Origin of the sequence: Bdellovibrio sp. GT3 (genome assembly GCF_037996765.1) — a bacterium.
In the GTDB taxonomy this organism is placed as follows: Bacteria; Bdellovibrionota; Bdellovibrionia; order Bdellovibrionales; family Bdellovibrionaceae; genus Bdellovibrio.
Genome location: NZ_JBBNAD010000004.1, coordinates 285,191 through 342,358 on the forward strand (window position 1 = coordinate 285,191; position 57,168 = coordinate 342,358).

Annotated in this window: 56 protein-coding genes and 1 tRNA gene (2 of these 57 only partly in view); 38 read left to right on the forward strand and 19 right to left on the reverse strand. The window is 47.4% G+C overall.

The window, feature by feature from the left end:
- Positions 1-295, forward strand: the final stretch of a protein-coding gene (locus AAAA73_RS03000; protein ID WP_340596678.1) for an FHA domain-containing protein. Its footprint begins 1,916 nt before the window's first position; the window shows 295 of its 2,211 coding nt (coding positions 1,917-2,211); its start codon lies beyond the left edge, outside the window; it ends in the stop codon at positions 293-295.
- 53 nt (positions 296-348) lie between these two features.
- Here the strand turns inward: AAAA73_RS03000 and AAAA73_RS03005 are convergent, their stop codons facing one another.
- Positions 349-1,569, reverse strand: coding sequence for a methyl-accepting chemotaxis protein (locus tag AAAA73_RS03005; protein ID WP_340596679.1), 1,221 nt, complete (start codon positions 1,567-1,569; stop codon positions 349-351).
- A gap of 328 nt (positions 1,570-1,897) precedes the next feature.
- On the opposite strand from AAAA73_RS03005, the gene ftsY reads away from it, so the two are divergent.
- Positions 1,898-3,073, forward strand: coding sequence for a signal recognition particle-docking protein FtsY (gene ftsY / locus AAAA73_RS03010; protein ID WP_340596680.1), 1,176 nt, complete (start codon positions 1,898-1,900; stop codon positions 3,071-3,073).
- Here the strand turns inward: ftsY and AAAA73_RS03015 are convergent.
- Positions 3,070-3,753 (reverse strand): NAD(P)H-binding protein, encoded by a 684-nt coding sequence (locus AAAA73_RS03015; RefSeq protein ID WP_340596681.1) that lies wholly within the window; start codon positions 3,751-3,753, stop codon positions 3,070-3,072. The genes ftsY and AAAA73_RS03015 overlap by 4 nt on opposite strands.
- 2 nt (positions 3,754-3,755) lie before the next feature.
- On the reverse strand, positions 3,756-5,240 hold the full coding sequence (locus AAAA73_RS03020; RefSeq protein WP_340596682.1) for a hypothetical protein: 1,485 nt from the start codon (positions 5,238-5,240) through the stop codon (positions 3,756-3,758).
- Between the two features lie 216 nt (positions 5,241-5,456).
- Here AAAA73_RS03020 and AAAA73_RS03025 point away from each other — a divergent pair, with 216 nt between their 5' ends.
- The 9 genes from AAAA73_RS03025 to AAAA73_RS03065 all read left to right on the forward strand — a co-directional run bounded on the left by AAAA73_RS03025 (position 5,457) and on the right by AAAA73_RS03065 (position 15,251).
- The gene (locus AAAA73_RS03025) at positions 5,457-7,079 is read left to right on the forward strand and encodes a hypothetical protein (RefSeq protein WP_340596683.1); all 1,623 of its coding nucleotides are present in this window, start codon (positions 5,457-5,459) and stop codon (positions 7,077-7,079) included.
- Positions 7,080-7,274: 195 nt separating this feature from the next.
- A complete protein-coding gene (locus AAAA73_RS03030; protein ID WP_340596684.1) occupies positions 7,275-9,056 on the forward strand; it encodes a L,D-transpeptidase family protein in 1,782 nt (593 codons plus the stop codon).
- 57 nt (positions 9,057-9,113) lie between these two features.
- A complete protein-coding gene (locus AAAA73_RS03035; RefSeq protein ID WP_340596685.1) occupies positions 9,114-9,725 on the forward strand; it encodes a hypothetical protein in 612 nt (203 codons plus the stop codon).
- 111 nt (positions 9,726-9,836) lie between these two features.
- Positions 9,837-10,145, forward strand: coding sequence for a cell division protein ZapA (locus AAAA73_RS03040; protein ID WP_340596686.1), 309 nt, complete (start codon positions 9,837-9,839; stop codon positions 10,143-10,145).
- Positions 10,146-10,172: 27 nt separating this feature from the next.
- Positions 10,173-10,736, forward strand: coding sequence for a 5-formyltetrahydrofolate cyclo-ligase (locus AAAA73_RS03045; RefSeq protein WP_340596687.1), 564 nt, complete (start codon positions 10,173-10,175; stop codon positions 10,734-10,736).
- Between the two features lie 24 nt (positions 10,737-10,760).
- Positions 10,761-12,326, forward strand: coding sequence for a ribonuclease Y (gene rny, locus AAAA73_RS03050; RefSeq protein WP_340596688.1), 1,566 nt, complete (start codon positions 10,761-10,763; stop codon positions 12,324-12,326).
- Entirely contained in the window at positions 12,326-13,561 is a 1,236-nt protein-coding gene (tyrS, locus tag AAAA73_RS03055; protein WP_340596689.1) for a tyrosine--tRNA ligase, read from the forward strand. Before rny ends, tyrS begins: the two co-directional genes overlap by 1 nt.
- Complete coding sequence (locus tag AAAA73_RS03060) at positions 13,558-14,325, forward strand: 2Fe-2S iron-sulfur cluster-binding protein (RefSeq protein ID WP_340596690.1); 768 nt, start codon at positions 13,558-13,560, stop codon at positions 14,323-14,325. Before tyrS ends, AAAA73_RS03060 begins: the two co-directional genes overlap by 4 nt.
- A gap of 101 nt (positions 14,326-14,426) precedes the next feature.
- On the forward strand, positions 14,427-15,251 hold the full coding sequence (locus AAAA73_RS03065; RefSeq protein ID WP_340596691.1) for an alpha/beta fold hydrolase: 825 nt from the start codon (positions 14,427-14,429) through the stop codon (positions 15,249-15,251).
- Here AAAA73_RS03065 and AAAA73_RS03070 read toward each other — a convergent pair.
- The 5 genes from AAAA73_RS03070 to AAAA73_RS03090 form a co-directional block, all read right to left on the reverse strand.
- On the reverse strand, positions 15,244-16,506 hold the full coding sequence (locus AAAA73_RS03070) for a response regulator (protein WP_340596692.1): 1,263 nt from the start codon (positions 16,504-16,506) through the stop codon (positions 15,244-15,246). The genes AAAA73_RS03065 and AAAA73_RS03070 overlap by 8 nt on opposite strands.
- Positions 16,506-16,886, reverse strand: coding sequence for a hypothetical protein (locus tag AAAA73_RS03075; protein ID WP_340596693.1), 381 nt, complete (start codon positions 16,884-16,886; stop codon positions 16,506-16,508). The genes AAAA73_RS03070 and AAAA73_RS03075 overlap by 1 nt, the downstream gene beginning before the upstream one ends.
- A 181-nt stretch (positions 16,887-17,067) precedes the next feature.
- Positions 17,068-17,394 (reverse strand): HesB/IscA family protein, encoded by a 327-nt coding sequence (locus AAAA73_RS03080; RefSeq protein WP_340596694.1) that lies wholly within the window; start codon positions 17,392-17,394, stop codon positions 17,068-17,070.
- Positions 17,395-17,498: 104 nt separating this feature from the next.
- Entirely contained in the window at positions 17,499-18,701 is a 1,203-nt protein-coding gene (locus AAAA73_RS03085) for a cysteine desulfurase family protein (RefSeq protein WP_340596695.1), read from the reverse strand.
- 44 nt (positions 18,702-18,745) lie between these two features.
- The gene (locus AAAA73_RS03090) at positions 18,746-20,500 is read right to left on the reverse strand and encodes a hypothetical protein (protein ID WP_340596696.1); all 1,755 of its coding nucleotides are present in this window, start codon (positions 20,498-20,500) and stop codon (positions 18,746-18,748) included.
- Positions 20,501-20,721: 221 nt separating this feature from the next.
- Between AAAA73_RS03090 and AAAA73_RS03095 the strand changes: the two genes are divergently transcribed.
- The 4 genes from AAAA73_RS03095 (at position 20,722) to AAAA73_RS03110 (ending at position 26,383) form a co-directional block, all read left to right on the forward strand.
- Positions 20,722-23,010, forward strand: coding sequence for a vitamin B12-dependent ribonucleotide reductase (locus tag AAAA73_RS03095; protein WP_340596697.1), 2,289 nt, complete (start codon positions 20,722-20,724; stop codon positions 23,008-23,010).
- A gap of 151 nt (positions 23,011-23,161) precedes the next feature.
- Complete coding sequence (locus AAAA73_RS03100; protein ID WP_340596698.1) at positions 23,162-24,361, forward strand: S1 RNA-binding domain-containing protein; 1,200 nt, start codon at positions 23,162-23,164, stop codon at positions 24,359-24,361.
- A gap of 141 nt (positions 24,362-24,502) precedes the next feature.
- The gene (locus tag AAAA73_RS03105) at positions 24,503-25,786 is read left to right on the forward strand and encodes an MFS transporter (protein WP_340596699.1); all 1,284 of its coding nucleotides are present in this window, start codon (positions 24,503-24,505) and stop codon (positions 25,784-25,786) included.
- A gap of 9 nt (positions 25,787-25,795) precedes the next feature.
- A complete protein-coding gene (locus tag AAAA73_RS03110; RefSeq protein WP_340596700.1) occupies positions 25,796-26,383 on the forward strand; it encodes a DUF2239 family protein in 588 nt (195 codons plus the stop codon).
- A gap of 234 nt (positions 26,384-26,617) precedes the next feature.
- On the opposite strand, the gene AAAA73_RS03115 is transcribed toward AAAA73_RS03110, so the two are convergent.
- Positions 26,618-26,920, reverse strand: coding sequence for a hypothetical protein (locus AAAA73_RS03115; protein ID WP_340596701.1), 303 nt, complete (start codon positions 26,918-26,920; stop codon positions 26,618-26,620).
- A 272-nt stretch (positions 26,921-27,192) separates the two neighbouring features.
- Here AAAA73_RS03115 and AAAA73_RS03120 point away from each other — a divergent pair, with 272 nt between their 5' ends.
- Positions 27,193-28,707 (forward strand): methyl-accepting chemotaxis protein, encoded by a 1,515-nt coding sequence (locus tag AAAA73_RS03120; protein WP_340596702.1) that lies wholly within the window; start codon positions 27,193-27,195, stop codon positions 28,705-28,707.
- Positions 28,708-28,717: 10 nt separating this feature from the next.
- Here AAAA73_RS03120 and AAAA73_RS03125 read toward each other — a convergent pair whose 3' ends face one another.
- A complete protein-coding gene (locus AAAA73_RS03125; RefSeq protein WP_340596703.1) occupies positions 28,718-29,815 on the reverse strand; it encodes a competence/damage-inducible protein A in 1,098 nt (365 codons plus the stop codon).
- 182 nt (positions 29,816-29,997) lie between these two features.
- Between AAAA73_RS03125 and AAAA73_RS03130 the strand changes: the two genes are divergently transcribed.
- Genes AAAA73_RS03130 through AAAA73_RS03145 form a run of 4 tightly spaced genes read left to right on the forward strand, consistent with a single transcriptional unit; the run spans position 29,998 to position 33,333 of the window.
- Positions 29,998-31,206 (forward strand): acyl-CoA dehydrogenase family protein, encoded by a 1,209-nt coding sequence (locus tag AAAA73_RS03130; protein WP_340596704.1) that lies wholly within the window; start codon positions 29,998-30,000, stop codon positions 31,204-31,206.
- A 41-nt stretch (positions 31,207-31,247) separates the two neighbouring features.
- A complete protein-coding gene (locus tag AAAA73_RS03135) occupies positions 31,248-31,964 on the forward strand; it encodes a TrmH family RNA methyltransferase (RefSeq protein ID WP_340596705.1) in 717 nt (238 codons plus the stop codon).
- Between the two features lie 23 nt (positions 31,965-31,987).
- Entirely contained in the window at positions 31,988-32,896 is a 909-nt protein-coding gene (locus AAAA73_RS03140) for a phosphatase domain-containing protein (RefSeq protein ID WP_340596706.1), read from the forward strand.
- Positions 32,893-33,333 carry a hypothetical protein gene (locus tag AAAA73_RS03145; protein ID WP_340596707.1) on the forward strand — a complete coding sequence of 147 codons (441 nt, stop codon included), beginning with the start codon at positions 32,893-32,895 and terminating at the stop codon, positions 33,331-33,333. The genes AAAA73_RS03140 and AAAA73_RS03145 overlap by 4 nt, the downstream gene beginning before the upstream one ends.
- A 30-nt stretch (positions 33,334-33,363) precedes the next feature.
- On the opposite strand, the gene AAAA73_RS03150 is transcribed toward AAAA73_RS03145, so the two are convergent.
- The gene (locus AAAA73_RS03150; RefSeq protein WP_340596708.1) at positions 33,364-34,932 is read right to left on the reverse strand and encodes a class I SAM-dependent methyltransferase; all 1,569 of its coding nucleotides are present in this window, start codon (positions 34,930-34,932) and stop codon (positions 33,364-33,366) included.
- Between the two features lie 73 nt (positions 34,933-35,005).
- Between AAAA73_RS03150 and AAAA73_RS03155 the strand changes: the two genes are divergently transcribed.
- From AAAA73_RS03155 to AAAA73_RS03165, 3 genes are read left to right on the forward strand one after another with little or no spacing between them, the layout of a single operon-like run.
- Complete coding sequence (locus AAAA73_RS03155) at positions 35,006-35,599, forward strand: LemA family protein (RefSeq protein WP_340596709.1); 594 nt, start codon at positions 35,006-35,008, stop codon at positions 35,597-35,599.
- Positions 35,599-36,339: a TPM domain-containing protein gene (locus AAAA73_RS03160; protein WP_340596710.1), complete on the forward strand. Its 741-nt coding sequence runs from the start codon at positions 35,599-35,601 to the stop codon at positions 36,337-36,339. The genes AAAA73_RS03155 and AAAA73_RS03160 overlap by 1 nt, the downstream gene beginning before the upstream one ends.
- A 35-nt stretch (positions 36,340-36,374) precedes the next feature.
- Positions 36,375-37,016 carry a TPM domain-containing protein gene (locus tag AAAA73_RS03165; RefSeq protein ID WP_340596711.1) on the forward strand — a complete coding sequence of 214 codons (642 nt, stop codon included), beginning with the start codon at positions 36,375-36,377 and terminating at the stop codon, positions 37,014-37,016.
- Here the strand turns inward: AAAA73_RS03165 and AAAA73_RS03170 are convergent.
- The 3 genes from AAAA73_RS03170 to AAAA73_RS03180 are packed head-to-tail and all read right to left on the reverse strand — an operon-like array spanning position 37,013 to position 39,085.
- Positions 37,013-37,465: a hypothetical protein gene (locus tag AAAA73_RS03170; RefSeq protein ID WP_340596712.1), complete on the reverse strand. Its 453-nt coding sequence runs from the start codon at positions 37,463-37,465 to the stop codon at positions 37,013-37,015. The genes AAAA73_RS03165 and AAAA73_RS03170 overlap by 4 nt on opposite strands.
- The gene (locus AAAA73_RS03175) at positions 37,449-38,606 is read right to left on the reverse strand and encodes a beta-ketoacyl synthase N-terminal-like domain-containing protein (RefSeq protein ID WP_340596714.1); all 1,158 of its coding nucleotides are present in this window, start codon (positions 38,604-38,606) and stop codon (positions 37,449-37,451) included. The genes AAAA73_RS03170 and AAAA73_RS03175 overlap by 17 nt, the downstream gene beginning before the upstream one ends.
- 20 nt (positions 38,607-38,626) lie before the next feature.
- Positions 38,627-39,085, reverse strand: a complete 459-nt coding sequence (locus AAAA73_RS03180) for a hypothetical protein (RefSeq protein ID WP_340596715.1) — start codon at positions 39,083-39,085, stop codon at positions 38,627-38,629.
- Positions 39,086-39,229: 144 nt separating this feature from the next.
- Here AAAA73_RS03180 and AAAA73_RS03185 point away from each other — a divergent pair, with 144 nt between their 5' ends.
- On the forward strand, positions 39,230-39,577 hold the full coding sequence (locus AAAA73_RS03185) for a KH domain-containing protein (RefSeq protein WP_340596716.1): 348 nt from the start codon (positions 39,230-39,232) through the stop codon (positions 39,575-39,577).
- On the opposite strand, the gene AAAA73_RS03190 is transcribed toward AAAA73_RS03185, so the two are convergent.
- Positions 39,578-40,267 (reverse strand): hypothetical protein, encoded by a 690-nt coding sequence (locus AAAA73_RS03190; RefSeq protein ID WP_340596717.1) that lies wholly within the window; start codon positions 40,265-40,267, stop codon positions 39,578-39,580. It lies immediately after the preceding gene.
- A 263-nt stretch (positions 40,268-40,530) separates the two neighbouring features.
- Here AAAA73_RS03190 and AAAA73_RS03195 point away from each other — a divergent pair, with 263 nt between their 5' ends.
- The 3 genes from AAAA73_RS03195 (at position 40,531) to AAAA73_RS03205 (ending at position 44,150) form a co-directional block, all read left to right on the forward strand.
- Positions 40,531-41,868 carry a ferritin-like domain-containing protein gene (locus AAAA73_RS03195; RefSeq protein WP_340596718.1) on the forward strand — a complete coding sequence of 446 codons (1,338 nt, stop codon included), beginning with the start codon at positions 40,531-40,533 and terminating at the stop codon, positions 41,866-41,868.
- A gap of 2 nt (positions 41,869-41,870) precedes the next feature.
- Complete coding sequence (locus tag AAAA73_RS03200) at positions 41,871-42,788, forward strand: ACP S-malonyltransferase (protein ID WP_340596719.1); 918 nt, start codon at positions 41,871-41,873, stop codon at positions 42,786-42,788.
- Between the two features lie 75 nt (positions 42,789-42,863).
- Positions 42,864-44,150, forward strand: a complete 1,287-nt coding sequence (locus tag AAAA73_RS03205; RefSeq protein ID WP_340596720.1) for a helix-turn-helix transcriptional regulator — start codon at positions 42,864-42,866, stop codon at positions 44,148-44,150.
- A 55-nt stretch (positions 44,151-44,205) separates the two neighbouring features.
- Here AAAA73_RS03205 and AAAA73_RS03210 read toward each other — a convergent pair whose 3' ends face one another.
- Complete coding sequence (locus AAAA73_RS03210; protein WP_340596721.1) at positions 44,206-45,276, reverse strand: alkene reductase; 1,071 nt, start codon at positions 45,274-45,276, stop codon at positions 44,206-44,208.
- A gap of 112 nt (positions 45,277-45,388) precedes the next feature.
- Positions 45,389-45,464: transfer RNA gene (locus AAAA73_RS03215), tRNA-Arg, on the reverse strand.
- Between the two features lie 236 nt (positions 45,465-45,700).
- On the opposite strand from AAAA73_RS03215, the gene AAAA73_RS03220 reads away from it, so the two are divergent.
- Complete coding sequence (locus tag AAAA73_RS03220) at positions 45,701-46,429, forward strand: transglycosylase SLT domain-containing protein (RefSeq protein ID WP_340596722.1); 729 nt, start codon at positions 45,701-45,703, stop codon at positions 46,427-46,429.
- An 11-nt stretch (positions 46,430-46,440) separates the two neighbouring features.
- Here the strand turns inward: AAAA73_RS03220 and AAAA73_RS03225 are convergent, their stop codons facing one another.
- Positions 46,441-47,325, reverse strand: a complete 885-nt coding sequence (locus tag AAAA73_RS03225) for a pirin family protein (protein WP_340596723.1) — start codon at positions 47,323-47,325, stop codon at positions 46,441-46,443.
- A gap of 79 nt (positions 47,326-47,404) precedes the next feature.
- Here AAAA73_RS03225 and AAAA73_RS03230 point away from each other — a divergent pair, with 79 nt between their 5' ends.
- The 3 genes from AAAA73_RS03230 to AAAA73_RS03240 all read left to right on the forward strand — a co-directional run bounded on the left by AAAA73_RS03230 (position 47,405) and on the right by AAAA73_RS03240 (position 49,550).
- Positions 47,405-48,178: an AMP nucleosidase gene (locus AAAA73_RS03230; protein ID WP_340596724.1), complete on the forward strand. Its 774-nt coding sequence runs from the start codon at positions 47,405-47,407 to the stop codon at positions 48,176-48,178.
- A gap of 84 nt (positions 48,179-48,262) precedes the next feature.
- Complete coding sequence (locus AAAA73_RS03235; RefSeq protein WP_340596725.1) at positions 48,263-48,808, forward strand: hypothetical protein; 546 nt, start codon at positions 48,263-48,265, stop codon at positions 48,806-48,808.
- A 205-nt stretch (positions 48,809-49,013) separates the two neighbouring features.
- Complete coding sequence (locus AAAA73_RS03240) at positions 49,014-49,550, forward strand: hypothetical protein (RefSeq protein ID WP_340596726.1); 537 nt, start codon at positions 49,014-49,016, stop codon at positions 49,548-49,550.
- A gap of 72 nt (positions 49,551-49,622) precedes the next feature.
- Here the strand turns inward: AAAA73_RS03240 and AAAA73_RS03245 are convergent, their stop codons facing one another.
- Positions 49,623-50,513 carry a LysR family transcriptional regulator gene (locus tag AAAA73_RS03245; RefSeq protein WP_340596727.1) on the reverse strand — a complete coding sequence of 297 codons (891 nt, stop codon included), beginning with the start codon at positions 50,511-50,513 and terminating at the stop codon, positions 49,623-49,625.
- Positions 50,514-50,602: 89 nt separating this feature from the next.
- Between AAAA73_RS03245 and AAAA73_RS03250 the strand changes: the two genes are divergently transcribed.
- From AAAA73_RS03250 to AAAA73_RS03280, 7 genes are all read left to right on the forward strand, one after another.
- On the forward strand, positions 50,603-51,784 hold the full coding sequence (locus AAAA73_RS03250; RefSeq protein ID WP_340596728.1) for an MFS transporter: 1,182 nt from the start codon (positions 50,603-50,605) through the stop codon (positions 51,782-51,784).
- Between the two features lie 164 nt (positions 51,785-51,948).
- Positions 51,949-52,779 carry a S1 family peptidase gene (locus AAAA73_RS03255; RefSeq protein ID WP_340596730.1) on the forward strand — a complete coding sequence of 277 codons (831 nt, stop codon included), beginning with the start codon at positions 51,949-51,951 and terminating at the stop codon, positions 52,777-52,779.
- Between the two features lie 32 nt (positions 52,780-52,811).
- On the forward strand, positions 52,812-53,639 hold the full coding sequence (locus tag AAAA73_RS03260; protein ID WP_340596731.1) for a S1 family peptidase: 828 nt from the start codon (positions 52,812-52,814) through the stop codon (positions 53,637-53,639).
- 22 nt (positions 53,640-53,661) lie between these two features.
- On the forward strand, positions 53,662-54,528 hold the full coding sequence (locus AAAA73_RS03265) for a S1 family peptidase (protein ID WP_340596732.1): 867 nt from the start codon (positions 53,662-53,664) through the stop codon (positions 54,526-54,528).
- Between the two features lie 185 nt (positions 54,529-54,713).
- On the forward strand, positions 54,714-55,157 hold the full coding sequence (locus AAAA73_RS03270) for a helix-turn-helix domain-containing protein (RefSeq protein ID WP_340596733.1): 444 nt from the start codon (positions 54,714-54,716) through the stop codon (positions 55,155-55,157).
- A gap of 90 nt (positions 55,158-55,247) precedes the next feature.
- Positions 55,248-56,453: a S41 family peptidase gene (locus AAAA73_RS03275; protein ID WP_340596734.1), complete on the forward strand. Its 1,206-nt coding sequence runs from the start codon at positions 55,248-55,250 to the stop codon at positions 56,451-56,453.
- A gap of 138 nt (positions 56,454-56,591) precedes the next feature.
- A protein-coding gene (locus AAAA73_RS03280) for a hypothetical protein (RefSeq protein ID WP_340596735.1) crosses the window boundary here: on the forward strand, positions 56,592-57,168 show its 5' portion. 44 nt of this gene lie beyond the right edge of the window; the window shows 577 of its 621 coding nt (coding positions 1-577); it begins with the start codon at positions 56,592-56,594; the stop codon falls past the right edge of the window.

The window sequence follows — 57,168 nt, forward strand, 5'->3', positions numbered from 1 at the left end:
AAGACTGTATAAGAGTGCTTCCCAATATCTGCTAAAAACATGGCGTATTGATGAGGATAAATCCTTGCAGGTATTGGCCGCTGCCAACGCCTTGGTTAAGGAGCTTCAGGATCGTCGTAATAAAATTCATCCGGATTTTGTAAAAGACGGCATCGAAAAAATGCATACCCTGGAAAAAGAGAACATGAACCGCATGAAAGACATTCTGGGTTCAGAAGTCCGTCTTGAGTCCTTCAGACGTTTCGAAAAGAACTTCTATAAAGAAGAAGTCGACCGGAAAATCGTTCAGCATTAGCTGAACGATCGAGAATCGATAATGGAAAATTGAAAATAGACGAAAAGGCTGCTTTAGGCGGCCTTTGCTCTTTTGCCTAGGACTATGATGTTGAGGTGAGCTACGTCGTTTTCGACATCAGTGGCTTGGGATTGGATTTCTGTTGAGGTCGTGGCGATCTGTTCAGCAGAGGCTGCGTTGGTTTGCGAAGACTGATCGAGGTCGGTCATGGCCTTGTTGATTTGTTGCAGTCCTGTGGCCTGCTGGGAGCTGGCTTCGGCGATCTCGAAGTTGATGTCTGTCACTTTTTTTACTGAACTTACGATTTCGGCAAGTACGGATCCTGATTTGTCGGCCATTTGCGTGCCGTTATCAATTTTACTGACGCTTTCGTGGATCAAATCAGAGATGTCTTTGGCAGCCGACGCAGATCTTTGCGCAAGTCCGCGGACGGCATCCGCCACAACGGCAAAGCCTTTGCCTTGTTCACCAGCGCGCGCGGCTTCGACCGCAGCATTCAGGGCCAGCAGATTTGTTTGAAAGGCAATATCATCAATGACTGAAGTGATTTCTTCGATGCGTTTTGAGGATTGCGAGATGTCTTTCATTGATCCAATCAAATGCTTGATTTCTTTTTCACCACGCTCCGCCGACTGATAAGAAGCCTGGGACAGGCGGGCTGCTTCTTTGGCATTGTTGGAATTCATTTGAACCATCGAGTTCATCTCTTCCAGGGACGCCACAGTTTCCTCCAGGGATGCTGCTGCTGAAGTGGAGGAGTGTGAAAGCTGTGTGCCGGCCTTTGAAAGCTGTTCGATGGATTCGCGAACCTGCTGTCCTGTTTTCGCCAGTTCTGCCGAAACACCGGAAACTTTTTTGACGATGTATTCAGACATCAGGAATGTAATAACAAAAAGTATCAGAGTTGAAATGACGCTGGTCCATATATTGGCGCTTTTAAGTTCGGCATAGTCGGCTTTGGTTTTCGCACTTTGCTCTTTGCCGTAGGTTTTGTAGTAATTCACGACTTTGTCAGAATATGTGGAAAGGGCCACGCCGATTTCCAGATAACGGTGATCCATGTCGTAGGTTGCCGCAGCCAGGGACTCCGGAGTTCCTGTTTTGATGTTGTTTGCGATCTTGTAAAAGACCTGATCATATTCGGGCATCAGGGATTTTATTTTAGGGAATTCCTCTTTTTCAAATCCGACAAAAGGAATGGTGGAATAGGTTTCAATATTGGCTACCAGATTCTTGTATTCGCTGATGGCTTTATCCACGTTGGCCAGGCGCAACTCTTGATTTTGCGAGTGAACGACGGCGGACCAAAACCACTGTCTTGAGGCATTGCGGGATTTACGGAGGCAGCAGTGCTAAGAACAGTAATTTGCCACGAATACCAGACCAAAACTTTCTAAACATGGTGAACTCCGATTGATTAACTTTTCGGAAGGTCCTAACGATAGTTAATAAAACATGACCGGTTTTTAACAGGTGCTTAACAACACTAGACATAGGTTTTGCGCGTTGTGTAAATTCAGTAATGCTGCTGGTCAATGGTCAGAGGGTTTCCCAGTCTGGCAAATATAAGTTAAAACGCGCCCTGTATTCCGAGGAGGACCTATGTCAGCAGGGCATGCATCACAAATTGAAATTCTATTGGGCTTGGTGGCTTTACTGTTCTTTGTGATCTTCGGAGCGATCATTCTTAGTGTCGTAAAAAAATCCCGTGCCGAGAACAAGCAACTTGAAGAAGCACAGCCTGAGCTGACTCATGAACCAAAAATGGAAATGCCAACAATGGCGGCGGAAGAACCAGTTCTGGCGCACATTGATTCCACCGGCCATGTTGTGTCTGATATGGAAGCTGTGGATCTCGCGGCTGCACTTAGAAAGACCGAAGAAAATCTTTTCGGCCGTATCCGCAGCCTGTTCAAATCTGACGCTAACAAACAGCATTTGGATGATATCGAAGAGATTCTTTATACCAGTGATCTGGGGCCAGCGACGGTGCAACGCCTAATGGGCGCATTGCAGGAGAAGCTTTCCCGCAAAGAGCGCGCAGATTACGACACTGTTCGCGATGCCTTGAAAGAGGAAATAAAAAACATCTTCGCGGGTTCTCATTCCTCAGCACCGACCGCAGGAATTCTATCCAAAATTAACTTCGCAGAATCCGGTCCAACAGTTCTGATGATCGTTGGCGTGAACGGTGCGGGTAAAACGACTTCCATAGGTAAAATTTCAGCCCAACTGGCGGCCGAAGGTAAGAAGGTTCTGGTTGCAGCCGGGGATACATTCCGTGCGGCAGCCGGTGGTCAATTGAAGGTTTGGACAGATCGCGCACAAGTGGAGATCTTTTCGCCGGAGGGTGTGACAGATCCAAGTGCGGTGGCGTTTGATGCTGTGGCGAAAGGCAAAGCACAAAACTACGATGTGGTGATCGTGGATACTGCAGGTCGCTTGCATACCCAGGCAAATTTGATGGAAGAGATCAAAAAAATGAAGCGTGTGATGACCAAGGTTATTCCCGAGGCACCACATGAAACCTTGATTGTATTGGATGCCAATTCCGGTCAAAACGCCCTGATGCAAGCCAAGGAATTCCACAGCACACTGGAATTAACTGGAGCAGTCCTGACAAAAATGGATGGGACTGCCAAAGGTGGCGTGGCCGTGGGCCTTGCTCAAGAGCTGCAAATTCCAATTAAGTTGATCGGTGTTGGGGAGCGTATCCAGGATCTTCGCACGTTCTCGGCGCAGGAATTTGTGGATTCCTTATTCCAGGCACATATTTAAATATCTGCTTTGATCGAGTCTGACATTCTTTGAATTTCGTCAGACTCGTAGATGAACTGTCCTGCATTGAAATTTAAAATCGACAGAGCCATTGCTTTTGCCACATCGGTCGCAGCAATGGCTTTGTACTTTTTAAGAGGCCCGATCATCAAAGCATTCATGACGGGACTCAGTTTTTGCATCAGCCCTTCGCCAGCGCGCTTTTCTTTGCGATCACCCAGCAAGAGGGACGGTCTGAAGATCTCGATCTGAGGGATGGATAGCTTTCTAAGATCGCGCTCCATTTCGCCTTTTACGCGGTTATAGAAGATCGATGAACCAGCATCAGCGCCCATCGCTGAGATCACGATGAATTTCTGGGCTTGGGCCTTTTCAGCGACTTTCGCAAACTCCATCACATAGTCATAATCAACCTTGCGGAAGGCTTCCTGGCTGCCGGCAACCTTGATGGTCGTACCCAGGCAGCAAACAAAGGTGTGAGCTTTTAATGAAGAACCCTGACTTGCGAGTTTGTCGAAGTCCAAGAGGACGGTTTCCACTTTTGCGGGAAAGCGGCCCACGGGTTTGCGGGATACGACAGTCACGTGACCCACGTGTTCTATGTTCGCCAAAAGCAAAAGGAGCTCGTTACCCACGAGCCCCGTTGCGCCAGTCATGCAAATGTCAGTCGGGAAATTCATCCCTAGTAGATTACATTAGGCGGGTAGTGATAGCCAGTGGCTTTTAGGTGTTCAGGAACAGTTGTTCTGAAATCAATAAGTCCGCTGATTTTAACTTTGCCCTTAACAATGCGTGCATCCGGATGTTGATAGTCAATGAAGCGACCTTCATCCACCAGGAAGTAACCACGGAAGTTCGTTGGTTCTTTGGATTTACCGGCGTCAATACGGTAACGGTCGCCGGATTTGCCAGAACTTGCAGAGTTTTTGTAGTTCAATTGGTAAGCTGTTGGGTATTGATCAACCATGTAGCTGCCTTGTTCAAGGAAGTTTTGACCTTGAATCACAGGGATCGCTTTGTTGATGATGTTCGTTGCATCCGCACTCAAACCGCCGGATTTCTGTGCTCCATCCGTCAATAGGATGTAGTCCCAGCGCATTGGGTTGTTGTAGTTGTCGCGGTAGCGAGTCAGTGGAATCACGCTGTCGTCAGACAAAATGACCTGACGTTCGCGAGTCGATTCACGCGCATAAACACGGTAGATGTCAGTGCCTACTGGCAGATTTTCGCGCAAGAACGCGATCGCGCGATTTTCAAGGCGTGTGCAACCATGGGAACCTGGGTTTGAGAACATGTTCATGAAGAAGCCACGAGTGATGTCGATAGCATCAGAGCCATCAACACCCCAGCCAATTGTTCCGTGCATCCACTGGCTATTAACGCCATTGACGTCATCAGCAGGGGAAAGCTTTGCCGCGTACCAACCGAAAGCACCGTAAACAGTGTCTTTGCCGTTTTTCTCGGTCAACCATTTGCGGGAGCCAATTACGCGGGAAGAGTTTTTGGAGATTGGTTTTGGAATTGTCTTAAGATCCTGACCAGCTGTGTACCAGCTTGGGTAGGTTTGCATACCATCAGAGTAAAACTTCACCCAAGTGGCAATGCGCGAGTGACCCAACCAGGTCATGTAAGCATAACGATCAGATTTAGTGCCTTCTTCGTTACGGCCCACAACCATGTCAGATTCCATCACAAGTTTGTGTGGGCAACCAGGGTAGGTCGTGCAACGTTCATAAACACGGGTTTTTTCTGTCGCTACGTTTTGAATGACAAAGTATTTCAAAACAGGCGCAGTGAAAGGTTTCTCAGACAAATAGTCTTTGGAAACAAACAATTGCGGAGCGATGTTCGTTGGAACAGATTTGGATTTAATCAATCGGATTTGAACCAATGGAGTGCTGCCATCCAAAGTGCTGATCACAGTCACTTCGTCGTTCATGGAAAGTTGACCGACAATGTTTCCTGCAGCAGTTGAATTTGAACTGCGAAGATTCAAGTTATCAGCTGCGATGTAATATGTTTTTCCAACTGTAAGCTGATTTTTTTCAACAGCAGCAATTTGCACCTGAGCTGATGCCTGAGAAATTGCAAATGCGTTGAGTGTCATTGTGGCAACTAGCAAGCTGAATGCAAATTTGCCGCGATTTTTACCAAGAATGTTATTCATGGATTGTTCTCCCCCGTGTGACCTGCATTAATTACAAACTGGCGTCGTCATATCACAAACTAGGGATGTGGGCGTCTGAAATTTGTTCAATTGTAATAAGTGCCCCAAGGCACAGCTGGAGGATTCATGAAATGGATTTTGGGCCTTTGTTGCCTGATAGTGCCTGCATTGTCTCAGGCGCAATTTAACTCTTTAGCCAGGACAGACTGGCGTGTAATGAAAACGCAATGGTCTACTCAGGACGAGGAAAACTTTAGCAGATTTGTGGCGCGCTTAGGTGCTGCCGTCGAGAATCGCCAGTGTGATACGGTAAAAGACTGCCTGAAGAGCGATGCCAACCCGTATTATTCTTCAGACCCCGCAGGATTGGTTTACTATGCTGACTGTGCGGATCTGCCGTACTTTTTAAGAGCCTATTTCGCCTGGAAAAATGGACTGCCTATGTCGGTGGCAAGCCGGGTCAGTGCTCGGCCCGTGGCTGGAAATACCGGTGACATTCGGTATACGCCACAAGGAAATTACGTGACCGGCCGCTTTGATGTGATCGCCGGCAATGGTCGCAAACGCTTTGCCTTTATTGATAATATCGAGGACTACGATATCGGTAACTTGATGTTGGCCACTCGTTATCCAAATGCAGTGGCGCTGTTGAATGGCACGATCACGAATTCAACGCTTTCCGCGACGTTCAGAATGATGGGAACCGAAGACGGAAAAATGTATGCGGATTTCTACCCGGTCAAACTGACCAGATTCAGTGTCCGACCGGGAACTGTGATTTATGATCCAAACGGACATGTGGCGGTGGTTTACAAAATCACAGCAGATGGACAAGTTTACTATATTGACTCTCACCCTGACAATACTTTGACGTCAGGGATGTACAACCCAAAATTCGAGCGCAGCAATCCTTATCAAGGCGCGGGTTTTAAAAACTTCCGTCCATTGACGTTGGTTGATGCAAGACAGGATTCGTCGGGAGCCTATGTCGGGGGAAGAGTTGTCGGCGCCAAAAACACGACACTGCCTTATTATTCATTGGAACAATTCTTTGGCACAAATCCTGATCCCGACGGTAAGTGGAGCAAAGGCAAGTTTGTCTATAACGGTCGCGACGTGGATTACTATGAGTATCTGCGTATCATGATGGCCAACGGCGAGCTGCGCATCGACCCCTTGGTGGATATGCAAGTGATGTTGCGTGATCTATGTGTGAACGTGAGAGATCGTGTGCAAGCGGTGGATGTGGCACTGCAGTCCGGTGTGCAAAACAAACCTCATCCTGAGCGTTTGCCTGTAAATATTTATGGTACCACTGGAGAGTGGGAACAATGGGCTTCTCCGTCGCGGGATGCGCGCCTGAAGGTTTCCTTTGCAAACCTGCTGATTCAAGTCCGCAGCATGGTTCAGCGTCATCAGGTGGGGGATCCTACGATTGTGTACCATGGAAGCAATCTGCGCGGTGACCTGATGGCGATTTATCAAAGAGAATCTGCAAGCTGTCAGTTCGCCTACAAGAATAGCAATGGCGTCGGTGTTCCGTTGAATTTGGATCAGGCAAGACAACGTGTTTTTGACATGAGCTTTGATCCTTACCATTGTGCGGAACTGCGATGGGGAGCGAAAACTTCCCAGGAACTGGCATCTTGCCGGGACAACCAAAACAAACGCGCTTGGTATGCAGCGGAACGCTGGTTGCGATATCAAGCGGATCGCACCTATGATGCGAGAATGGATTACACTCTGGGTGAGCTGACCGGTCCTAAACCAGGAGTGGGAGTGGCGAATCCGCCGGATGTGGATATCGTGCGCTTTCTGCAAACGGGAGCTCGCCGTTAGTTTTTCTGAAACAAAGTATTATTCAAGACACCGCAGTATCTTCGCTGATCTGCGGTGTCTCATTTTGAGACTGTAGATTCTGCGCCAATCGTTGCCGAGGAATGTTACCTCCTTCTATTTAAGAGATGAAATCCAACAGATTCCAGCCGAAGCGGCATAAATGTTGGAAGTAAAAGGGTGAGTGAGGCACACCCTATGAAAATGAAAGACTATATCAATTTCAACGAAGTCCTTTTAATCGCAATTGGGATCATTCTTTTGTTCCCATTGCTGGGTAATGCTCAGGATGTCACATATCCCAACTACTCTACAGCAATTAAAACCGCAGTGACGGATCCGACTTCCCAGTTGGGCAGCATGGCTCAGTTTCAATACTTTATGCATACAGATATGATGAAGAAGCTTTATTCTTTGCGTGGTTACGAGCCGATCTGGATTAACTTCCAAGGTCGTCCTGCGCCGATCGCCACAGAGCTTCGTCGCTTGCTTTTAGTGGCTTACCGTCATGGCTTGCCAGCAGATATGGAGCAGGTTGCAGTTAAAGAAAACGGCGCCACAGTTCAAAAGTGGACCTATGTTTCCCGTGGATACTGGGACAGAAGATTAGAAGACTACCTGCGCACAGCGACGGTTTCCCCGAAAGACGTCATCTGGTTTGAGCTTTTGGCAACAGAGGCTTTTTTGCGTTATACGCAGCACATTTTTGTCGGCCGTTTTGATCCAAGAAAAATTGATGAAAAAATCATTCTGGGCCCTCGCGTGATCAACGACAAAACTTACAATGCCCTGAACCATGCTGTCAGTAATCCGGGGCGCTTGCAGGAGTTGATGGATCGTTTTGCTCCGGAGTCAGCGAACTATAAAGGTCTGATGACTTTATTGAACTACTATCGCCGCGTGAAGTTGGCGGGTGGTTGGCAGGCTATTCCGTCACCGGGCGTACAGATCGAGCCGGGCATCAGTCATCAGATTATTCCGCAGATCAGAAGTCGTTTGAAGCTTTTTGGGTATGAAATGGGTGATCTCAATAATCAAGTCTATGATGAGGGTTTTGGTAGAGCCCTGCGCCGATTTCAAGAGTTGAGTGATCTGGAAAATGACGGTGTGATTGGTGCCAACGTTTCAAAAGTTTTGCGCTATTTGAATGTGCCGGTAGAGGGGCGCATCGAGCAACTGTCGGTAAATATGGAGCGTCTGCGCTGGTTGCCGAGGAAATTGGGTGATCGCTATGTATTCGTGAATCTGGCAATGACAGAGTTCCGTCTGCATGACGAGAAGCTTTCTGCGGCAGAACTTGAAAAAATGAAATTCAAAACCATCAACGGTAAGGATGTCCGTCAGACGCCATTGATGATTGATGAAATTCGCTATGTGAATTTCAATCCGACGTGGACTGTGCCAAGCTCCATCGCCATCAAAGACAAGTTGCCGCAACTAAGAGCGGACGCGGGATATCTGGGTAAGCACGGTATGAAACTTATGCGAGGTCAGACGGTCGTAGATCCGATGACAGTGGATTTTAAAAATATCGCAGAGGATGTTTTCGCAAGCACATATACCATTGTACAGATGCCGGACTATAACAATGCCCTGGGTGTTGTTAAGTTTCCTCTCGTTAAAAACAACAAGGCTATTTTCATGCACGACACCAACGAGAGAAATCTGTTTAAGACGACCAACCGTCATGGCAGCTCGGGTTGCATTCGCCTGGAAAAGCCCAAAGAGTTTGCCGAGTACCTTCTGGCTGATAAGGGATATACTTTGGCCAAAATCAACGGCCTGGTTCCACAAAATGCAGAGATGCCTCCGGGGAAAACTTTTTCTGAGACATTGAAGCGCCCGATGACGGTTTATATTCAGTATCTGACGACCGAAGTGGGCCCGAAAGGTGAAGTGCGCTTTGCTGACGACGTATACGGCCAGGATGAAAAAATCAAAGCGGCGCTTTTGGATCCCAAAAACAACGGCGACTTCTAAAGCGACTTCTTTTGAAATAAAATTGGCGAAAATCAAAATCTATGTTTCGATAAAGGGATGAAGAGAATCATCCCTTTTATTTTTTCAATACCCCTTGTGACGATGGCGCAGGTCTCATCACCAACGCCTTCGCCAGCGGTTTCAGCCAAGCCGGTTTCGGTTTCCTACGAAAATCTGATCAAGTGTTTCCCGGAGTTGAAGGATGATTCCCTGACGTTCAAGGTCGATCTGACAAAGTTGAAGGATTTGGCGGATGAAAAGCTGGTGACTATTCGCTCGCAACTGCGTCAAAGAAAGATTGGATATTTGGATGCAGATCAGGATCAAATGATTTTGACCCTGAAGTCGAGCGGCGCAGGGAAAAAGCAGAAAACCGAGCTGTCGTTGCAGAAGGTTGCGGCGGACGGGGTGCTTACGGATATAGCACTTACTAAAAATCAACGCACCAATCCCAAACAAGAGATCATTAATAATTTTCTGCTGAATGGGACGATCAAGAGTGATGAGTACTCCTATCTTGACACGAAGCTGAATGGAATCACAGCGACCTACAAGCGCAACTTCCGCGAGGTCGTGGAATTCAATTTAGAGGGACCGTCACGAAAGCGCAGTCTGTCTTGCAGTAGCGAGCCTCAACTGGGCATTATTTGCACTTGCACCAAGAAATAAACTGTTGAATAGCGCTGATCGTTATAGCTATAATTTTCGTAGTGTTGTTCTAGGTTTTTATCTAGAGTTTTAAAAGGTTTAGCCCCATTAGCGATTGAAAGAGGAGACACGGTGACTGCTGAGAAAAAGAACTTCAATTTCCTCATTGCAGGAGTCCCGTATAAACTTAGATCCTCTCATGACGATGCCACAGTTCAGGAACTCGTCGACTTTGTTAATAACAAAATGAATCAAGCTATGGCCGTTACTAAAAACGGTTCTTTCCAAAATGCCGCTGTGTTGACAGCAATGAATGTCGCGGAAGAACTCATCCTTTTGAAAAGAAAAGCGCAGCGTGAACTCGATAAGCTCGAGGAAAAAACGATGCAGCTTTCTTTGGAACTCGAAAACTCCAAGAACAACAAGGTTTTGAACAACTAACTTTGATGTAACTCTCTTGGAGTGCCCATGCCCTCTTGGAGCTCTAAACAGGAATGTCGTTCCTTTTATAAATCTCTTTGCGCCCAAGAGTTTGCGCAAGGTCTTGTTCAAAACCAGCAGCAGTTGAATGTATTTCTGCAGGACTTTATGTCCAAGCAGAACGGATGTTGGGGGGCTTATCGCTCTCTTTCTCAAGAAGTCAGTGTGGATCAGGTCTTCAAGATCGAACACATTGATTGGGTGTTCCCCCGTATCAAGGGCACCGAGCTTGAGTTTTGTTTTGCATCAGGTTTTAGCCAAGGCGCATTTGGCGTTTTGGAGCCTGATCCCAACTCCGCTATCATTGATCTTAAAGGCATTCACGGCCTGCTGATTCCCGGATTAGTTTTTAATAAGAATGGCAACCGCCTTGGCAAGGGTAAGGGATTTTATGACAAAACCCTCGCTCATTTTAAAGGAGTCAAGGTGGGGGTTTGTTTTGATTTTCAAATTTCAGAACAGACGCTACCGATGGAAGCCCATGACGAGAAGATGGATTACATCCTCACAGAGTCGGGTTTGATCGTTTGCCAGCAGTTTGAAGTTCATTAGGAACTTCTAGGAGAAAAGGAAAAGATGGAAATTTTAATCACAGCCATTATCTGTTTAATTTTGGGCGGTGTCGCTGTTTTCATGGTGAAGCGTATCCAGGACAACAACAGCAAAAAGTCTGCACGCATTGAAGCCGAGCGTATTGTTAATAAGGCTAAATCCGAAGCAGCAAAACTTAAAAAAGATGCTGAAACTCGTTCTAAGGATTTTGAAGGTCGCGCCCGCAAAAACGTGGAAGCTGACATTCATAAGCAAAACTCCACTTTGAAAAACAAAGAGTCTCAGTTGGATCGCCGCTTGAAAGAGATCGAGCAGCAGTTCAAACAAAAGATGGAAGAAAACGAGCGTTACTTGAACACGCTGAAAGACCGCGAGGAAAAAATCGCGATCTCTGAAAACCGTGTGAAAGAGCTTGAGAAAAAAGGCGAATCACAAATTGGTGATTTGAAGCTTAAATTGGAATCTGTGGCCGGTATGTCGCAAGACGAAGCAAAACGTCAGTTGCTATCTGCGATCGAGGACGAAGCAAAAGTCGAAGCTTCCAAAAAAATCACGCAAATCGAAGAACAAGCTCAAAAAGAATCAGAAGTTAAAGCAAAGCGCATCTTGGCGACAGCATTGTCTCGTTTCGCGTCTGAGTTCACTTCTGAAAGAACTGTCAGCGTTTTGGCACTTCCGAACGACGAGATGAAAGGTAAAATCATCGGTCGTGAGGGTCGTAACATCAGAACACTGGAAGCTCATTGCGGCGTTGACTTGATCGTGGATGACACTCCGGAAGCGGTGGTGATCTCTGGCTTCGATCCGGTTCGTCGTGAACTGGCTCGTCGTACTATCGAGAAATTGATGGAAGACGGTCGTGTGCATCCTGCGCGCATCGAAGAAGTGGTAGAGAAACAACGTAATGAACTTATGAAATCCATCAAAGAAGAAGGCGAACGCCACGTGATGGAATTGGGTATTGCAAACATGCACCCTGAGTTGATCAAAATCATCGGTGGCTTGAAATACCGTAACTATCAGGGGCAAAATGCCTTGAACCAATCCCTTGAAGTGGCGAACATTGCCGGTCTTCTTGCGGGTGAGTTGGGCGTGAGCGTGAAATTGGCTCGTCGTGCGGGCCTTCTTCACAATATCGGTAAAGCGATCGACCACACAGCTGAAGGCAGCTATGCGTTGGTGGGTGCTGAAGCCGCTAAAAAATACAATGAATCTGAAGATGTCTGCCACGCGATCCGTTCCCATGATGAAGAGGAAAAACCTCATTCCATCCTGGCTTGGATTGTTCATGCCGCTTACATCCTGTCCAGTGCTCGTCCAGGCGCTCGTCGTCCACAAATGGATTCCTTCATCCACCGTTTGGAAGATCTTGAGTCCATCGGTAACAGCTTCGACGGCGTTTTGAAAACATTGGCACTTCAGGCAGGTAAGGACGTTCGCGTTCTGGTTGAATCTGCAAAAGTGACAGATGATCAAGCAGTGATGCTTTCTCGTGATATCGCTCGTAAGATCGAACGTGAAGTTCCTCAAGCTGGCCAGATTAAAGTCACTGTGGTTCGTGAGACTCGCAGTGTGGAGCATGCACGCTAATGAGCTTTTTAGATCCTAAAGAACAGTTAGAAAGAATTAAATTCGGCGTTGCTGAGTTTATTAACGACGAGGAGATGCTTAAGAAATTAAAGCGCTCCAAGGAAACAGGGACTCCGCTTCGTATTAAGCTGGGAGCAGACCCGACTCGTCCTGATATTCATATCGGACACACCGTAGTCATCAATAAATTAAAGACGTTCCAGGATCTGGGTCACCATGTGATCTTTTTGATCGGGGATTTCACCGCAACTATCGGTGATCCAACTGGTAAGAGCACGACTCGTCCGGTCCTTTCCCGTGAAGAGATCGAGGAAAACGGTCGCACTTACGCCAAACAAATTTTTAAAATCCTGGATCCGAACAAAACCGAGATCGTCTACAACTCCTCATGGATTGGTAAAATGACTCCGGGTGAGTTCATCAAGATGGCGGCACAATATACTGTGGCGCAAATGCTTGAGCGTGATGATTTCACGAAGCGTTATCGTGCAGGAACGCCGATTGCGATTCATGAGTTCCTATATCCATTGACTCAGGGTTATGACTCTGTGGCTTTGAAGGCGGACGTTGAGTTGGGTGGAACGGATCAGAAGTTTAACCTTCTGGTTGGACGTGCCATGCAGTCGGCATATGGTCAGGAACCGCAGTGTATTTTGACGATGCCGATTCTGGAAGGTATCGATGGCGTTAATAAAATGTCCAAATCTTTGGACAATTATATTTCCGTTGTTGATACACCCAAAGATATGTTCGGTAAGACTATGAAGATCTCGGATGATCTGATGTATCGTTGGTACGAATTACTGACGGACATCACAGCCGGTGAGTTGGCGCAATTAAGACAGGACGTAGCGGATAAAAAGAAACATCCACGTACTGTGAAAGTTGAGCTGGCGAAATTCATCATTAAACGATTCCACTCGGCTGAGGCTGCTCAGGCAGCTGAAGATGAGTTCAATCGTATTTTCGTCGACAAAGGTTTGCCTGACGATATTCCAACCGTAGAAATTGAGAACGTATTTATCCCGGCTGATGGCTTGGGCGTGGCTCAGTTGTTGGTAAAACTTGGCTTTGCGGCTTCAAATAGTGAAGGCGGTCGCATGGTTCAGGGTGGTGCCGTGCAAATTGATGGCAAGAAGATTGCGGATGCTAAAATGAAGTTGTCCGTAGCCGATATCGACGGAAAGGTCGTTAAAGGCAGTAAAACCAAATTCGCGAAAGTGAAACTGGTATGAAAATAAAATTTCTTCCGCAAAACATTGAGGTTGAAGCAACTCCGGATAAATCGCTATTGCAAATCGCCACGGAAAATCAGCTTGAGATCCGTTCAATTTGCAAGGGTGTTCCAAGTTGTGCTGAATGCCGCGTGCGCATTAAGGAAGGGGACAGCAATGTCCTGCCTCCAGGCAAAGCGGAGTTGAGTCTCATTGGTACAAGTTACTTTATTGATGGCCGTCGTTTAAGCTGTCAGGTGCGTTGCTTCGGTGATGTGACTGTGGATCTGACTGAGCAAGTGGAACGCGCGGAAAATCAAACTAAGAAAATCAGAGGCTTCCGTACTAACAAGCAAATGGAATCCAAAGCTGTGAACGATACCATGCTTCTGGATGCGAAGGTTGATGAATCGGCCTCCGCAGTCGTAAGTGCTGGATCTGAATCTGTGGGTGAGACGGTACAAGCTCCGGGGGAACGTCCACCTCAGCAGCAACGTCAGCAGAATCAGCAAAAGCAAAAACAGCAACAAAATCAGAATCAAAACCGTCAAAAACAGGGCGGTCAGCAGAAGCAGCAACAGCAGGCTAAGCAGCAACAAGGTCAGAACCAACAAAGACAGCAGCAAAAGCCAAAAGGTGGTGGCGGACAAAATCAAAATCGCCAGCACAATCAGCCAAAGCAGAATCAGAACCAAAATCAGCAGCAGGCCAAGGCGCAGAATCCAAATCAAGGACAGCCACGCCAACAAAACCCGCAGCAAAATCAAAACAAGCCCAAGCAATAGCTGGGCTTGTTTTTTTAAAGCTCCTCTTCCTCATCAATTGTTAACTTATTGGATTTAAGTCCAGTGCAATGACATTAGTGGGATGCCGATAAGAGTGGAGCATGTCTCACAAGATCACTTTCCGCGAACGCGGCCAAGGACCCATTTTGATTCTTCTTCACGGTTACGGAGGAAGTATTCATCATTGGGATGCGGTGGCCACCCAGCTGGAGTCCCAGTATCGAGTGATCGTACCCAATCTGACGCATTTGTATTTGAGCTCCGATAAGCTTTTCTTCACAGTTCAGGTGGAAGTACTGGCAAAGTTTATTCACGACAACTTCCCTCAACAGCGCGTTCATCTGGCCGGATTAAGCTACGGTGGTGCCTTGAGTTGGGCGCTGGCAACGCAACACCCTCATTTGGTGGACAAGCTTGCACTGATCAATCCTATGGTGACGGATCCGGTGAAGAACTTCCTGTTGAAGGAACTTAGATTTTTCTTCTCGATTCCTCTTAATTTAAAAAGCATCTATGTCATGTTGTCGACGCCGATGGGGGCGAGCTTTTTACGGAAGGCCGCACATATTTTCCGCGATGAGAGATCCGAGGGGCCGATCTCATTGGATCGCCTGAAGGGGCGGAAACTGCAATTGGTGGCGCATATGATCCATCATTTTGCGTGGATTTTAAGGTCCGAAGACTGGCAGTACTGGCGCAAGAAACTCTTCCACTATCGCGGGGAGTGCCGGTTTATTTTCGATGAAAGTGATTTGCTTTTTAATCAGGACGCTTACCGAAGCTTCGCACAGCACATTGGGTGTGAGGATCTGGTGATTCTGCAGGGAGCCGGGCATCTGGCTATCAAAACAAAGCCCGAAGTGGTCGCACAGCACTTGCTGGAATTTCTGCAAACCACTGCAAGCTATCAGAAGATCGCTAAATAGTTTCTGGCTTTCTTTCCTTGTGTTTTTCGGGAAAGGCGCTTTGATACTTGGATGCGATATCCTCGGCCAGAACGATTTTATTCTCTTTTACCAAAATACTGATAAAGGCTTCATAGGATTCAGAATCCATGCGATTCGCAGCCGCCATTTTTCTGCCTTGATCGATAACTTTGGTCAGCTGCTGGGTCTTGCAGTTGAAAAGGAAATGCAGGTTTTCATGCTCCTTGCTGCCGACCTTTGCAGAGGGAAATTGCTGAATAAAACGAGCTGCCTGAGTGATGGTTTGCATATCACCTCGTAGCAGTGTTTTTACGATCTTGCTGATATACTCCGGATCAGCTCCGACCACTTGCACGCCAAGCTCAAAACACTCCACCGCTTTGTGAAGGGCGCCGTTATTCAAGTTGGAACGACCTGCGGTGAATAGTGCCGCTGAAAAAACATGACGAAGTTCTGCCGTTTTGTGATCCAGTTGGGCGAACAGTTTAAAGAAGTGCGGAACTTGCTCGAGCTTGCCAGAGAATACGGCGGCAATAAAAAGATGCCCCAGGCGCTTTGGACCGATCGGGTAGTTGTCGATGATGGTATTCGCCACCGTATAGGCGTTTCCATAATCTTTCTGTTCAAAATAAGAATCAAATTTTCCTGTCAGGCAGCGATAGTGAAGGGGCTGATACTGCAGACCCTTGAAGTACTCATCATTGGCGAACTGGTATTCTGTTGCTTTGAATTTGGTATAGCCCAAATAATAATGCGCCAGAGTGGGTTTCTTTTGATGCCTTAATGCCGTCGTGAACTTGTGATGCGCATCAGCCAAATGTCCATCGAACAGCGCCTGTTTGCCAGCGCGAATGTGTTTGATGTATTCCGTCGGATTCAATTTGCGGTCAATCAACGATTTCAGTCGGTCGGCCAGAGCACCTGCCTGGACAGGTTTCACGATGTAATCATCCACCAGCTCTTCGGCTGCTTCGGCAATGGCTGATGAGGAGTTGTTGTGAGTCATGATGATGGAAATATTGTCAGCACTGTTGGCCGTGTGCATGGCAACCAGCTCAAGACCGAATTTTGAATCCACCATAAATTCTGTGATCAAAATGCTGGGTTTTTTTTCAGCAAGGAATTCCTGGGCACCAAGGTATCTTTTGGTAGTGAAAATGCCAGCTGGTTCAAGTCCGATTTCGATCAAAGCCGCCGTTGCCAGATTGGCAAAGGAAGAGGAGTTGTCGACGATTAAAGCTGTGAGGTGTTTCATTATTCATGCTCCCGCATGGATCTGAACAGCAGATCGGTTGTCTGTTGTGCCTGTATGTTTGCACTCATAAAGCTTTCCCAGATCCCTTTATCGAAACGGTGCAATTCAACGGTGTATTTTGCAAGTTTACCGTCGTCCAGAGGCTCGCTGTGGGTGACTCGGCCGGTGGCCAGAAATTCAAGGACGTGGCCTTTGATTTGGTAAGTGCCTTCGAAATTTAAGATAGTGCCCAAACCGCAGATGCGCGGAGCTGCTTCAAAGGTGAAAGATTTCTCTGCGTATTCCAACACCTGAATAGGGCGGGCCTTAAGATTTTTAATCAATTCAAATTCAGTCGTCAGATTTTGCAGGCTGTGAATTTCCAAATAATTTCGGCTCATTGTTCAATGCTAAACAAAGATCAATGCATTGCCTAACTTGCCAAGGCACACTCGGGAAAGTTCTAGACGTTGAAATTGAAAATGAATTGAAATCTATAACACTTGTGGGGCCAGAAAATGGTTTTCTAGCAATGAAATGTCCAGTGTTCCCACGGATGTATTTAGGAGCTTTGTTAGAGAATTAAACGTTGAAACTCGAGCCACAGCCGCAGTGTTTCGTAGCATTCGGATTGTTAAAAACAAACCCTTTGCCATTCAAGCCACCCGAGTAATCCAAAGTCATACCCAGGATGTACAACATAGAATTGGAATCCACGGCAATTTTTTGACCATGGGCTTCGAAAAATTTATCACCATCACGTGGAGTCGTGTCGAAATCCATTTTGTAGGACAGACCTGAACAGCCACCTTTTTTCACTTCCACACGCAGGAATGCAGCGTCCACTTTGCCTTCGTCTTTTTTTAGCGCAGCAAGTTTGTTGGCAGCTTCTGGGGAAATGTTAATCATAGTGATCTCCTGGATAAATTCGTGTCCAGTGTAGCACAAAGCTGAAGCCCAGGGGAGGGTAGAATCCTAACCCCCAGGGTCTTTACGCTAAAATGCTGAAAATATTATACATTTTCAGTTGGGATGGCGCCGCGAAGGATGTCGACAGCACGCTGAATATCGTCTTCATTCGTCCAGCGGCCCAGGCTCAGGCGCAAAGTACAGGACGCTTCTTCCGGAGTAACGCCAATTCCTTTTAACACGTGACTGATGCTCACAGAACCAGAGCTACAGGCAGACCCCATGCTCACACCCAGTTTTTGAATTTTAGCAGCCAAGGATTCGATTTTGATACCCGGCAAAGTTACATTCAAATTGATCGGGGAACGTTCTGTCGCGTGACCATTCAAGCGAATGCCAGGAATAGCCGCTTGCAGTTTCTGCCAGAACAAATTTCTTAGTGAAGTCATGCGCGCCGCTTCGGATTCCAGATTCATTTTGCAGATCTCAGCTGCAGCTCCCAAGCCCACGATAGCTGGAACATTCAGAGTTCCAGAACGCAGACCCTTCTCCTGACCACCGCCGTAAATCAAAGGATTGATTTGTACTTTAGGATCTTTGCCACGGATAAATAGCGCAGCGGAACCTTTCGGCCCATAGAATTTGTGGGCTGAAAAAGACATCAGATCAATGCCCATGTCAGTTACGTTCACTGGAATTTTGCCGATAGCTTGGGTGGCGTCAGTGTGAAGAAGAATTTGTTTTTCTTTTACCAGTTTTGCAATTTCTGAAATTGGATTGATGCTGCCAACCTCATTGTTGACCCAGATCAAGCTGATCAATTTGGTATGTGGCTTTAAAGCCTGGCGCAAAGTTTCGATTTCCACCTGACCAAATTTATTCACCGGCAGGAAATCAACTTCAACACCTTGCTTTTCCACGGCTTGCATCGCTTTAAGAACAGAACTGTGTTCAAGGCAGGACGTGATGAAGTGGATAGGTTGATTTGGATTTTCTTCGCGCAGTTTTGACAACAAACCGAAAATCACCCAGTTGTTGGATTCAGTGGCGCTCGCAGTGAAAGTGATCTCAGAGGATTTTGCACCAATCAATGATGCCACTTGCATACGTGCTTTTTGCACAGCATTTTCCGCTGTCCAGCCCCAGTGGTGCGCAACGCTTGCGGGATTGCCAAAGTACTCTTTAAAGTAAGGCTCCATGGCTGCATAAACTTGCGGGTCTACAGGGGTCGTTGCATTGTAATCCAAATAGAGTCCCTTGTCGGACGCTGTTTGTGCGGTCGTACTGATATGAGTAGTGATTTCCATGGCACTCAGCTAATAACGGCGCCAAATTCGGGTCAAGAGGAATTCTAGGAAACCAATAATTTCTTAGGGGGAACTGCCTCTTTTTCGAGCTGTTCCTGATACTGATCAATTTTGTCGTTAAGATAATTTTGCGCGCGGTATTTATCCAGGTTCTGCAGCTCCATGCGTAAGACATGCATGTGGGTGATGCCCTGGTTGATTAAGCGGTTCTTTTGCTCTGACAAAAACACGCCACCCTCAGGTGTGTACAGCACATAACGGTTGTTGCGTGGCAGGAACACATAGAGATTGAATTCTACTGGAACGTTTTCACGCATTTCCTGAATTTTGATGGCCGCCATCTCTTCGTCAGCAGAGGAAGAAATCTCTGCTTTGACATCTTCCCTGGGGAAGAACGCCATGGCCACTTCATTGCCTTCGTGAACGGACTTGCGCAGAAAGTCTGCATACTCAACCGCCCAGGCGGCAAAAGGCACCTGTTTGATTTTAATCGGCATGGTTTCTTTGTTTTCCATATTCTCGCCGTTTTCGGATAAAAACTTGAACAGGCGAGTGCGGATCTGCTCGTAAAACTGAAGGTCGATTGTCAGATGTTCAGCCATCGCCGCAACCAGGTAACCGGAGAAGCGACCGGACTCAACCAGGATGCAGGCAACATTCGTGGGTTGTTCGATATGGTGCTTTTTTTCCGTGATGAAGCAGGATTTTTCCATGGCTTCACGTGTACCTTGCAGAATCAACGAAGAGGGATCTTTCGCGACCTCGTCGGCAATTTCTTTGGAAGAACTGTGCTTTTTGTTTTTTGCTTTGTCATTTTCAACCGGAGCCCACATCGAATCGGATTTTTTCCGAGCCGCATAGGAGTTTGTGCCTGAGTCCCCGTAAGGATCATAATTGGGATCGTTCGGATCCAAAGTATCAGACGCACCGCCAGGGCTGCCCCCGCGGTTATAGGGATTGGTGGAGTTGTAGCCCATGCCATTTTCGCCGGAACCATTTTCAGACGGATTCATTCCACCGGCAAACTGCGGAGAGTTCCCGTTACCCATCATGCCTTCACCATGAGCGCCTTGTTGTCCACCACTCATCGGTCCGCCAGCAAAACCACCATAACCGTTTTCCTGATTGCTGCCACCGATAACACCGTTGTCACCGGAGCCCTGTGCCGTCGGAGGAATATATCCGGCCATTCCAGGTTGAACAGCACTCATTGAATCTGAACCATTCCCTTGGGCGAAGGATGCGTAGCCACCGCCAGTATTTGCGTTGCCATCAAGAGCGCCCATTAAATTTGCCAGAAAGTTTTGTGTGGCTGCGGAATCATCACCGGAGGCGCCTTCACCACCACGAATCGCAATCACTCCCGAACCGGAACCACCACCTTCCCAATTTCGTTGAGTTGCAGCTGCATTTGGATTCGCGGATTGGTCCTTGTAGTATTTGTTGACCATACGTTCAACAGCAGGGCCGGTGATGGGATGGTAAATTGCATATCCGGAATTACAATCATTCAGCACTTTGACCGAGTTCGCAGTGGAGTGTTCAGCAAATGCGATCACGCAAACCGGAAAAGCCTGACTTAGCACACGAGGCAGATTGCGCACTTTTTTGTTAGGGTGATCAATACTGACCATGACGAACTGGGGTTGATTTTGTACCAGGAAGACCATGGCTTCTTTAAGGTTGTGTGTGCTTTTGATTTCCCAATCGCGGTTTTTCAAAAATCCTTCAACAGGCGCAAGGCTTTGCGGGTGGGACTTGATGATCAGCAGTTTGCGCTTTTCTACCTGTTGTTCCATGTCACGTTCCTGTTAAAAAATTATGAGGTATTATTCTTAACGGAGGCTCAGGGCTAAACAAACAGTGGATAATAGATCTTTTGGGGTTGTATTGCTAAAAGTTAATCAAGATTTGGGGATCATAGTATATTAGTTAGTGGTGGGTTTAAGGCAACCCAGCCTTTGGGTGGGGATGTCGTAATCCAGATTCTCTTGAGCTTTAACTTCCCTACAATGGCCTTATGAAGAATCAAACTTTGCACAGCACGCGTTTTTTTGTTCCCGTCGGCCAATCTCCCGAGAGAATGTTCAAATGGAAGAAGGTTAATTGTGAAATCAAAAATCGCAAGGGCGAAATATTCTTTCAGATGAAATCGGTGGAGGCACCGGAAGGCTGGTCGCAACTTGCCGTTGAAATTGCGGCAAGCAAGTACTTCAGAAAATCCGGCGTGCCTCGCACCAAGCACGAGACCTCGGTAAAGCAGCTTGTTAATCGTGTGGTGAGTGCCGTGACTGCAGCCGCTCTGAAGCAGGGCGGGTATTTTAAAAACAAGAAAGATGCTGAGATCTTTGGGAATGAGCTGAAGTTTATTTTGTTCTCTCAACGAGCCGCTTTCAACAGCCCCGTGTGGTTCAATGCGGGTTTGTTTGAGGCGTACAAAATAAGTTCTCCCAGTGAGCACTACGCGTGGGATTTCAAAAAGAAATCCATTCAGCCGACCAAGAATGCCTATGAACGCCCGCAGTGCTCGGCCTGTTTCATTCAAAGCGTTGATGACTCCATTGATGGAATATTTGAGCTGTTAAAAAATGAAGCGCGGTTGTTCAAGTATGGCTCGGGGACGGGCAGTAATTTTTCCTCCCTTCGTTCCAAGTACGAACCACTTAACTCGGGCGGGCACAGTTCGGGATTGATTTCCTTTCTGGAGGTTTTGGATCGTGGAGCAGGCGCCATCAAGTCCGGCGGCACCACCCGTCGCGCTGCCAAGATGGTGGTTGTGGATATTGATCACCCGGAGATTTTGGATTTCATCGACTGGAAAATGAAGGAAGAGCATAAGGCCAAACTCTTGATTCAGGCGGGCTTAAGCTCTGATTTTGAAGGCGAGGCTTATAAAACCGTCTCGGGGCAAAATGCCAATAATTCGGTTCGCGTGACGGATCAGTTCATGAAATCAGTACAGAATGAAAAGCCCTGGAAGTTGCTGTCCCGGGTGACGGGTAAATCACTGCGCGAGATTCCGGCGGCCGAAGTCTGGAGTAAAATCAATCATGCGGCGTGGATGTGTGCAGATCCGGGAATTCAGTTTCATGACACCATCAATCGCTGGCACACTTGCCCGAATACGGCGGAGATTCGCTCCAGCAATCCCTGTTCTGAATATATGTTTTTGGATGATTCCGCCTGCAATCTGGCCTCTGTCAATCTGGTCAAGTTTTTGAATTCCGATGGCAGTTTTGACTTCGAATCTTTTATTCATACCGCGCGCACGCTGTTTGTTGCTCAGGAAATTCTGGTGGATTACTCCAGTTATCCGACGGCGGAGATTGCGCAGAACTCCCATGACTACCGCCCTCTGGGGTTGGGGTATGCAAATCTGGGAAGTGTATTGATGCGCAAGGGAATTCCTTACGACAGTGACGAAGGCCGTGCCTGGGCCGGAGCCTTGACGGCGCTGATGAATGGCGTTGCCTATCTGACCAGTGCAGAGCTTGCGCGGGCCAAAGGTGCCTTTGCGGGGTTTAAGAAAAATCGTGCACCTATGCTAAACGTGATGAAGATGCATGAAAAAGCACTGGCCGGCATTGACTGGAAGTATTTGCCTGAAGGGTTGGATCACGCCGCTCAGAATTTGTGGAAGGCCGTGGTCTTTAATGGTGGCAAGTATGGTTTCAGAAATGCCCAGGCAACGGTGGTCGCACCCACTGGAACCATTGGTCTTTTGATGGATTGTGACACCACCGGAATTGAACCGGATTTTTCTTTGATTAAACTAAAGAAGCTTGTGGGTGGTGGAGAAATTCAAATTGTGAATCAGTCGGTGAAGCCGGCGCTGAAAAGTCTGGATTATGATGACGCGGCTATTGAAAAGATTCTGGCCTGGGTCTCTGAACACAATACGTTGGTGGGTTGCCCGGAATTTAAGCAGGAACATCTCGCAGTCTTTGATTGTGCGAATGCGGCCCCAGGGGGCCGGGTTTTGTCTCCGGAGAGTCATGTTACCATGATGGCTGCAGTTCAGCCGTTTATTAGTGGAGCGATCTCTAAAACGGTTAATTTGCCTAACTCTGCCACGGAACGGGATATTGGTGAAATTTATCAGTTGGCCTGGGAACTGGGAGTAAAGGCCGTGGCGGTTTACCGGGATGGCAGTAAATTGAGTCAGCCGCTGAATGTTAAGAAAAAGAACCAGGAAGACCCTCAGGTTCAGAAATTTACGATGAAATGCCCTGAATGTGGGGGCGACACGGTGCTTACGAGTGGGTGCTTTCGTTGCCCGAATTGCGGAACCACTGTAGGTTGTTCCTAGTCGGCCGTTGAAAAGCACCCAATCGACTGCGTTGTCGGAACCTCGCTTGCTCTCCGGCGTACTTGCAAGTACGCCTACGTGGCAGCCCGGCTCCTCCGCCTTGCGCTTGGGTACTTTTGAACGGCCTTGGTTTTTTTGTTGGGAGTTTTTTATGAGTAAGAAAGATATTTTTGGGGATGATGTTGATTCTAAGAAATCATTTGAGGATTTTGAGGCTCTTTTTGCTGAATCATCAGCGGGCGGTCTTAAGACTCGAGTTTCTGTAGGGGATCAAATTCGTGGTGAGATTCTTTCCATCGGTAAAGAAGAGTCCTTCGTATCCACGGGCACTCCAACAGACGGCATGATTTTTACAAAAGATCTTATGGATGAAAATAAAGAAGTTAAGTACAGCGTCGGCGACATGATTGACGTTGTGGTTTTGTCCACTAAAGGTGGCGAGATCCGTTTGGCTAAAAAGGGTGCGTTGGGTGCTTCCACGGATTCTTTGGAAGACGCTTACGATATGGAACTTCCGGTAACAGGGACCGTGACTGAAGTGGTCAACGGTGGTCTGCGTGTGAATGTTCAGGGCAAAACCGCTTTCTGTCCGATTTCGCAAATTGATTCCCGCTTTGTTTCTGATGCCACTGAATACGTGGGTCGTAAATTTGATTTCCTGATCACGCAATTCGATAAGCGCAACATCGTGGTTTCCCGCCGTAAACTTTTGGATCTGCAAAAAGCAGAGTTCGAAGGCGCATTCATGCAGAAGCATGAAGCGGGTGCGATCCTTGAAGGTCGTATCATGCGTTTGGAAAAATTCGGTGCCTTCGTTGAACTTGAACAAAGTGTTGAAGGTCTGGTTCATTTGTCGGAGCTTAGCTGGTCCCGCGTGCACAGCCCGCAAGAGGTTGTGTCTGTAGGTCAAACAGTGACTGTCAAACTTTTGAAAATCGAAGAAATCGACGGCAAGTTGAAAATTTCCCTGTCCATGAAACAAGCTGACGGTGACGGCAATCCTTGGAATTCAGTTCCAGCGAAATTCCCAGTGGGTACAGTGGTAAACGGTAAGGTTGAAAAGAAAGAATCTTACGGTTTGTTCGTGAACATTGCTCCGGGTATCACAGGTCTTTTGCCAAAATCCAAATGGCGTGATCATGTTGATGGCCAGCAGTTTGAAAACAAAAAACGTGGTGATGACATCGCAGTGCAAATTGATGAAATCAAATTTGAAGACAAGAAGATTTCTTTGGGCGTACCAGGCGCTGGTGAAGACCACTCCTGGAGATCTCACCAACCGGCTTCCGGCAGTGGTTTTGGATCTTTGGGTGATGCTTTGAAGGGCTTAACGATCAAGCCTAAGAAGTAGTTTTCCTCACGTTTTGCTTCAAAACAAAACCAAGCCCTTGCCAGAGTCTGGCAGGGGCTTTTTATTTTACCCGGGTGATATTGTGTTCTGAATAAAACCCGGGTAATATTGTCTTTAGGTTTTCACACCGAAAGGCACCCCATGAGCTCGACCAACGACTTTATCCAGCAAGAGAAAACAACCTTCAGCCGTGATCAGTGGATCGTTATTGGTTTGCTGGCCTTCCTGCAGTTCACCATTATTCTGGATTTTATGATTTTGTCGCCACTGGGTGCGATTCTGATGCCGGCGATGCAGATTTCTCCGTCGCAGTTCGGGATGGTGGTATCGGGCTATGCCGTCAGTGCTGCGATCTCAGGTTTTCTGACCGCGGGCTTTGCCGACAAGTTTGATCGTAAGAAGTTATTGATGTTTTTTTACGCCGGATTCATTTTGGGAACTTTGTTTTGTGCCTTGGCTCCGAACTTCCACATGCTTCTGGCAGCAAGGATCGTCACCGGTCTTTTTGGTGGAGTGATTGGTTCCATCGTGTTTGCCATTATGACGGACCTTTTTCCGCTGCAACAGCGTGGTCGCGTGATGGGGATTTTGCAAACAGCATTCGCGGCAAGCCAGGTCATGGGACTTCCATTGGGGTTATGGCTTTCCAGTAAATGGGGCTGGCATTCGCCGTTCCTGATGATTGTGGCAGTCAGTACCGCCGTGGGATTTATCATCTGGGCAAAGTTACCTTCAATAACTGCTCACTTGGCTTTGCGTACAGAAAAGAAAGCTTTGACTCACCTGGTGCATACGGTGGCGACTCCCAAATACGCATTTGCGTTCGTGCTGACTGGAATTCTTTCTATGGGTGGCTACATGATCATGCCATTTGCGAGCGCTTATACGGTTCATAATCTTGGTATCGACCTGGACAGTCTGCCTTTGCTTTATATGGTCACAGGTTGTGTATCGATTGTGGTAGGGCCGTTGGTGGGAAGAATCAGTGATGCCATCGGTGGCTATCCGACATTTATTTTTGGCAGCATTGTGACTGCAGTGATGACTGTGATCTATACCAATCTTGGACCAACTTCATTGGGAATGCTGATGTTTGTGAATTCCTGCATGTTCGTGGGGATCTTCTCGCGCATGATTCCGTCACAGGCGTTGATGTCGGGAATTCCGGCTCCGGCAAGTCGTGGGGCGTTTATGTCTATCAATGCGTCCTTGCAACAGTTGGCGGGTGGTTTGGGTTCCATTTCCGCTGGGATGATTGTTTCCGAGGGAGCGGGCGGCAAAATTCAGCACTTCGAATATGTCGGCTATTTGATGGTGGTCTTCACAGCAATAACTGTGGTGATGATGTACTTCGTAAATCGCGATGTGATGGGTTCGCGTGGTTCCAAAAAAGTGGGCCCGGCAGAGCCATCATTGGGTCACTAGGGGGAATTTATGTCTCATAATTTGGATCGCACTTGTACTGCATTTGCCGGCCATAAAGAGATTGCCTCTGGTGATGTCGTAGAGGTGGCCACGAAAGTTAAAAAGTACCTCAAAGACAACGCCAAAGAAAACGTGCTGATCTTTGATGATGTCACAAGCGCGCTGGTGGAGCTGGATTTGCGTGGTACGGTTGAGTCAGTTTCTCGCCGCTATGAAACTCTGGTCGCCGAAGCTGAAGAAAAAAAGTGCGGCCCCGGTCGTCCTAAGTTGGGCGTTGTCTCTAAAGAGGTGACTTTGCTTCCACAACATTGGGAGTGGCTGGCATTGCAGCCGGGTGGGGCCTCTGTGACTTTGCGCAAATTGATTGAAGAAGCCAAAAAGAAAAACTTCGCCAAAGATCAAATTCGCCAGGCGCAGGATGCGGTTTATAAATTCATGCACGCTGTCGCCGGGGATCTGCCGAATTACGAAGAAGCCCTGCGCGCGATGTATGCCTACGACACCAAGAAATTCAAAAAAATGATCGCTGATTGGCCGAAAGATATTCAAGAGCATACTTTGCGGGTCGGTCGCGAAGCACTGGCTAATGTAAAATAGAAAGCGCTTCCGCAAGGGCCCGTGGACTCAATACCGTGGGATTTTAAGTCCCGTCCTTGGGCCTAGGGCCAGCAATAGCTGGTTAAGGTCGGTGCTTAATAAACTTTAAAATCGGCCGATAAGAACACTGGGTGGTATTCATTCGGACCTCCTTCAGAATTCCGGAAGTGAGTCCGTCCTAAAGGTGACCTTGCGAAAGCAGAGTCACCTTTTTCATTTTTTAGGCCCAATTATTTATTGAAAAGATAAAGGCACACTTACACTTAAAGTCATGAGATTGTGCGCGAAGGTATAGTTCGTGAAGTTTTCGGGGGCGTTTTCGATTTCATCGCCCTTAATCCCCATCGTATCAAAATTGACGTAAACGGATTTATGGACCAAATAGCCAAAACCAATTTTTGTGCCGGAGCAGATACGGCCTTCGCCCACAATCATGTGCGGGAAATACGTGGCGTAAATGTTCAATTTGCCATAGCGGAGCATTCCAAAAATGCCAAAGCCAGTGAGCTTCGCTTCATAATGAGGAGCTGCCGTCACTCATGTTGTCGGTGTTTTTGAAAGACAGGCCGCCACCGGAAGCAGAAACAACAGCTTTCAATAAATCCAGAGCCGGTCTGTGTCGCTTTTGTGGCAAATTGAGATCAGTGCTTTGAATTTCGGGCCACTGTAATGTTCGTGTAAATTTTCAGTTAAAGACAAATTGGTTTAGTTCGTATTCTGGTGTTTGGACGAGTATTTTTAGTTTGCGAGGTCAAGTTTGAAAGTGAAGCTCCGAAGAAGAGATTCAATCTTTGTCGGGGGTTATATCTATGTCCACCATTAAAAAATGGTTAAAAGGACTGCGTGGAAAGTTATTGTTGTTAGGAGTTATTCCGCCTGTAGCACTCTTTGTAATCATCTATAGTGCACATCAGATCACAACGGACTTGGAAGGCAAGATTAGATACGCCTACCAAGTGCGCGTGAAATTAATTGAACAAGTTGGCGTGATGTCCGGCTCCGTGCATGCGATGGGTCGTTGGATGTGGATTGCAAACGGCTTTGCGGATCAGACGGATCAAAGGGATAATTTCCTGTCGCGTGCTAAAAATGAAATCGCGGTTTTTGACGATGTTCGCGATCAGTATAGCAAGATGCCCCGCAATCCTGAGATCATCGAACTTTTTTCCTCGGTCGAGAAAAACTGGGCCGTCGCCAAAGATGCCGCTCAGCGGGCGATTGCGGAATACGAAAAAGGAACGCCTGAGGGAGCGGCTGCCGGCAAGGCGATTCTGGCATCGGACTTCGTAAAAAATCTGGTTCCGATGACGGAAGCATTTAAAACTATTGGTCAAAAGATGGACATAATCCTGACCGAGGAAATCACCGCGACTCAAAAGCAAGTCAAACAGGTTAAGATCTTTCTTTGGTCTTTGGGGTTGGTGGTCGCGTTGTTTATTTTCGTGATGGCGATTTCAATAGCCGTGCGGCTGGTCTCGAGCTTTTCCAAGGTGGGTCAGGATATTGGCGGTGCCTCCAAAGATACGGCTTCTGCCAGCACGCAGCTTTCCATTGCGAGCCAGTCCTTGTCTGGTGGTGCCACTACAGCAGCTGCTTCGCTCGAAGAGACGGTGAGTTCTTTGGAGGAGTTGACCAGCATGGTGAAACGAAATGCCGAAAATGCACACGCTGCAGAGGAGCTTTCAAAAAGTTCCCGCAATGCCGCCGAGGCCGGGCAAACAGAAATTTTGATGATGGTAAATTCGATGACGGAACTTTCCCAGAGTTCCAAGAAAATTGAAGAGATCATCAATGTGATTGATGATATCGCGTTTCAGACCAATCTTTTAGCTCTCAATGCCGCCGTTGAAGCGGCGCGGGCGGGCGAGCAAGGTAAGGGCTTTGCGGTTGTCGCCGAAGCGGTGCGAACTCTGGCGCAGCGATCTGCGATTGCGGCAAAAGATATTTCCGGGTTGATCAAAGACAATGCTGTGAAAACCAATCAAAGCGCCCTCATGGCTGAAAAAAATGGCAAGATGCTCAAAGAAATCGTAGACGGTGTCTCAAAAGTCACAAGTCTGAATCAAGACATCGCCACTGCCAGCCAAGAGCAGTCTACAGGACTGTCGCAGATTAGCATTGCCATGAATCAGTTGGATAAATCCATTCAAGAAAATGCCGCTTCTTCAGAGGAAGTTGCCGCAAGCTCCGAAGAAATGTCGGCGCAGGCGATGCAGCTTTCCAATATGGCCGACATTCTGAACGTGCTCATCGACGGAAAAACAAATATGCGAGGTGAAGATGGTGTTCATCTGCCCCATTTCAGGGTGGAGAGGGCAAGGTAATGCCCCTGTTTTAAAGATGACGGAGCCAGAAGATCATGGCCATTTCGGCGAAATACTGTGCGCGGCGTTCGCGCATAGGCATTGCTTTGAAGGGAGCAGTGATAATGTCAGAGTGCTTTTTATTTCCGCGGGCGACACTGACAAAAACGGAATGCTCGTCTCTAGTGGATATCGTCAACCGAACTTGAGCATCCTCGTCAACGGCATGACTTGAAAAACTCCAGGATTTTTCAGTCATAAAATCACGCATTACTGGCATAAGACGATTTAATAAAAACTGTCCGGTCGAAGAGTCCTGCACGCTCACGGATTGATATCGTTTCAAAGCCAAAGACAGCATCAAAGGCACATCCTGCTGATCCCGTGTGACGGTGATCCCGCGCAATGCTTCTGTCACGCGTTCGACATGCACGCGCATTTTCTCTTCCTGGGATTTGAAAAAAGACATCTTCACTTCCACGTAGGGGAGGTGAACGCGGTAGCCCTTGTCGACATTCACATTGGCCAGTGCCTGTTCGACGAGGGTTGCGACATCGGACTCGCCCATGCCGATGGTATCCCAGTGACGGGTGATGTAGGGATCCAGTCCCTCAACGCTTTTATCCAACCAGGCTGCGATTTCTGTTTTCCACACAGCTTCAATTTCCCGTGGTGGTCCGGGCAGCACGAAAAGTTTTTTGCCTTTTGCTTCCACATAAAAGGCATTCGCGGTGCCTTCAGAGTTTTTTATGATGCGGGAGCCTTCCGGGAAATAGCATTGCTGACGTTGGATGTCTTTGACCACGTAACCGCGCGGTTCAAGACGTTCTTTGATATGCGCCCAGGAATTTTCATCCCAGGTAAGTTTTAATCCTGTCCATTCCGAAATCAATTCCCGGGTAAAGTCATCGGAAGTGGGACCCAAACCACCGGTGATAAACATCAAGTGCGAGTGCTTGGCGCAATAATCCAAGGACTCTGAAATCAGCTTTCTATCGTCCGGCACCACCAGGTGAAGTGAGGTTGTCAGGCCCAAAGCTTTCAGTTTTTCTGAAATCCAGGCTGCATTTTTGTTAACTATTTGTCCGTCCACGAGCTCGGTGCCGATGCCTAAAACTGAAGCGATCATGAGAATATTCCTTATTTCAGTTGCCCTAGGTTAGATAAGATTAGGCCGTGAACAACTGGGCGTCCAGATTCTTCCAAAATGCCTTTGAAATTTGCTATTATTGCATAGCGTTAGGGGCGCTAAGCCTTGCGGATTACACGGGGTTTTTCTAGATTCGCAACTCTATATAAGTAGGAGTTCCCATGTCCTTTAACTGGAAAGAATTTGATCTTTACAATCCCACACCTGAGCACAGCATGTTGCGTGAAACTGTCAACGCTTTCACCAAAGCTGAAGTCGAGCCGCAAGCTCACGAGTATGATCGTTCTGAAAAGTTCAATTTGGGCTTGTTCAAAAAAGTCGGAGAATTGGGTCTTTTGGGAATCACAGTTCCTGAACAATTCGGTGGAGCAGGAATGGACGCGACAGCAGCGGCCATCGTTCATGAAGAGTTGTCTGCCTCTGATCCAGGTTTTGCATTGGCTTATCTTGCGCACTCCATGTTGTGTGTGAATAACATCGCAGTGAATGGCAGCGATGAGCAGCGCCTGCGTGTGTTGCCAAAACTTTGCTCTGGCGAGTGGGTGGGCTCTATGTCCATGTCTGAACCTGCGATCGGCACTGACGTATTGGGTATGCAAACCCGCGCCGTTAAAAAAGGCAATGAGTGGATTTTGAATGGTCGTAAAATGTGGATTACCAACGGAACGATCGATGAAAACAACACTCCATGTGATTTGACATTGGTGTATGCGAAGACCGGTGAAAAACATGGTCGTGCGATGATCTCTACTTTCCTGGTTGAAAAAGATCACAAAGGCTTCGAAGTCGGTCAAAAAATCAAAGACAAATTGGGTATGCGTGGTTCCAACACCGCAGAGCTTGTATTCCAGGACTGCCATGTACCTGAATCAGCCTTGATCGGACATGAAGGTGATTCCATGCTGCACATGATGCGCAACCTTGAAATCGAGCGCCTGACACTGGCGGCGATGTCTTTGGGGATCGCACGCAGATCCATCGAGATCATGAATCGCTATGCAACTGAGCGTGAAGCGTTTGGCAAATCCCTGAATCACTTCGGTCAAATGCAGCGTTATATCGCTGATTCCTATGCTGAATACAAATCAGCACGCGCTTACGTTTACGAGACAGCTCGTCGTATGGATCTAAATAAAGAAGGCAATCGTCTGGATTCTGACGGTGTGAAACTTGTCGCTACGACAATGGCTAAAAACGTTGCTGACCGCGCGATCCAGGTTCTGGGTGGTTACGGTTATGTGGGCGAGTACGTGGTTGAAAGACTTTGGAGAGACGCAAAATTGCTTGAGATCGGTGGCGGCACATTGGAAGCACACCAAAAAAATATCACTCGCGATTTGGCTAAAAATCCTGAGTCCTTGTACAAGTAGCTGACTTGCACTCCGGCTCCGCCGGAGTAGATAGGCCCTATATGTTTCCCTACGGTCCTGAGATCGAAATCAATGTGAACTTGAAAATGAATTACAAAGTGGTACTTGAGAAATTGGGACCACTTCTGACGGCGGATCGATTGCAAAAAATCGATCGCGTTGTTGCGCAACGAAACTTCGATACAGCCGTGGTTTTGGAAAGCATTTATGACCGCGGCAATATTTCTGCCGTGATGAGATCTGCCGAGGGTCTTGGCTTCGGTAATTTTCACGTTATTGAAACTCAGGAAAAGTTCAAAGAATCTGCACGGGTCACCCAGGGTGCTGACAAGTGGGTGGAAGTCAAAAAATGGCAAAACACCACGGATTGCGTGAAAAAGCTTAAGTCTCAAGGTTACAAAATCTATGTCACTCATTTGGATGCGCGTTCCAAGCCCTTGCACGAAGTGGATTTCTCAGGAAAAACCGCTTTGGTTTTGGGGAATGAAAAGAACGGTGTGAGTCCCGAAATGGTGGCCGCCGCTGACGAATGTATCATTATTCCCATGACGGGCTTCGTTCAGAGCTTCAATATCTCTGTGGCCGGCGCCCTGAGTCTTTACCATATCTCCCAAGACCGTATGAAACGGGGCGGGGGCAATGCTTCTCTAACGACAGAGGAGCAGGATATTCTGCGTGCTTACTATTATCTGCGCACTCAGGATTCTGGCTTCCAATATCTTGAAGAACTTTTTGCAAGAGGACACATAAAGGCTTAGACTTTTTCTCATAGGGAGGACTTATGAGAAAATGGATTTTTCTTTTGCCTTTGATCGTCGCTGCTTGCGCCGAAAAAAGTGTAAACCCGGAAGCAGCACCCTCAGCGGTGAATAATCCTTCAGTTTCTGAAACAGACAAAACCAAACTGCCATTCTTTATGACCATGCCAAAGGCTATGGAACCGGTGGAGATGGTCTTTGATTCCAAATATGACGGGCGAAAACCTGTTAACTATCGTAAAAACGACAAACTTAAAATGTCGGGCAGTGCCAGCTATTCTCCAGCGGCATTAAAGGACATTGCCCGTCCTGCTAAGAAGCTTAAAGCACAGCTCTATGTTTTTGACCTCCGTCAGGAATCCCATGGTTTTATCAACGATAAGCCTGTGACTTGGCAGGCGGAGCGAGATTGGGCCAATGCGGAATTGGGTCACGAGGATGTGATTCATCGTGAGCGTCGTTTGCTGGGCGATCTGAAGGTCGGCGAAAAGATCGCAGGTACTGAAATCAAAAGTATTGAAACCGAGGAAAGCCTGGTTCGCAGTTCGGGACATCACTATGTGCGGTTGACCGTCACAGATCATGTTCGTCCCACGGATAACGAAGTGGATCGTTTCATTGAGGCCGTTCGCGATTTGCCCGAGAACAACTGGGTGCATTTTCACTGCCGCGCAGGTAAAGGCCGCACGACAACATTTATGGTCATGTACGACATGTTGATGAATGCTCAGACGGATTCCTTTGATGCCATTATCGAGCGCAATACCAAGCTCAGTGATGATTACGATGTGATGACGATTCCGGCAGAAACCGATTGGAAGTATATTTATCAAAGAGAACGTGCCGCGTTTGTGCAGGAATTCTACAACTACGCGAAGGCCAATCCAAAAGGTGAAGCGCAGTACTGGTCAAATTGGGGTAAAAGAAAATGAAAAAGATCGTAGTTCTGTTTGTAGCGGCAATGCTGTTAAGTTCCTGCGCCTCGATGAAGAGAAGTTTTTGCAAGTGCGAAGAGGAGCTGGATCTTCCACCGGAGTGTAAGCCACGGGTGATTTACAAAAAAGTTCCGGGTGAGCCGGCCGCACCAAAGCCTCAGGTGAAAACCGGAGCGGGAATCGTTGTGCAACCCGCGGATCTGGAGCTGGGCGATAAAATGGCCCGTGCCATGGATGCCTATGTGTTCTCGAATGAGTCAGCGGATTTTACTGCCTTATGCAAGGATGAACGCTTTGATTGCTATGTTGATGACAAACGTTTTCCGAAAGATCGCAAGCGTGTGAAAAGAAAAGTGCCGCCGTTTTTAAGTGGCTCCAAGATGGGGTTGCAGGACGAAAAACGCATCCACATCAAATACAATTTCTACCCTTAAATCAAAAACCGGAGCTTAAACTCCGGTTTTTTAGTTCTTTCGGATGATAATGGACTTCATCAAAGGCTCCTGATCGGGGAGTTCGAAGTCCATGCCTTGCGAGGGTGCAGGTAAAATCTTGAATGAGAATTCGCGTTTTAATTTTTCCAAGCGCAGGTGCAGATCGCCGCTGTTCCATTTTTCGTAGTTGGTACAGAATAGCAACAAGCCGTTTTTTTCAAGGCAGTACAGGGCATTGACCAGCAGCTCGTCAAAGTTTTTGCTGATGGAGAACACGCCGTTTTTTGAGCGACCAAAAGAGGGGGGATCACAGACAATCAGTCCGAATTTGCGCTTGCGGCGAACGGTGCCTTTTAAAAACAAAATACAATCGCTGTTCCAGAACTCATATTTTTCGTTTTCGGGATCCAGGCCATTCAGCGTGAAGTTTCGCTTGCTCCAATCAAGAAAATTAGAGGAAACGTCGACAGTGCAGACTTCCGCGGCTCCAGCCATTGCGGCAACAACGCTGAATCCACTGGTGTAGGAAAACAAATTCAGAACCCGGCGGTCCTGAGCGTGAGCGCTGACCCACAGGCGATTTTCGCGCTGATCCAGAAACAAACCCGGAGAAAGACCGGTGTCACTGCGAAGCTCATACTTAACGCCATTTTCCTTGGCAACCCAGGAAGGTTGAGTTTGCCCGATATTCCACAAAAGCTCGGCATTCGGGTCATCACCGCGATTTAACATTTTGCGGATCAGGATTTTCTTTTTCAGTTTTTTCGCGACTCTTTCAAAGCGCAAAAGGTCCGGCACTGAAGGGTCTTCCTCTTTGTACCAGTAAACCCAAAGGTAATCGCCATATTGATCGATGCGATAAGTGTCCAGTTCGCGGTGAGCCAGACGCAGGGATTCCTCTTTCAATTCAGAAAAATGGAACAGACGTTCGCGGCGCTGGAAGGCTTCAGCCACTACTAGGTCTTCTTCGTGTTCGTTGAGTTCGCCATCTTTGGCCCAAACCGGAAGATCCGTTTCAAATTTGACGTGCTGGCCACGCAATGTGAATTCCAAGGAATGAGAATGCAGGCACAGTCGATAAAAAGGACTGCCACCATGCTCGTTGTCGCCTAGAATCGGAATCCCTTTTGCTTCAGCATGAAGACGGATCTGGTGAGGTTTGCCAGAGTGGGGAGTCGCTTCCCACAGTTGAAAACGGCCCAGTGATTTAATCCATTTGAATGTGGTTTTGGCATTCGGGTCTTTGTCTTTGTGGCTGACAAACTGGTTGCGGACCTTTTCGATGTACGACTGGTAAGTGAACTCCAGAGACCCGGCTGGCTTGTCAGTTAAAAAAAGATATTTTTTGCTTACCAAATGTTGTTCAAAAAGACGCGTCATCTCGGCTGCGATTTCAGAACTCGTTGCAAAACACAGAGCGCCGGAGGTGGCTTTGTCCAGACGATGCACGACAAAGAGTTTGCGATCCAGTTCCTCTTCATACACTTCAACACAACCACGCTGCCCGTGTTCGGGAGTGTGGGTGTTCAGGCCGGCAATCTTGTCAATAAAGATGCACCCGGCTGTCTCGGTGTAGCGAAGCTTAATCGTGCGTGTCATTCAACTAATATAGACCGGTTTTCATTGAGCGTCACTGAGAGATTCGATAGAAATGGTCATGGAGGAATTTCCTATGAAAATGATGACTAAGATTCTTTTGGTGGCTTTGGTTATGCCATTTCTGGCAGGTTGCGGGATTCAAAGCATCCCTCAATCCAAGAATGCAACGGAAGCGGCTTTGGCAGAGGTATCAAACCAATACAAACGTCGAGCTGATTTGATTCCTAATCTGGTGAACGTGGTTAAGGGTTATGCCAAACACGAAGAGACTACTTTGACTCAAGTTGTGGAAGCACGTGCAAAAGCAACATCCATGCAAATTGATCCGTCTAAAGTGACGCCGGAACAATTGGCTGAATACCAAAAAGCACAAAGTGGTTTGTCTCAAGCTTTGGGTCGCTTGATGGTTGTTACAGAAAACTATCCTAACCTGAAAGCGGATCAAAACTTCCGCGATTTGCAGGCGCAATTGGAAGGCACTGAAAACCGAATCACTATCGCTCGTCAGCGCTATATTGAATCGATCAATCAGTTCAACAACCTTGTGACAGTTCCGCCAACCAGCTGGACGAACTCGATCATGTACCATTTCCCGAAAATGCCTCAGTGGGATATGACTGCTGAAGAAAAAGCAACTGCCGAGAAAGCTCCAGAAGTTAAATTCTAATGAAGTTGTTAACGTCGTTTCTTTTTTCAATATTGATGTTGCTGGGATTTGCCTCCCATGCTGAATTCAAGGTTCCTGCCTTGCAGGGGCCTGTGATGGATGAAGTGGGAGTGATTCCACGAAGCATGCGTCAAGACCTGACCCAATTGTTGATGGACTTCAACAAACGTGGAAAAGCACAGATTCAAATTCTGGTGGTGAACACCCTGGAAGGGGAGCCGATTGAACAGGCTTCAATCAAAATCACGGATCAATGGAAACTGGGCGACGAGAAAAAAGACAACGGGGTTCTCTTTCTGATAGCCCTTCAGGATCGACGGATGCGCATCGAAGTCGGACAAGGGCTTGAAGGCGCTATTCCCGACGTGTATGCAAAACGTATCATCGCCGATGTGGTGACGCCTTATTTCCGCAAACAACGATTTGCAGAGGGCATCTACGCAGGTGTGGGCCAGATCATGGCTCTGGCGGATAAAGAGTTTGCAGATGAACAAGGTATTACCACGGAGTCCAGAAAAGACGACAAAGGCGGAGGGATACCGGTTGGTATCATTATTCTTCTGTTGATCATCATTTCTGTTCTTGGACGATTCGGCGGAGGTCGCGGTCGTCATATGCGTGGATCGGGTGGCTTTGGCGGCGGCACTTTTGGTGGTGGCGGCTGGGGCTCCGGTGGCGGAGGCGGTTGGTCCGGCGGTGGCGGCGGATTCAGCGGCGGTGGTTCTTCGGGGTCATGGTAGTGCGCACACTTAAGCGCAAGGGTTTGGAGTGAGCGATGGCATGGATTAATAAATATCTTTCCGACAAAGAGATTGCGCAGATTTCTGAAACCATTCACGTGGTCGAAGAACACACAGACGGCGAAATCGTTCCTGTGATTGTGAAGAGTTCCTCCTCTGTGGGGCATATTCCAATGACGTTAACGTTGTTACTGCTGTTGATACTGGTTATCGCAGAACTTCCATTTGCAGATTTGTTATGGACGACACCATGGGTGTATGTCTGGCCATTTTTAGTGGTGGCCGTTTATTATCTTTCTTTTGCATTGGCGCGAATTCATTTTATCCAGAAGATATTCGTACCTGAAAAGGACGAGCTTTCTCAGGTCCATCAGCGCGCTCAATTGGAATTTTATCTTAATAAAATCAATCGCACTCAAAAAGGTACGGGTATCTTGATTTTCGTTTCTGTGATGGAAAGAAAAGCAGTGATCCTGGCGGACGAAGGGATTAATAGCAAACTTCCTCCGGAAACCTGGAACGACGTTCTTGCCAAATTCAGTGAACAGCTGCACTCAGGAAGCTGGGCCCAGGGCTTCACCGTGGCCATAGAATCTTGTGGTAAACACTTGCATGAGCATTTTCCTCACACCGATGGCGGCCACAATCAGTTGAAAAACAATCTGGTGATCCGCTAACTTGCCGGATAGGACGAGAACAATACAACTCGTTTCCCATCGTCAAGCTCAGCCGGACTGGTGAAAAGCCACGCGGTTTTTTCGGCCTTTTCCATTTCCTTGCATTCATTGATGGCAAACTCTGCCGTTTTTTCCCCATTGCTGAAACACAGGACGCGACCGCTGAAGCCCAGCATCTGCATAATGATGGAAGCGTTCATGTTGGGAAATGTGAAAATAAATTTATGAGCATTTTTTGCGTCGTCTGCCACAAATTCGAAATCCGCAAGATTGCAGCCTTTTGGGATGGCCAGAAAAATTACATCGGGACGTGGTCGTTCTTTCAAGTATTCCCATTGATGAATGGCTTCGCAAAAGGCGTAGCTGGTTTCGCTTAACTTTTCCCATTCGGGGATTTTATCTTTCCATACAGGTTCGGGGCGATTTTGAATTTCAATTTGAATTTTCATGATCGTTCTCTTCGATACCCACGGCGCAAGCGGCATAGATTCCGGTAAAGGCCAGTGTGGTCATTAATATTTGGCGAATTTTGGTGTCCGTACTCATGGCATCTGACGAGAGAAGATACCGGCCCTTGAGGGAGTCGTCCTTTTTACTGGTGTTGTGAATTTTAAAAACTTTCTGTGTTTTCAGAATTTCACAGGCGGCGATAAGATCCATCAGGCCACAGGCACCCTCCGTGTTGCCAATACACCATTTTGTCGAGGTGATTGGCACATCGGAATCTTTGATGAAATCCAGAAATTCAGTCAGAGCACGGTCCTCAGCGCTGTCGGAAGGCTTTGTTCCGGAGCCGTGAGCAAGAATAAGATCCGGGTGCAGGGGCGAGGAGGTGTTTAAGTCTTTAAGTGTTTCCAATAGTGCCTGACTGTCCAGGACAGGTGGAAATGTCGATGAGCCCTGAGTTTTGGTGATGACGCCCAGTAATTTTATATCCTCGGCCGATTTGCGCTCCCGCGACAGCAGCACCATTCCCATGGCTTCCCCTAATTGCAGTCCATCCGCATTTTCTGAAAAAGGTCTGCATTTGGAGTGCGTCAGCAAATTCAAAGACTGATAACCCTTTTCCACAAACGGTCCAATAAGATCGCCGGAAACAATCAGCGCATATTCAGCGCGCTTGCTCGCAAACAGGTCCTGTGCGTATTCGAGGGCGGCGTGGCTGGAAATACTGGCGTTGCCAATGGAACAATCAAAAACCCACTCCAATTCCACTGCGTTTTCCTGGAAGTATTTTAGAATTTCAAAGTAGGGGTCGGGCAATTCACGAATGGTTTCAGGGGTGGCTTTCCAGATGTAATCCTCCAGAGCTCCCTTGTTGGAGGCGAAAATCAGAACCACGCGCCCTTTGGTAAGGTCGGTGTAGGCTTCCTTGGATAAGCCTTCGCGTAGTGGAAAGATTAACTCCTTAAATGCATTTACGAAGATTTCAGTATAGCTGTGGAGCTTTCGTGGATCTTTATTGAGGTAGCAAATTCTGCCGCCACTTTCGCCGGCTGTCGAGCAATCAACTCCACCGTAAAGTGCCGTCATCATGGCAGGTGTGCCAGCACCTGCCGCAGTTATGCAAGAATAGTTTTGGATGTACACATGGCACCTCCAAAACGAGTTTATTTTTTCTTAATTTTATATTCAATTTGTCGTTTTACGGATTTACCAAGGTTTTCGCGAACGACGGCGAAGCTCAGAGTCCATTGCTTTGCATCTGACTTATCCAGCGTGATTTCTTGTGATTCCTCACTCCAGTTGCTGGTATTTTTTCTTTTTGCGACAGATAACACAGAAACATCGTCTTCACTGGTGAATTTGTCATTAGCCATGACTTCAATGTTGTTGTTCACGATTTTTCCATCTTCAGATTTGAAGGTGAAGTTCACGGTCTCTGCATTTTGAATTGAATCAATGCTGACTGACTTTAGTTTGCAATCCAATTGGAACGTTTGGCCTGCGCAACCAGTGATTTCGTAGTTGCCGAAATCAGACTTGAAAGGAATCTGAGTTTTTTCTTTTTCGGCATGGGCCGCAAGTGTGATGGAAAGTATTGAGATAGTCGTCGCTAGTAGTTTCATGGCATCTCCTCTTTTTCCAGTATGGTGGACACGGTGGACAGAGGCTAGTCATTCTCAGGTTCTATTTAATTCCATGGAATATTTCCGAAATGTAATCAAACATTAGAAAAAAACGGAGAAGAAATGAGTCATCAGGAGAGAAGGATGCCAATCGTTATTCGTAAATCAAATCAGGATGTTGGACGGGAATCCAACGTTGTTGACCTCAACTTTGTATCGAACAAAAGTGAGGTTCTGGAGGCGACACGCAAGAAGCTTGAAGAGATCTTGGTGTTGATTGTGGACCATCCAGAAGAAGTATCTGTCAACATTATGCAAGGTGAGCGCACGACCATCTTTAAAATCGAATGTTCGCGCAGGAACTTCGGTAGAATCCTGGGTTCCCGCGGAAAGATGATAGCTGGACTTCGCACGATTTCATTGGCGTTGACCGCACGTCACGGAATTCGCTCGATCGTTGAAGTCCCTTATTTCGCCGCGGAAGCTGGGTAGTTATTCAGCCTGCTCCATTGAACCTAAATTCAAAAAGTCAGAATTAGGAACGGGCATATCCAATAGCAAATATTCGATGACATCATCAATGGAACCATCAGTAGTTGCCAGCAAAGAAATCTTCTTGCTTAGATATGCGCCTTCCAGACTGTAAGTGTTGCCGGATCTTTTGATGGCGACATCAATCCAGTAGCCATTCATGTAACCTTTGAACCAATACCCATCGTTCTTGCGGATCATATACAGGTCTGCAAGTTCATTTTTGAAGAATCCGGTCGCACGACCTTCTTTACGCTCCTCTGTCGGAACATCAATTCTTAAGGACGGGCGGTGGTTTTTGAAAACACCTTTAAACCAATGAGTTCCGTTATTCGTGTGCTCGATGGCAAGATCAACAGTGCGACCGTCCAATTGGCCTTGCACTGAAGTGCCGGAATTGCTTTGAGCAATATTCAGTGCCGTTGAGCCGTCAGCAGAAGAGATCGTGGACGTCGCAGCGTCTTTGTTTTGAATTTGTAGTTGTTTGGTAGTGCTGCCTGATTGCAGAGTCCAAGTCTGGCCTTGCTCAGTCGTATTGATTTGCCAGTTAATTTGATCAACGCCCCAGTTACCTTGAACGGTCGTTGTTGAAGCATGAGTGGCTGTTGCAGTCAGTAGGGTCAGTGTAAAAAGGGACAATAGACTTTTCATTTAAACTCCTTAATTAGATACCTGATAAGGCCTAGTCAGGAACCCGAAAGGGGTCAATAAAATCCATAATTGACGTCGAAGTGGGAAGCTATTTGAAACTGCATGAGATTTGTGGACATTTCGATCTGTACGCAGTATTTGCTGCGCCGCGAATACGGAGGTCCCTCGTTAACTTTTTGTTCGGCATTGTTCTGGAGCACGAAATAATTTCGCAAATGTCATGGCAGTAAGTACAACAAGTTGTTCTATGCTATGGCATCCATATGAAAAGCTTTGCAAACACCATTCAAGATCTAATGAGTGAAATCACTGATGACGCAAACGTTGAGTCTGCCTGGCTGACGGCAATGGCCCATATGGAACATCTGGCGGCCGAACAGATTCTGGGAAACATTTCACTATCAACGCCTGAGGAGTTTGTCGAAGAGATCAGGTCTCACGCCGGTGATGAATACCGTCACCGCGACGTGATCGCGCGAATTCGTCCTGTTCAGGAGCCTGCCAGCGAAGCGGAAAGAGATTTACGCACGCGCCTCTGTGCGATGACGGAGTCCTTCACCAAAAGCTTTTTCGGAAATCCCGTGCTCTTGCAGGCCAACAACCGTTTCGCGGCCTATGTTCATGGCGCGATCACGATCGAACAGTTTCCGTTTCAGATTTACTCCTCCTACATTCCGGCGACTCGCTTCCCGCATATTCGTGAAGCCATGAGTGAAGTCTTAAAAGACGAGACGGCCCACATTCAGTTGGGAAAAAAGTTTCGTGAGTTATTGTCAGAGGAAGATCAATTGTCGTTGCAGCAATTGCAGCTGATAGAAAAAGAAATGTGCCGCTGCATGGTTCAGCGCATGACAGATCTGATTCGAATTTATAAAAAATCCCAAACAACACCGAACACTGGCAGTAAAGCCAGTACCAGACTGGCGTGGATGTTGGGGGAGCGACCTGCTGCCACCGTGGCCTGGGTTCAGGCACTGAGTTTTTCTGAATCCAATGCAGCGATCCACATGCAGCGCGAATTCACCTCCCGCAATTTGCCATTGCCTGAGCAGATGCCTGCCCATGTAGAAGATGAAATGCGCCACGCGAAGCTTTTGCAACGTTCTGTTTTATTGGATCGTAGACGCTGGCTCGCGGTTCCTGGTTACAAAGAACTTGAACATCGTCTGAATAGAAAAATGGAAAGATATCTGGGACGATTCTTCAGTGCGCTGGTGCGTGAATTGAAGGACCCCGAGATGTTGTATTTGTACGGTGCCTGGGGGCTCGAAATGCGGGTTTTTAAACACTACAGCGAGTTGGTGAAGTGGACCGACAATGTCGGTGTCGCCTATATCGTTTCGCAGATTTTGGAAGACGAGGCCGAGCACACCCAGATGGTGAATGCCAGCCTTAATGAACGGAATATGCTCAACCCGGAAACTCTGAAATTTGTGCGCCAAATGGAAGAGGAAATATTCGAGAGCACGGCCTCTGGTGTGATTCAAATTCTGCAGGAGTTCGATTGCAAGGATTCCTTCATGCCACCTTATGCAAAAGCCTTTTCCGCACTTCCGTCGGAATCAGTTGTCGCTGAACAAGTCGCAGTGATGGAGATGTAATCGTGGCTACCGCATACATATTTCCAGGGTTGAACGCCCTGATCAGAAAATCAGACCGCAATCGTTTTTCACATTTGCCGGAAGTGCAACAGTACTTTGCAAAAGCCGAAGACATAATTGCCACTCGCTTTGGCAGAACATTCAACTTCAAGGAGTTTTTGGAGCTGCCAACCGAAGAGATCTATTCCATTCAAAATATCAGCCTGGCTGCGGTGGCGATTTGCTGTATTCAAACCGGTGTGGCCGAGAGACTGCGGGAAAAATTGGGCGCATCACCGGATTGGGTGATGGGTTGCTCCCTAGGGGATCTTGCCCGTGCGGTATTTGCTGGTGCGTATAGTTTTGAGGACGCCATCTACAATCATATTTGGTTCACGCAAAGAATTGATGGGATCGATCAGATCGGTCGCAATATCGGTGTGCTGGCTCCTAAAGGGGATACATTTCAAGCCGATGACTATGCGTGGTTTGATGAAGTGCAGGTCGATGTTTCATGCCTGACGCCACGATTTTTGAATATCGGCGGACGTTATGCCGATTTGAAAAAAGTGGAAGAGCGTGCACGTGAGAAGGGTTGGAATACTATGAATATTTTAGATTATCCTGCCCATTCACGTTACATCCTGCCTTACGTCTTAGCGGTCCAAAGCGACTTTGCTCATGTCCGCACCCATACTCCTCAAATCCCAATTTTCTCAAGTTTAAGTGCTCAGGAATTGGTAGATCCGAAGATAATCAAAGAGGAGTTTCTTCTAAGTATTACACGCACTATTCACTGGTCTGAAGCAGTCCAGCGATTGGTTCGGGATAAGGGCATTCGCAAGTTCATTAATGTCGGGCCCTGCAGAAGTCTTTCCGGTCTGATGCGCGATATTCCTGTTGAAGTCGAGACCTGCGAGGCGTTTGAAGTTTTAGATTAAACTCGGATTTAACGCGAAGCCGACGACATGCAAACTAGACTATAAAAAAAACCGGCAATTAGTATGCTTATCTTCATGGGTTCTGAGTTTGTCGAAATCGATGGCGATGCACTGAAAGAGTTGTTGCGAAGCAAGCAACTGACGCGCTTTGATTTGGCTGCTCAACTGAGCGTTTCCACCAAAACAGTTCAGAGATGGTTGAATCACACCATCATGAAAGTGAAGCCCGAGACAGTTGAACGCATTGGTGGAGTTTTGGATGTTTGTCCATCGACGATTCGTCGCGACCTGCCTAATTTGAAAATCCGCCCGGTGAATAAAGCTCTGGCAGAGTTCTGCTCTGAAAAGCATTTCGATCAGACCAGGTTGAAGGATACCTGGTCCTCGTACCGCCAAGTTTTGAAGGGTGTGAAACTGGAGACATTGCCGTCCGAGCAGCAGATGGTTGTTTGCCGTAATATCGGCATCAGTTCTTTTTACCTGGGTAAGTTTCGATCAGCAAAACTGTATTTGAATAAGTCCTACAAGATTGCCGAAAGTCTTTCCAAAGATGAAATCCGCGCCAATATTCTGGTTTGGATGGCACGACTGAATGAAACGCTGGGGGAATTTCCCAAGGCATTATCTGAATTGGATTCCTCTGCGGGTTTCTTTTCAGAAGAAACCCGTTTAAGTATCGTCGCGGAACACTCTTATGTGTTGGGCCGGGTGCACATGCATCAGGGAAAAAATGACGAAGCCATCCTGGAACTTCGCCGGGGAATTTTACTTTCCTATCAGCAGCGATCCCGCGATCTTGGACTCTTGATTGCGTGGTCCTACGTCATGCTGATGTATATTTACCTTAGAGTTAAAGACTACTCTCAAGCTGAAGTGACCGTTCGTCGATTGAAGCGCACGGCGGAAATTCTGGGGTGGAGTCGGGGATTGCTTCTTACTAACTACTTTCAGGGAATGTTGGCAGTGTTCACCGGGAAAAGTGCTGAACAATCCCGCGAGTATTTTGGAAAAGCACGCGCCACTCAACGTGCAAGTCAAATTGATCGATTCTGCCCGCAATTGGCTCAAGCTGAATTCATCTATTTTGTTTTGACCGGTCGCTATGACGAGGCCAGAGTGTCAATGGTGCAGCGGCTCTATAAAACCCGCCACGCAACTCATCTCTGGGCAGCTGCGGTTTTGGATGGGGTCCTTTTGGCAAAAGTCCATCCGGGTATGAATACAGTTCGTGCCAGTATGATTGCTGCCGCAAAAGAGCATTTCGAATTACATCAAGTGCAACGTCCTCTGCAGTTGCTGGAGCAGTTGCAAAATCGCTCTGAAGTTTCCATTCAGGAAGTTTCGGACTTCTATTATTTCTAAAATTTCGCACGTAAAAAAAGCTGAGCGAAGTATCAAACTTCACTCAGCGGAAATATTAGTTGTAGTCGTTAAAGCCCTTATCACCAGGAGTGTAATAAGTGGTGGGATCTGAAGGGGTCAGTGCTTTGCCTTCCTTCAGTTTGTTCACCAAATCCGGGTTTGAAATGAAAGGGCGACCAAAAGCGACCAGGTCGCCATTGCCTTCTTGTAAATCCTGTTCGGCGCGGGCTTCATCGTAACCACCGGACGTGATGTACAGTCCTTTAAAGTTTTGTTTAATCAGATGTTTGATTTCAGGACTGACGGGTGGAGCACCCATGGCACTATGATCCACAACATGGATGTAGGCCAGTCCCAAGTCAGAAAGCTTCTGGCTTAGGGTCATGTAGAATTCATTGATGCCATCAAATGCACCCGTATCATTGAAGACGCCGTACGGGGAAACACGAATTGCCAGACGGTCACCACCGATTTTCTCTGCGATTCCTTTGCAGATTTCCAGAACAAACCGCATGCGGTTCTCCGGCGAGCCACCATACATATCCGTGCGCTTGTTAACATTAGGGTTCAGGATCTGCTCAATCAAATATCCATTGGCGCCATGAAGTTCAACTCCATCAAAACCGGCCTGAATTGCCAACTCTGCACTCTTAATGAATTCCTGAATTGCTGTTTTGATTTGCTCTGTCGTCATTTCTTGCGGTGTTGGATAAACTTGCTGTTGAGCTGTGTCGGTCCAAATTTTTCCGTTCAATGCAGTCGCCGTCGGCGCAAGGACCTTCGCGTCCTTCGGAAGATTATCCTGATGAGAGGCACGACCCGTGTGCATCAGTTGCACAAATATATGCCCACCTTTGGCGTGAACTGCATCAGTGACCTTTTTCCAGCTTGCTGCCTGCTCCTGAGTATAAAGACCCGGGATGCGCGCATATCCCAAACCATTTGGTGAGGGTGAAATTCCTTCTGTGATGATCAATCCCGCAGAAGCACGATCTGCATAATATTTGACGATCATATCATTAGCCAGATTCCCAATGGCGCGAGACCTGGTCATCGGCGCCATAACCACTCGGTTGGAAAGTTTAATACGCCCCATTTGCACAGGTTGAAATAGCAGTCGATTCATTGGCGGTCCTTTCGAGAAATCATTCAGTACCAATACTGATAACGTTTTCAGAAAAGGCAAGATTGTATTGAATTAATCAGGAGACCCGACAAGCCGAAGCCTTGGCGAAAGATGGTGCAGTCGGCAGGACTCGAACCTGCAACCCCTTGGTTCGAAGCCAAGTGCTCTATCCATTGAACTACGACTGCACAATGGCAAACAGACTAACAAAGATGCTTCTTGTAAATCAACTGATAGCGTGATGTGCCGCGGGTGGCAAAATGCCCCGTGGCCGCGACCAAAGGGATGTGGGGTGTTGCCGTGAAACCCTTGGTGGTCGGGGTTTTGACGACAATTTGGACGCTTTTCAATGAAGTTTTAGCCTAGTACTTCGACACTTAAAAATTCATTAAAGTCTAAATATGAGCGGGCCGAATTCATCGGCATGACAAACGCGAAACTAAAAATCACTATTTTATCCGCAATCCTTGCAACCTTCTTTTCCGCTCACCAAGCGGCTGCAATGGCAAAGCCTCCCATTTCAGAAAAACCAGTGACGACGCCAAAACCGACTCCGACACCATCACCAAGTCCGTCTCCGTCACCAACGCCATCTGAGCCAACCACAGATCGTCAAGTGACGCCACTTTGGGAAAGCGCTCATGCTGATGGTAAAAAATGGACTGATTACGTTGATGCACAACTAGAAGTGCTGGGTCAGGATCTGTTGGACGTAAAACCGGCGGATGCGACGACGTTCTGTCCAAAATACAACTCCCTGTCTTATCAGGAGCGTAAAGAGTTTTGGACTTATCTGATGTCCCAAATGGTGCGCTACGAAAGTAACTTTAAACCGGCAACAGCCTACACCGAAGCCTTCAACGACAGTAAAGGCAATCGTGTGGTAAGCCGCGGTCTGCTGCAGCTTTCAATCGAAAGTGGCAATGCCTACGGATGTGGTTTCAAAAATGCCAACGAAGTGCATGACCCCTATAAGAATCTTGCCTGCGGTATTCGCATCCTGAATCGCTGGATGGAACGCGACGCTCGCATCGCTGGTAAAGTCAGTGGCAGCTGGAAGGGCGGAGCCCGTTACTGGTCGGTCTTAAGATCCACGAATTCGCCTTATGCGAAAATCGTGGCTGGAACGAAAGCAATCTCGATCTGTAAGTAATAACTTGTCTGTCAATTTTCTGGCAGGGGAATGATATCAGGTTCCCCTGGAACTTGCGGAAACGAACGGTCAGCCCACTTCGTTTTCGCATTTTCTATTTTTTCCTTCGATGAAGAAACGAAGTTCCAATAGATGTGTCGTGGTTCCGGGAACGGAGTTCCTCCCAGAACAATGAATTGCGCATCCTCTGCGGCAAAGACATGCAGGGCGGAGCCTTGATTTAGCACTACAAAATCATCCGGAGGGATCACTTTGTCGCCAACTTTCAGGCTGCCTTTTAGAATGTAAAACGCAAGCTCATCTCCGCGCGGATCAAAATAAAACTCCTTGCCGGATTTCAATCGTACATCCATGAAAAACAAATCCGAAAACACCTCTACCGGGGAGGCGTGATCCAACGCGGAACCCGCAATCAAAACCACATCGGCGTCTTTCACTTTAAAACGGGGAATGGACGCTTTGGGGTGATGATTGAAACTGGGTTTACGGTCTTCCTCTGAAAGAGGCAGGGCCACCCAAAATTGCAGCAGGTGCAAGCGGTGCGGAATGTCCTTAAGGTTGGCCGGAGTGGTTTCAGAATGCGAAATGCCTTCTCCGGCAGTCATCCAGTTCACATCGCCGGGGTTCAGCAGCACTTTGTTTTCCAAGCTGTCGTGATGAAGAACCTGGCCTTCAAGCAGATAACTTAAGGTCGAAAGGCCGATGTGAGGGTGGGGCCGCACGTGAATACCTTGCTGCGGGCCAAATTCCGTTGCCGGAAAATAATCAAAAAAGATAAAGGGGCCAACCATGCGTTTTTTCGCATAGGGAATCATGCGATGTACTTCAGAGCCTCCTCCTAATGAGATCAAACGTGGAGGAATTTCCATCAAGATGCTATTTTCAGTGACGCTCATGTTAATGCCCCTTTTCTGAAGACAAAAACCATGCTATCCTTGATCAATTCATCTGACGATAGAAAAGTTAAGGACAAGAATGAAAACAAAAAAGGAAATCGTTGATAACTGGCTGCCTCGCTACACGGGCGTACCTCTAAATGAATTCGGGCAATACATTTTGCTTACGAACTTCAGCGGCTATGTGAAAATGTTTGCAGAAAAATTCGATGTGCCACTGCGTGGTGCAGACCGCCCGATGCAATCTGCTACGGCTGAAAATATCACGATTATCAACTTCGGTATGGGCTCAGCCTTGGCCGCTACCTGCATGGACTTGTTGTCTGCAATCAACCCAAAGGCCGTTTTGTTTCTGGGCAAGTGCGGTGGTTTGAAAAAGAAGAACCAATTGGGTGATTTTATCCTGCCGATCGCGGCGATTCGTGGCGAGGGGACTAGTAATGAGTACCTTCCCGCTGAAATTCCGGCTTTGCCATCCTTCCGTTTGCAGCGTTCTGTTTCCTCGATGATCGCGAAACATAACTGCGATTATTGGACGGGGACTGTGTACACAACGAATAGACGCGTGTGGGAACATGACGATAAATTCAAAGACTATTTGACCAGCACTCGCGCCATGGCTGTGGACATGGAAACAGCCACGATTTTCGTAACCGGTTTCGTTAACGAAATCCCTCGCGGTGCCTTGTTGTTGGTTTCTGATAACCCAATGATTCCAGATGGAGTCAAAACGGAAGAGAGCGACAAAAAAGTGACGTCAAATTACGTGGATAAGCACATCAGCATCGGTATCGACGCACTTCGTGAATTGCGTGACTCCGGTGAGTCCGTAAAGCATCTGCGTTTCGATTAATCTGTTTTCTGACAAACGCGCCTTTCAATGATTGATAGGCGCGCTGGTTTTTTATTTTCTTGTTGGGAATAGGAGGCCAGCGCCATGAAGTGGATAGTTTTGTTTTTGACCGTTTTTACTTTCTCTTTCTCCCATGCCGAGCAAGATCTTCCCATGCCACTCCCGGATGATCCTCCAGGACAAGAATGGCCAGAGGAGCCCGAACAGCCAGAGCAACCGCAACCTCCTGCTCCAAGGCCGCCTCAGCAGCCTCCTCAGAACCCTCAGCCACCCCAAAAGCCTCAGCCACCATCCAATGAGGTTCGTGAATACAGTCTCGGGGCCGGTGATACGGGGCGATTCAAGGAACGTGCATTCATTTTCTATCCAAATAGCACTTGGCGCCATGTAAGTAACATCAGTCTGACGGGCACCAGAAATAACGTGAAAATCAAAGAAGTGATTATTACGTACGCTGACTATGGAGATTCTCGCTACGAAACTCAGTTGGAAGGGGAGTTGATCGCGGGCTCAAGACGAACCGCGTACATACAAACACGTCCGATTGCGTCCATCCGAATCGTGGCCAGTAATAAGTATTTCTGGAAAAAACCAGGTGGTTTTAGAGTGGATGTATCAGCGTATAAATAATTTCTGGCTGTCAGCTGGGTACACAAAGTCGAATCGAAAAACCCAAGAATGATTCGACTTTGTAGAGTTGATCCTGTGATTTTCACCTTTTTTCACGCAATTAACATATTGTGTCATCGTGAAAGTTGCGATATAACTCTTCCCACTTTCAATCAGTGTTTATTCTAATTTGTACTTTGTGACATGTACTTTGGGGAGGCTCGCTTTGATCAATCCAGGCAACAATATGGCCGAAGAAATTGATTCTGATTTGGATTCTGACCTTGATGAGAAGAATACCAAAAAGACGTCTGCATTCGATATCGACGTAGACGAAGAGTCAGAAGCTGCAGTTTTGGCAGGACTTTCTGACAACCTTCTTAGTGAAGGTGAAGAAGATGACTTGAACCTTGATGATGTTGATAACATTCTTGAGCTTCCAGACGTAGGTTTCCCAAAATTCACTTTGGCGAAAAATAAAGCTCGCTTCTTGCGTATGGTGAGCTGGTACCGTGGTAAAGAAGAGTGGATCGAAGTTGCTCCATTGTCTGGCGTAACAAAGCTTTTCAAGACCCAAACTAAAGAACTTGAAGGCATCCGTTCTTCCAAGTTGGATTACGAAATGGAACTTGAGACAGGAACTTTGACTCCATCTCAAAGATCTTACCGCCGCGACGAACTTAAAATGTGCCGCGTGCAAGAGAAAATGGCTGTTCACTTGATCTCTAAGCTTCAAGTGAAAATCAAATCCGGCCGCAGATAATCGAGAATTGAAAATCGAGAATCGAAAATAGAAAAAGGACTGCTGAAGAGCGGTCCTTTTTTTTATTCTGATCTACAGGGCGTTCTTTAATTTAGACTTTAAAAACTTGATAAACACACCAGCTCTCAAAGAAAGTTGTGCGTTCTTATAATAGACCGCGTGGATCTGTTCTTTCTGCTCAACACAGGCTCCCTGAAGGACCGGTACAAGGTCTCCTGATTGTCGTTCCTTGATGGTCATAAAATCTCCAAGGCAGGCGATGCCCAAGCCGTTTCTCGCCATATGAAGAATCGTTTCACCGCTGGAGGCGGCATAATGGGGCTTGATAGGGTAGCGATCGCTCCCGTTGTTTTTTAGTGGCCAGTGGTTTAACTCGCGTGGATCTGTAAAACCGATCAGCGTGTGGTTTTGCAGGTCTTCAACGGACTTTGGCGAGCCGCGAGCCTTCAGATACCGAGGGCTCGCGACCAGTCGTCGTTTACTTTGTCCGAGGCTGACGGCATGTAATGAAGAGTCCGCCAAATTTCCCAACCGGATAGCAATGTCGATGCGGTTTTCGATCAGGTCGATGTATCGTTCACTATTGAAAAGCTCCAGCTGAATCTCGGGATGTAATTGTTGAAACTCGGCTAGGTAGGGCACCACCGAATGCAGGATGAAGGGAGATGCTGAGTCGATACGCAGTGTTCCTGAGAGAACATTCTTGGAGCCGACTGCTTCCTCCGCGTTTTCTAAGGCCTGAATCACCTCGCGGGCGCTTTGCAGGAAGCGTTCACCTTCATTGGTGAGATTCAGTCTGCGTGTCGTTCGTCGAAGCAGTGTGATACCCAATTTTTTTTCAAGTCTTGTGAGCGTTCGGCTGACCCCTGACGGAGTCTGATTCAAGTCCTCAGCTGCGGCACTAATCGATCCCTTATCAACGATCAGGATAAAGGTATGAAGCTCTTCAAGCGTTGTTTTCATTATTGACTCCAGATCAAATATATTTTGCCTATTTGTGACTCAATAGGCAACGACAAAGCTGCTATATTCGTTTCAATAGAGGAGGCTTTATGCCTTTAGCAATATACGCCCTGATGATCGGGGCATTTGGAATTGGAACCACGGAATTTGTCATCATGGGGTTGTTGCCACAAATGGCAAGAGATCTGAATGTGAGTCTTTCATCAGCGGGACTTCTGGTCAGCGGATACGCCTTGGGCGTCGCCGTTGGCGCACCGGTTTTGTCATTGCTTTCTTCGCGTTGGCCGAAGAAACAATCACTGCTCATTTTAATGGGGATATTCACCCTAGGTAATTTGATTTGTGCTCTTTCGCCCAGCTATTCAGTCCTCATGGCCGCTAGAGTGTTGACGTCTTTTGCTCATGGTACTTTCTTCGGTATCGGATCTGTCCTTGCGACAAGTTTGGTGCGACCAAATCAAAAGGCCACGGCTATTGCAATGATGTTTACGGGGTTAACGTTGGCAAATGTTTTGGGCGTTCCATTTGGAACCTGGCTGGGACAAAACTATGGCTGGCAATCTACGTTCTGGGCGGTGACGGCAGTGGGTCCTTTGGCGATACTGGCGTTGCTATTCTATGTGCCTTCTGCCAAAGGGGACCAACCAGCGGTTGATATGTTCAAAGAAATACAAGTCGTCTTGAAGCCGCAAGTATTGGTCAGTCTGTTGCTAACGGTCCTGGGATTTTCGGGGGTCTTTGCCGTCTTTACATATATAGCTCCCATCTTGACTGACATTTCGGGATTTTCCGAATCATCAGTGTCACCGATTTTACTTTTATTTGGTGGCGGATTGATCGCAGGCAATATTGTAGGTGGCAAGTGGGCCGATAAGCATCTCATGAAGGCGTTGGTGGGCTCATTGTTACTGCTGACGATTGTTTTGTTCGGTTTTACTTTTTTGATGGGCTACAAAATCGCGGCATTGGCCTTGGTGGCTCTGTTGGGATTTGCGGGATTTGCGACAGTTCCCCCGTTGCAAATGCGAGCCTTGGAGCACGCTGCAGAAGCCCCTGCGCTTGCATCAGCAATGAATATCGCAGCCTTCAATCTAGGGAATGCGATCGGGGCTTGGGCTGGTGGTATCGCCATTGATAACGGTGGTTTGATTTTCGCGGCCTGGACAGCCTTGGGAATATCACTGCTTGCATCGGGTTCCTCCTACCTTAGCGGAAAGTTTTCCTCCACAACGAGTACAGTTAAAATAGACCGCAGTTTAATGGGGCATTGAATGGCGCTCATTCACTGTCTAATCCTTAGACAGTGAGGCGGGTAAAGCGTTCATTGTGCCGTTCCAGATAAATACTTTAAACTGTCTGGGCTCGTTATGAGGGTGGAAAATATTGGCCCGGATTTCGCTTTAGTCTTTTTTGCATTTTTAGCTTGGAGACTTTTATGAAACTGTGGGCTTTGTTGCCGGTGATGCTTTTAGTGGCTGCCTGCTCCCCCAAAAATTCAGGTCCAGTGCCCGTGGCGCAGGAAAACAGAATCATCAATGGTAAGTCCGTGGATCGTGACAGTACTGTCGCGAATGCAACCGTTGCCCTGATGCTTGCTGATGGTGATCGTATCAGAACGGTCTGTACGGGAACCTTGGTTTCCAAGGACTTGGTGGTGACTGCCGGGCATTGTGTGGAGCCGATGTATTCTGGTTATGAAATGGTTGTTTCATTTGGACCTGAAACTTACACCTCCAAAAATGAAGGCGATTTGCGCGAGATCGACCGCGCCATTTCCTATGACTATATGACTCCGCCAGTGGGCGAGAGCCATACCAGATCCATTAACGAACTTCGTGATGTTGCATTGATTAAGCTGCGTACGTCAGCACCCAAATGGGCCGTTCCGGTTCCAATTCTTGGATCTGAAGCTGGCTTGCAAATGGGGCAGTCTGTATTGCTTGCGGGATTCGGCCGTACCAATGAATTCGTAAGTGCGATGTCCACGCATTTGCAAAGCACGCATGTGGATATTGTCAGTGTTGAAGACAGAAAAATCACAGTGGACCAATCCAAAGGAACCGGCGCTTGCTGGGGTGATTCCGGTGGGCCGGCGTTTCTGGAAACGGATCGCGGTCTGGTTGTGATTGGTGCGACAAGCGGTTCCGCTTACGGATCCGTCGATTGTCACACCAAAGTGGTCTATGCCTCTTTGCCGGGATTTAAAGAGTTCCTGCAAAAAGTGGCGACGGTACTGGGCGGAGAGCCGCCCGTTTTTGTTGAATAGAAAAATTAGGTAATTTAGTAAGGAACGTAAAGATGAAGAAACTAATGATGATCCCACTGTTGGCTTTGGCAGCGTGTACTCAAAACAATGTCGCAGAGACGTTAAAAGTCGATGCAGCCAACAAATCGCAAATCATCAACGGAGAAAATGTGACCGCGAACGAAATCTATGCGGAATCTACAGTGTCTTTGCTGGGGCGGAACCCGCGTGATGGCAGCGTCATGTCATATTGTACCGGGACGTTGATTTCCCGAAATTTGGTTGTCACTGCCAGCCACTGTACTCAGATGCTGGAGCGCGTGCAGACCAAGATCTTCTTTGGAACAGAACTGCCTGAATCTTTCGAGGATGCCAATGCGATTGAAATTGAAGAGGCGATCAGTCACCGTAATTTCGGAGTGAACTCACGTACAGAGCGTTCAGAGTACGATGTCGCCGTGATTAAACTTGTGACGGAGGCACCTGCCGGCTTCAAACCAGTTGCAATCCTGAACAATGTAAAAAAATTGAAAGCCGGCATGCCAATGACTCTTGTCGGTTGGGGGCGCATGTCTGAAACTGAAAATATCAAGACCGTGACAATGCAAAAAACCGTGGTCGAGATTGCACAGGTTCGCGATCAAGAGGTCGTGACTGATCAAACTCGTGGTTCTGGTGCATGTAACGGGGATTCGGGTGGTCCCGGCTTTATCGAAACGTCGATGGGTTTGATCCTGGCGGGGGCTACTCGTGGACCTGAGTCAGGCTATGAGGATTGCCACCATTATGGCAACTACACCTTGTTGGTGAACTATAAAGACTTTTTGAACTATGCCGCTCAAACCATGGAAGCGGACTACCCACAATTTGTGAACTACTAACCTTAAAGTGGATTTGACTATAATGAAGAATCTGTCGCTGGGAATTTTATTGCTTCTTGCAGTCGGGTGTTCGCGCCCGCAGGCGCCGGATATTATTCAAACTCAAATCCACAATAATGCCATCATCGGAGGGGAGCCAGTCACAGCTGACAGCTATGCGCGCTCTGCAACTGTTGGTATTTACTATCGTGGTTCGGTGGCATGCACCGGGGTGTTGATTTCCAAAAATCTGGTGATTACAGCAGCTCATTGTGTGAAATGGGTGAATGACGTCCAAGTCGGTTTCGGCGAAGCGATTCTGCCGGCAGATCAATTGAAGAATGTGGCTCATATCATTCCGCATCCTGATTTTGAGATTGTGAATGTCGAGATTCCAGGGAACACAACAGAAACACACGTCACTTCACAGAAAGACGTCGCTCTGTTGATGTTGGCAGAAAATGCCCCTGCCGGGTTCGTACCTGCAGTCATTCATGCCGACACCGACAGTATTCCTTTGCAGAGCACTTTGTTATTGGCAGGCTTCGGTCTGACTGACGATATGACTCGTGAACCAGCGAAATCCCTGCTTCAGGTTGAAGTGTCTTTGTTCAATTTGATTGATGACTACCTGGTTTTGGATCAAAGAAACGGAAAAGGGGCGTGCTTCGGGGATTCCGGCGGGCCTGCTTACTTGGCTGATTCTGGGAATTGGTATGTTGTGGGTGTCACTCATGGCACTCGTCCCGGATATACGGATTGCAGTCATGAGACGGACTATACAAGTCTGTCGAAGCATATGAAGTTCATCATGGAGACAGCCGATCTTATCGGTGCCGAACTACCTTATTTTGGCCTTCCATTGCCACCAGCTGCTACGGCCGTTCAGGCCCCTTTAGCAGCCCAATAAGCCCCAAAATTCACAAATTTGAATGCAACCCCTTTTTTGATACCCATCAAAAGTCCAGTGATTTGGCCTTGTTAAAGTGTCTCAAAAAATATTTGCAACTAGCCCTAAATTCTCACGATGAAACGCCGATAGGTACAAAGTGAGTCAATTATGATTGCAATTTGTTTCAAAAGGGGAGGACAAGAATGTCACGCACAGTAATGATCGTGGTAAGCGATAACCAGGAAACCGTAGAAAACGCTAAGAAGTACTGGGAGCAGCACGATGTGACAGTTCAGGCTTATTCTTCATCTCAATGGAGAGAAGGTCTTGATAATGCATTTTTCAGACAACAACTTACTGCGGGTGTACCTGCGTTGATCTCTGGCAACAGCCCGGTGACAACAGATAATTCAGGTCACAGTAATTTGATCCAGTTCCCGACGCCAACAGCGACATCTTCTAACGTTCAAAAAATGGAAGAGATGGAAGCTCATGCGATTGAGAACGCGATCGTTCAATACAAAGGCAACCTGACTGAAGCAGCAAAAGCTTTGGGCATCGGTCGCGCGACTTTGTATCGCAAAGTTAAGCAATACCATATCGACCCTTCTGCAGCTCGCAAGAAGAAGACAGTGGTTGCGGCTTAATCGCTGCGTGTCCTTAAGAAATGTGCATTGATTAAGGAAGAATGGAAAAGTGGATTCCGCAAGGAGTCCATTTTTTCGTCAAGGGATTGAATGTTAAATAAAATCACCGCCATCATTCTTACGCTGGCCTGTGCCTATGGGGCCTTTCACTTCACGATCAATCGGTCCTTCGTGAACCCATATCCTGTGGTGTGTGATCTTGTCTCTGAAAAAATCTATCTGCCGAATGAAGAACTCAAAGACTGGCGTCGCACCTGCATGGAGCGAAGTCGCTATGTCACTCCTTACACCAAAAAAGATCTGATCCTGCGTGATATCAATTACGTTTTAGGATCGCTGCGTGTTTCGCATCTCGAGATTTACGACGCCCCTGATGTGCGCGGAATCTGGAGAGGCGAAGTCAAGGAGACGGGCCTCAGCGGAGAGTTCGTTGATAGCGAACTTGTTGTATTTAAAGTGCTCCCCCAGTCGCCAGCCGAGAGGCTTGGTTTTAAAAAAGGCGACGTCATCGTTAAAATCAACGGTGAACAACCCAGTTCCTGGGCGATGGAGTCCGAAGCCGGGGATTATCAAATCCGCAGAGGTGCGGAGGAGTTTTCCATTAAGCTTCATCCAGGAGTGGTGAAAAGAAATGAAAGTATTCAGCTTTCCCCGTTGAATTCCCGCATCGCGGTGATGGAAGTTCCGTCCTTCCGTGCGGAATTCTTCAAGGATGAAACACTCAAGACAATTGCAAATGATCTGAAAAAGTATAAGTCGGTTGTTGTTGATTTACGTAACAATGCCGGAGGCAACTTTGTCGCAGGATTGCGGTTCCTGTCATTGTTTGTCTGTGAACCCACGCTGATTGGAAAACTTGAAAAACCAAAATCAAAAGCGGGTCGTGCGGAAATGCCGGATCTTTTGAATGATGAAAAGCAGCTGGATATTCTGGAAAAGAGCCGGGAAGTTTCTCTGAAAACGTTTCGTAATCCTGCCTGTTATTCCGGCGCGGTCAAAGTGCTGGTTGATGGCAGAACCTCGTCCGTGGCGGAAATGGTGGCCCAAGGTCTGAAAGAGTATCGGGGAGCCCTTTTACGGGGGACCTCGTCTCGAGGCCAGTTGCTGGTGGGGGTTTGGTATCCGATGGATGAGGTCGGTCCCGGAGTGCAGATTTCCATACCTGAGGCGCTTTATATAAGCGGCAAGGGACATCGGATCGAGGGGCAGGGCGTTCAGCTGGATAAAGTCCTGTATTACAATCTCCAGCAAATGCAGGCTGGCATTGATTCTTGGGTAAATTCTTACCAGGACTAGAGTCTTATAATGAGACGTCAACTAAGTTTTGGTCGTCTGTTAAGTGAGTAATCGGTCATACTGAATTAAATGGCCGCCGGGTCGGCACGCCCTTCGCAGGGTTGTAGACGAATGAACTTTGCGATGGAGAAAATAAATATGGGGAATGCGAAAGTGATTGAGTTTCCTAAAGAAAGATCTTTCCGTAAAAGACTTCAAGACAAAGCCCAGGAACAGAAAGCTGTTCTGGTTATGTCAATCGCTTCAGTCGCATTGATGACTGTCTTTGTAAATCAGTGGTTGGTTGACAATTCGGACTCTGCCATTGGTGGTCGTGGCAATCGTGAAATCGCAAGTTTTGAACCGGGTGCTTTTGCCCGTGATGTAAAGTGGGAGCATGACATAGCTCAAAGACTTTCTGCCGAGAAATCGTCTTTGGTTGCGGCCCTGGCTGAAAAGCCGACTTTGCGTGATGATTTGATTTTTGGTTTCCTGGAAGGGAAATACGGAATGAATATTTCAGGTGGCAAAGTTCAAAGCCTGGAGTTCATTGATGCTCAGGCGGGTGAAAAGGCCATGGACATCCAAAATAAAGCAAACTTTCTGAAAAAGTATGCCTCAGCCTTTGGTCATAACTACGTTGAAGTCGCGCCAGCGAAATCAGCTGACGGTGGTGAAGAGGTTTTCACTCTGATTGATAAATCCAAGACCATCGTTGGTCATGCTCATTTCGCAA

Coding starts and splice junctions, on each gene's coding strand:
- ftsY (WP_340596680.1), top strand. CDS start 1,898: ATGTCAGCAGGGCATGCATCACAAATTGAAATTCTATTGGGCTTGGTG.
- AAAA73_RS03015 (WP_340596681.1), bottom strand. CDS start 3,753: ATGAATTTCCCGACTGACATTTGCATGACTGGCGCAACGGGGCTCGTG.
- AAAA73_RS03020 (WP_340596682.1), bottom strand. CDS start 5,240: ATGAATAACATTCTTGGTAAAAATCGCGGCAAATTTGCATTCAGCTTG.
- AAAA73_RS03025 (WP_340596683.1), top strand. CDS start 5,457: ATGAAAACGCAATGGTCTACTCAGGACGAGGAAAACTTTAGCAGATTT.
- AAAA73_RS03030 (WP_340596684.1), top strand. CDS start 7,275: ATGAAAATGAAAGACTATATCAATTTCAACGAAGTCCTTTTAATCGCA.
- AAAA73_RS03035 (WP_340596685.1), top strand. CDS start 9,114: ATGAAGAGAATCATCCCTTTTATTTTTTCAATACCCCTTGTGACGATG.
- AAAA73_RS03045 (WP_340596687.1), top strand. CDS start 10,173: ATGCCCTCTTGGAGCTCTAAACAGGAATGTCGTTCCTTTTATAAATCT.
- rny (WP_340596688.1), top strand. CDS start 10,761: ATGGAAATTTTAATCACAGCCATTATCTGTTTAATTTTGGGCGGTGTC.
- tyrS (WP_340596689.1), top strand. CDS start 12,326: ATGAGCTTTTTAGATCCTAAAGAACAGTTAGAAAGAATTAAATTCGGC.
- AAAA73_RS03060 (WP_340596690.1), top strand. CDS start 13,558: ATGAAAATAAAATTTCTTCCGCAAAACATTGAGGTTGAAGCAACTCCG.
- AAAA73_RS03065 (WP_340596691.1), top strand. CDS start 14,427: ATGTCTCACAAGATCACTTTCCGCGAACGCGGCCAAGGACCCATTTTG.
- AAAA73_RS03070 (WP_340596692.1), bottom strand. CDS start 16,506: ATGAAACACCTCACAGCTTTAATCGTCGACAACTCCTCTTCCTTTGCC.
- AAAA73_RS03075 (WP_340596693.1), bottom strand. CDS start 16,886: ATGAGCCGAAATTATTTGGAAATTCACAGCCTGCAAAATCTGACGACT.
- AAAA73_RS03080 (WP_340596694.1), bottom strand. CDS start 17,394: ATGATTAACATTTCCCCAGAAGCTGCCAACAAACTTGCTGCGCTAAAA.
- AAAA73_RS03085 (WP_340596695.1), bottom strand. CDS start 18,701: ATGGAAATCACTACTCATATCAGTACGACCGCACAAACAGCGTCCGAC.
- AAAA73_RS03090 (WP_340596696.1), bottom strand. CDS start 20,500: ATGGAACAACAGGTAGAAAAGCGCAAACTGCTGATCATCAAGTCCCAC.
- AAAA73_RS03095 (WP_340596697.1), top strand. CDS start 20,722: ATGAAGAATCAAACTTTGCACAGCACGCGTTTTTTTGTTCCCGTCGGC.
- AAAA73_RS03100 (WP_340596698.1), top strand. CDS start 23,162: ATGAGTAAGAAAGATATTTTTGGGGATGATGTTGATTCTAAGAAATCA.
- AAAA73_RS03105 (WP_340596699.1), top strand. CDS start 24,503: ATGAGCTCGACCAACGACTTTATCCAGCAAGAGAAAACAACCTTCAGC.
- AAAA73_RS03110 (WP_340596700.1), top strand. CDS start 25,796: ATGTCTCATAATTTGGATCGCACTTGTACTGCATTTGCCGGCCATAAA.
- AAAA73_RS03120 (WP_340596702.1), top strand. CDS start 27,193: ATGTCCACCATTAAAAAATGGTTAAAAGGACTGCGTGGAAAGTTATTG.
- AAAA73_RS03125 (WP_340596703.1), bottom strand. CDS start 29,815: ATGATCGCTTCAGTTTTAGGCATCGGCACCGAGCTCGTGGACGGACAA.
- AAAA73_RS03130 (WP_340596704.1), top strand. CDS start 29,998: ATGTCCTTTAACTGGAAAGAATTTGATCTTTACAATCCCACACCTGAG.
- AAAA73_RS03135 (WP_340596705.1), top strand. CDS start 31,248: ATGTTTCCCTACGGTCCTGAGATCGAAATCAATGTGAACTTGAAAATG.
- AAAA73_RS03140 (WP_340596706.1), top strand. CDS start 31,988: ATGAGAAAATGGATTTTTCTTTTGCCTTTGATCGTCGCTGCTTGCGCC.
- AAAA73_RS03145 (WP_340596707.1), top strand. CDS start 32,893: ATGAAAAAGATCGTAGTTCTGTTTGTAGCGGCAATGCTGTTAAGTTCC.
- AAAA73_RS03150 (WP_340596708.1), bottom strand. CDS start 34,932: ATGACACGCACGATTAAGCTTCGCTACACCGAGACAGCCGGGTGCATC.
- AAAA73_RS03155 (WP_340596709.1), top strand. CDS start 35,006: ATGAAAATGATGACTAAGATTCTTTTGGTGGCTTTGGTTATGCCATTT.
- AAAA73_RS03160 (WP_340596710.1), top strand. CDS start 35,599: ATGAAGTTGTTAACGTCGTTTCTTTTTTCAATATTGATGTTGCTGGGA.
- AAAA73_RS03165 (WP_340596711.1), top strand. CDS start 36,375: ATGGCATGGATTAATAAATATCTTTCCGACAAAGAGATTGCGCAGATT.
- AAAA73_RS03170 (WP_340596712.1), bottom strand. CDS start 37,465: ATGAAAATTCAAATTGAAATTCAAAATCGCCCCGAACCTGTATGGAAA.
- AAAA73_RS03180 (WP_340596715.1), bottom strand. CDS start 39,085: ATGAAACTACTAGCGACGACTATCTCAATACTTTCCATCACACTTGCG.
- AAAA73_RS03185 (WP_340596716.1), top strand. CDS start 39,230: ATGCCAATCGTTATTCGTAAATCAAATCAGGATGTTGGACGGGAATCC.
- AAAA73_RS03190 (WP_340596717.1), bottom strand. CDS start 40,267: ATGAAAAGTCTATTGTCCCTTTTTACACTGACCCTACTGACTGCAACA.
- AAAA73_RS03195 (WP_340596718.1), top strand. CDS start 40,531: ATGAAAAGCTTTGCAAACACCATTCAAGATCTAATGAGTGAAATCACT.
- AAAA73_RS03205 (WP_340596720.1), top strand. CDS start 42,864: ATGGGTTCTGAGTTTGTCGAAATCGATGGCGATGCACTGAAAGAGTTG.
- AAAA73_RS03210 (WP_340596721.1), bottom strand. CDS start 45,276: ATGAATCGACTGCTATTTCAACCTGTGCAAATGGGGCGTATTAAACTT.
- AAAA73_RS03220 (WP_340596722.1), top strand. CDS start 45,701: ATGACAAACGCGAAACTAAAAATCACTATTTTATCCGCAATCCTTGCA.
- AAAA73_RS03225 (WP_340596723.1), bottom strand. CDS start 47,325: ATGAGCGTCACTGAAAATAGCATCTTGATGGAAATTCCTCCACGTTTG.
- AAAA73_RS03230 (WP_340596724.1), top strand. CDS start 47,405: ATGAAAACAAAAAAGGAAATCGTTGATAACTGGCTGCCTCGCTACACG.
- AAAA73_RS03235 (WP_340596725.1), top strand. CDS start 48,263: ATGAAGTGGATAGTTTTGTTTTTGACCGTTTTTACTTTCTCTTTCTCC.
- AAAA73_RS03245 (WP_340596727.1), bottom strand. CDS start 50,513: ATGAAAACAACGCTTGAAGAGCTTCATACCTTTATCCTGATCGTTGAT.
- AAAA73_RS03250 (WP_340596728.1), top strand. CDS start 50,603: ATGCCTTTAGCAATATACGCCCTGATGATCGGGGCATTTGGAATTGGA.
- AAAA73_RS03255 (WP_340596730.1), top strand. CDS start 51,949: ATGAAACTGTGGGCTTTGTTGCCGGTGATGCTTTTAGTGGCTGCCTGC.
- AAAA73_RS03260 (WP_340596731.1), top strand. CDS start 52,812: ATGAAGAAACTAATGATGATCCCACTGTTGGCTTTGGCAGCGTGTACT.
- AAAA73_RS03265 (WP_340596732.1), top strand. CDS start 53,662: ATGAAGAATCTGTCGCTGGGAATTTTATTGCTTCTTGCAGTCGGGTGT.
- AAAA73_RS03270 (WP_340596733.1), top strand. CDS start 54,714: ATGTCACGCACAGTAATGATCGTGGTAAGCGATAACCAGGAAACCGTA.
- AAAA73_RS03275 (WP_340596734.1), top strand. CDS start 55,248: ATGTTAAATAAAATCACCGCCATCATTCTTACGCTGGCCTGTGCCTAT.